51 protein-coding genes (2 of these 51 running past the window's edge) are annotated in these 57,189 nt (G+C 65.2%); 13 read left to right on the forward strand and 38 right to left on the reverse strand.

The window, feature by feature from the left end; genetic code table 11:
- Window positions 1-323, forward strand: partial view of an amino acid aminotransferase gene (locus tag RS027_RS02060; RefSeq protein WP_311953260.1) — the end only. It extends 883 nt beyond the left edge of the window; 323 of the gene's 1,206 nt are visible here — the last part of the coding sequence; its start codon lies off the left edge, out of view; its stop codon occupies window positions 321-323.
- Window positions 324-543: 220 nt separating this feature from the next.
- Entirely contained in the window at window positions 544-2,025 is a 1,482-nt protein-coding gene (locus tag RS027_RS02065; protein WP_311953263.1) for an NCS2 family permease, read from the forward strand.
- Here RS027_RS02065 and RS027_RS02070 read toward each other — a convergent pair.
- The 18 genes from RS027_RS02070 to leuC all read right to left on the reverse strand — a co-directional run bounded on the left by RS027_RS02070 (window position 2,022) and on the right by leuC (window position 20,903).
- Window positions 2,022-3,323 (reverse strand): MATE family efflux transporter, encoded by a 1,302-nt coding sequence (locus RS027_RS02070; protein ID WP_311953526.1) that lies wholly within the window; start codon window positions 3,321-3,323, stop codon window positions 2,022-2,024. The two genes, RS027_RS02065 and RS027_RS02070, sit on opposite strands and share 4 nt — an antisense overlap.
- A gap of 178 nt (window positions 3,324-3,501) precedes the next feature.
- Window positions 3,502-4,098 (reverse strand): YceI family protein, encoded by a 597-nt coding sequence (locus RS027_RS02075; RefSeq protein WP_311953266.1) that lies wholly within the window; start codon window positions 4,096-4,098, stop codon window positions 3,502-3,504.
- A gap of 28 nt (window positions 4,099-4,126) precedes the next feature.
- Window positions 4,127-4,681: a cytochrome b gene (locus RS027_RS02080; RefSeq protein WP_311953269.1), complete on the reverse strand. Its 555-nt coding sequence runs from the start codon at window positions 4,679-4,681 to the stop codon at window positions 4,127-4,129.
- Window positions 4,682-4,732: 51 nt separating this feature from the next.
- Window positions 4,733-5,953 carry an O-succinylhomoserine sulfhydrylase gene (locus tag RS027_RS02085; protein ID WP_311953271.1) on the reverse strand — a complete coding sequence of 407 codons (1,221 nt, stop codon included), beginning with the start codon at window positions 5,951-5,953 and terminating at the stop codon, window positions 4,733-4,735.
- A 23-nt stretch (window positions 5,954-5,976) separates the two neighbouring features.
- A complete protein-coding gene (gene purF / locus RS027_RS02090) occupies window positions 5,977-7,497 on the reverse strand; it encodes an amidophosphoribosyltransferase (RefSeq protein ID WP_311953273.1) in 1,521 nt (506 codons plus the stop codon).
- 107 nt (window positions 7,498-7,604) lie between these two features.
- Complete coding sequence (locus tag RS027_RS02095; protein WP_311953276.1) at window positions 7,605-8,153, reverse strand: CvpA family protein; 549 nt, start codon at window positions 8,151-8,153, stop codon at window positions 7,605-7,607.
- Between the two features lie 3 nt (window positions 8,154-8,156).
- Window positions 8,157-8,807: an SPOR domain-containing protein gene (locus RS027_RS02100; RefSeq protein ID WP_311953279.1), complete on the reverse strand. Its 651-nt coding sequence runs from the start codon at window positions 8,805-8,807 to the stop codon at window positions 8,157-8,159.
- 49 nt (window positions 8,808-8,856) lie between these two features.
- On the reverse strand, window positions 8,857-10,161 hold the full coding sequence (gene folC / locus RS027_RS02105; RefSeq protein WP_311953284.1) for a bifunctional tetrahydrofolate synthase/dihydrofolate synthase: 1,305 nt from the start codon (window positions 10,159-10,161) through the stop codon (window positions 8,857-8,859).
- Window positions 10,154-11,281, reverse strand: coding sequence for an acetyl-CoA carboxylase, carboxyltransferase subunit beta (gene accD, locus RS027_RS02110; protein ID WP_311953288.1), 1,128 nt, complete (start codon window positions 11,279-11,281; stop codon window positions 10,154-10,156). Before accD ends, folC begins: the two co-directional genes overlap by 8 nt.
- A gap of 88 nt (window positions 11,282-11,369) precedes the next feature.
- Window positions 11,370-12,206 carry a tryptophan synthase subunit alpha gene (trpA, locus tag RS027_RS02115; protein ID WP_311953291.1) on the reverse strand — a complete coding sequence of 279 codons (837 nt, stop codon included), beginning with the start codon at window positions 12,204-12,206 and terminating at the stop codon, window positions 11,370-11,372.
- 39 nt (window positions 12,207-12,245) lie between these two features.
- Window positions 12,246-13,433 carry a tryptophan synthase subunit beta gene (gene trpB, locus RS027_RS02120; RefSeq protein WP_311953529.1) on the reverse strand — a complete coding sequence of 396 codons (1,188 nt, stop codon included), beginning with the start codon at window positions 13,431-13,433 and terminating at the stop codon, window positions 12,246-12,248.
- A 208-nt stretch (window positions 13,434-13,641) separates the two neighbouring features.
- On the reverse strand, window positions 13,642-14,292 hold the full coding sequence (locus RS027_RS02125; protein ID WP_311953294.1) for a phosphoribosylanthranilate isomerase: 651 nt from the start codon (window positions 14,290-14,292) through the stop codon (window positions 13,642-13,644).
- Complete coding sequence (gene truA / locus RS027_RS02130) at window positions 14,289-15,212, reverse strand: tRNA pseudouridine(38-40) synthase TruA (RefSeq protein WP_311953298.1); 924 nt, start codon at window positions 15,210-15,212, stop codon at window positions 14,289-14,291. Before truA ends, RS027_RS02125 begins: the two co-directional genes overlap by 4 nt.
- Window positions 15,213-15,224: 12 nt before the next feature.
- Window positions 15,225-16,289, reverse strand: a complete 1,065-nt coding sequence (locus RS027_RS02135) for a FimV/HubP family polar landmark protein (RefSeq protein WP_311953301.1) — start codon at window positions 16,287-16,289, stop codon at window positions 15,225-15,227.
- A gap of 184 nt (window positions 16,290-16,473) precedes the next feature.
- Window positions 16,474-17,586: an aspartate-semialdehyde dehydrogenase gene (gene asd / locus RS027_RS02140; RefSeq protein ID WP_311953304.1), complete on the reverse strand. Its 1,113-nt coding sequence runs from the start codon at window positions 17,584-17,586 to the stop codon at window positions 16,474-16,476.
- Window positions 17,587-17,665: 79 nt separating this feature from the next.
- The gene (gene leuB, locus RS027_RS02145; protein WP_311953306.1) at window positions 17,666-18,751 is read right to left on the reverse strand and encodes a 3-isopropylmalate dehydrogenase; all 1,086 of its coding nucleotides are present in this window, start codon (window positions 18,749-18,751) and stop codon (window positions 17,666-17,668) included.
- A gap of 35 nt (window positions 18,752-18,786) precedes the next feature.
- Window positions 18,787-19,434 (reverse strand): 3-isopropylmalate dehydratase small subunit, encoded by a 648-nt coding sequence (gene leuD / locus RS027_RS02150; protein ID WP_311953309.1) that lies wholly within the window; start codon window positions 19,432-19,434, stop codon window positions 18,787-18,789.
- 2 nt (window positions 19,435-19,436) lie between these two features.
- Window positions 19,437-20,903, reverse strand: a complete 1,467-nt coding sequence (gene leuC, locus RS027_RS02155) for a 3-isopropylmalate dehydratase large subunit (protein ID WP_311953311.1) — start codon at window positions 20,901-20,903, stop codon at window positions 19,437-19,439.
- 219 nt (window positions 20,904-21,122) lie between these two features.
- Here leuC and RS027_RS02160 point away from each other — a divergent pair, with 219 nt between their 5' ends.
- Both RS027_RS02160 and RS027_RS02165 read left to right on the forward strand, forming a co-directional pair.
- Complete coding sequence (locus RS027_RS02160) at window positions 21,123-22,043, forward strand: LysR family transcriptional regulator (RefSeq protein WP_311953315.1); 921 nt, start codon at window positions 21,123-21,125, stop codon at window positions 22,041-22,043.
- Window positions 22,040-23,290, forward strand: coding sequence for a dicarboxylate/amino acid:cation symporter (locus tag RS027_RS02165; RefSeq protein ID WP_311953320.1), 1,251 nt, complete (start codon window positions 22,040-22,042; stop codon window positions 23,288-23,290). Before RS027_RS02160 ends, RS027_RS02165 begins: the two co-directional genes overlap by 4 nt.
- Here the strand turns inward: RS027_RS02165 and RS027_RS02170 are convergent.
- Window positions 23,287-24,498 carry a methyltransferase gene (locus RS027_RS02170; RefSeq protein ID WP_311953322.1) on the reverse strand — a complete coding sequence of 404 codons (1,212 nt, stop codon included), beginning with the start codon at window positions 24,496-24,498 and terminating at the stop codon, window positions 23,287-23,289. The two genes, RS027_RS02165 and RS027_RS02170, sit on opposite strands and share 4 nt — an antisense overlap.
- Before the next feature lie 99 nt (window positions 24,499-24,597).
- On the opposite strand from RS027_RS02170, the gene RS027_RS02175 reads away from it, so the two are divergent.
- Window positions 24,598-25,917 (forward strand): hypothetical protein, encoded by a 1,320-nt coding sequence (locus tag RS027_RS02175; RefSeq protein ID WP_311953325.1) that lies wholly within the window; start codon window positions 24,598-24,600, stop codon window positions 25,915-25,917.
- Window positions 25,918-25,947: 30 nt separating this feature from the next.
- Here the strand turns inward: RS027_RS02175 and RS027_RS02180 are convergent, their stop codons facing one another.
- Entirely contained in the window at window positions 25,948-26,463 is a 516-nt protein-coding gene (locus RS027_RS02180) for a zinc ribbon-containing protein (protein WP_311953327.1), read from the reverse strand.
- A gap of 199 nt (window positions 26,464-26,662) precedes the next feature.
- Between RS027_RS02180 and leuS the strand changes: the two genes are divergently transcribed.
- From leuS to RS027_RS02205, 5 genes are all read left to right on the forward strand, one after another.
- Window positions 26,663-29,272 (forward strand): leucine--tRNA ligase, encoded by a 2,610-nt coding sequence (gene leuS / locus RS027_RS02185; protein WP_311953330.1) that lies wholly within the window; start codon window positions 26,663-26,665, stop codon window positions 29,270-29,272.
- On the forward strand, window positions 29,269-29,763 hold the full coding sequence (locus RS027_RS02190; RefSeq protein ID WP_311953333.1) for an LPS-assembly lipoprotein LptE: 495 nt from the start codon (window positions 29,269-29,271) through the stop codon (window positions 29,761-29,763). Before leuS ends, RS027_RS02190 begins: the two co-directional genes overlap by 4 nt.
- On the forward strand, window positions 29,760-30,818 hold the full coding sequence (holA, locus tag RS027_RS02195) for a DNA polymerase III subunit delta (protein ID WP_311953337.1): 1,059 nt from the start codon (window positions 29,760-29,762) through the stop codon (window positions 30,816-30,818). Before RS027_RS02190 ends, holA begins: the two co-directional genes overlap by 4 nt.
- A gap of 201 nt (window positions 30,819-31,019) precedes the next feature.
- A complete protein-coding gene (locus tag RS027_RS02200) occupies window positions 31,020-31,406 on the forward strand; it encodes a PA2779 family protein (RefSeq protein ID WP_311953342.1) in 387 nt (128 codons plus the stop codon).
- A complete protein-coding gene (locus tag RS027_RS02205) occupies window positions 31,384-32,466 on the forward strand; it encodes a PA2778 family cysteine peptidase (protein ID WP_311953345.1) in 1,083 nt (360 codons plus the stop codon). Before RS027_RS02200 ends, RS027_RS02205 begins: the two co-directional genes overlap by 23 nt.
- A 145-nt stretch (window positions 32,467-32,611) precedes the next feature.
- On the opposite strand, the gene nqrM is transcribed toward RS027_RS02205, so the two are convergent.
- From nqrM to RS027_RS02245, 8 genes are all read right to left on the reverse strand, one after another.
- Entirely contained in the window at window positions 32,612-32,869 is a 258-nt protein-coding gene (nqrM, locus tag RS027_RS02210; protein WP_311953348.1) for a (Na+)-NQR maturation NqrM, read from the reverse strand.
- Window positions 32,870-33,063: 194 nt separating this feature from the next.
- Window positions 33,064-34,296 (reverse strand): NADH:ubiquinone reductase (Na(+)-transporting) subunit F, encoded by a 1,233-nt coding sequence (nqrF, locus tag RS027_RS02215; protein WP_311953351.1) that lies wholly within the window; start codon window positions 34,294-34,296, stop codon window positions 33,064-33,066.
- Between the two features lie 72 nt (window positions 34,297-34,368).
- Complete coding sequence (gene nqrE / locus RS027_RS02220) at window positions 34,369-34,986, reverse strand: NADH:ubiquinone reductase (Na(+)-transporting) subunit E (protein ID WP_311953354.1); 618 nt, start codon at window positions 34,984-34,986, stop codon at window positions 34,369-34,371.
- A gap of 1 nt (window position 34,987) precedes the next feature.
- Window positions 34,988-35,656 carry an NADH:ubiquinone reductase (Na(+)-transporting) subunit D gene (locus RS027_RS02225; RefSeq protein WP_311953357.1) on the reverse strand — a complete coding sequence of 223 codons (669 nt, stop codon included), beginning with the start codon at window positions 35,654-35,656 and terminating at the stop codon, window positions 34,988-34,990.
- Window positions 35,657-35,658: 2 nt separating this feature from the next.
- Entirely contained in the window at window positions 35,659-36,468 is an 810-nt protein-coding gene (locus RS027_RS02230; protein ID WP_311953359.1) for a Na(+)-translocating NADH-quinone reductase subunit C, read from the reverse strand.
- Entirely contained in the window at window positions 36,468-37,691 is a 1,224-nt protein-coding gene (locus RS027_RS02235) for an NADH:ubiquinone reductase (Na(+)-transporting) subunit B (protein WP_311953361.1), read from the reverse strand. Before RS027_RS02235 ends, RS027_RS02230 begins: the two co-directional genes overlap by 1 nt.
- 2 nt (window positions 37,692-37,693) lie before the next feature.
- Window positions 37,694-39,046 (reverse strand): Na(+)-translocating NADH-quinone reductase subunit A, encoded by a 1,353-nt coding sequence (locus RS027_RS02240; protein ID WP_311953363.1) that lies wholly within the window; start codon window positions 39,044-39,046, stop codon window positions 37,694-37,696.
- 275 nt (window positions 39,047-39,321) lie between these two features.
- Window positions 39,322-40,785, reverse strand: a complete 1,464-nt coding sequence (locus RS027_RS02245) for a glyceraldehyde-3-phosphate dehydrogenase (RefSeq protein WP_311953365.1) — start codon at window positions 40,783-40,785, stop codon at window positions 39,322-39,324.
- A 225-nt stretch (window positions 40,786-41,010) separates the two neighbouring features.
- Between RS027_RS02245 and mfd the strand changes: the two genes are divergently transcribed.
- Both mfd and RS027_RS02255 read left to right on the forward strand, forming a co-directional pair.
- A complete protein-coding gene (mfd, locus tag RS027_RS02250) occupies window positions 41,011-44,460 on the forward strand; it encodes a transcription-repair coupling factor (RefSeq protein WP_311953368.1) in 3,450 nt (1,149 codons plus the stop codon).
- An 18-nt stretch (window positions 44,461-44,478) separates the two neighbouring features.
- A complete protein-coding gene (locus RS027_RS02255) occupies window positions 44,479-45,702 on the forward strand; it encodes a L,D-transpeptidase family protein (RefSeq protein WP_311953371.1) in 1,224 nt (407 codons plus the stop codon).
- 120 nt (window positions 45,703-45,822) lie between these two features.
- Here the strand turns inward: RS027_RS02255 and RS027_RS02260 are convergent, their stop codons facing one another.
- The 4 genes from RS027_RS02260 to topA all read right to left on the reverse strand — a co-directional run bounded on the left by RS027_RS02260 (window position 45,823) and on the right by topA (window position 50,222).
- A complete protein-coding gene (locus RS027_RS02260; RefSeq protein WP_311882243.1) occupies window positions 45,823-46,086 on the reverse strand; it encodes an Lpp/OprI family alanine-zipper lipoprotein in 264 nt (87 codons plus the stop codon).
- A gap of 220 nt (window positions 46,087-46,306) precedes the next feature.
- Window positions 46,307-46,939, reverse strand: a complete 633-nt coding sequence (locus RS027_RS02265) for a L,D-transpeptidase family protein (RefSeq protein WP_311953374.1) — start codon at window positions 46,937-46,939, stop codon at window positions 46,307-46,309.
- A 49-nt stretch (window positions 46,940-46,988) separates the two neighbouring features.
- Window positions 46,989-47,453 (reverse strand): 2-hydroxyacyl-CoA dehydratase, encoded by a 465-nt coding sequence (locus RS027_RS02270; protein WP_311953377.1) that lies wholly within the window; start codon window positions 47,451-47,453, stop codon window positions 46,989-46,991.
- Window positions 47,454-47,591: 138 nt separating this feature from the next.
- Window positions 47,592-50,222 (reverse strand): type I DNA topoisomerase, encoded by a 2,631-nt coding sequence (topA, locus tag RS027_RS02275; RefSeq protein WP_311953380.1) that lies wholly within the window; start codon window positions 50,220-50,222, stop codon window positions 47,592-47,594.
- A gap of 284 nt (window positions 50,223-50,506) precedes the next feature.
- On the opposite strand from topA, the gene lipA reads away from it, so the two are divergent.
- Entirely contained in the window at window positions 50,507-51,574 is a 1,068-nt protein-coding gene (gene lipA, locus RS027_RS02280) for a lipoyl synthase (protein ID WP_311953382.1), read from the forward strand.
- 129 nt (window positions 51,575-51,703) lie between these two features.
- Here the strand turns inward: lipA and lipB are convergent, their stop codons facing one another.
- From lipB to rodA, 6 genes are all read right to left on the reverse strand, one after another.
- Window positions 51,704-52,387 (reverse strand): lipoyl(octanoyl) transferase LipB, encoded by a 684-nt coding sequence (gene lipB, locus RS027_RS02285; RefSeq protein WP_311953384.1) that lies wholly within the window; start codon window positions 52,385-52,387, stop codon window positions 51,704-51,706.
- 1 nt (window position 52,388) lies between these two features.
- On the reverse strand, window positions 52,389-52,700 hold the full coding sequence (locus tag RS027_RS02290; protein WP_311953386.1) for an HP0495 family protein: 312 nt from the start codon (window positions 52,698-52,700) through the stop codon (window positions 52,389-52,391).
- A gap of 55 nt (window positions 52,701-52,755) precedes the next feature.
- Window positions 52,756-54,000 carry a D-alanyl-D-alanine carboxypeptidase family protein gene (locus tag RS027_RS02295; protein WP_311953389.1) on the reverse strand — a complete coding sequence of 415 codons (1,245 nt, stop codon included), beginning with the start codon at window positions 53,998-54,000 and terminating at the stop codon, window positions 52,756-52,758.
- A 72-nt stretch (window positions 54,001-54,072) separates the two neighbouring features.
- Window positions 54,073-55,092 carry a septal ring lytic transglycosylase RlpA family protein gene (locus RS027_RS02300; RefSeq protein WP_311953392.1) on the reverse strand — a complete coding sequence of 340 codons (1,020 nt, stop codon included), beginning with the start codon at window positions 55,090-55,092 and terminating at the stop codon, window positions 54,073-54,075.
- Window positions 55,089-56,153 carry a lytic murein transglycosylase B gene (mltB, locus tag RS027_RS02305; protein ID WP_311953394.1) on the reverse strand — a complete coding sequence of 355 codons (1,065 nt, stop codon included), beginning with the start codon at window positions 56,151-56,153 and terminating at the stop codon, window positions 55,089-55,091. The genes RS027_RS02300 and mltB overlap by 4 nt, the downstream gene beginning before the upstream one ends.
- Window positions 56,154-56,209: 56 nt before the next feature.
- On the reverse strand, window positions 56,210-57,189 hold the 3' portion of the coding sequence (gene rodA, locus RS027_RS02310) for a rod shape-determining protein RodA (RefSeq protein ID WP_311953397.1). 181 nt of this gene lie beyond the right edge of the window; 980 of the gene's 1,161 nt are visible here — the last part of the coding sequence; its start codon lies beyond the right edge, outside the window; it ends in the stop codon at window positions 56,210-56,212.

Below are 57,189 nucleotides of genomic sequence, written 5' to 3' on the forward strand. Positions count from 1 at the left end.
AGATCCTCCACGACCCCGAACTGGCCGCCGCCTGGCGCGACGAGCTGACCGAGATGCGCGATCGCGTCAACGGCCTGCGCCAGGACTTCGTCAAGGCGCTCGAGCCCTACGGCCTGGCCGAAAAATACGCCTGCGTGGGCGAGCAGCGCGGCATGTTCTCCTATACCGGCCTGACGCCGGATCAGGTCGACCGCCTGCGCGACGAGTTCGGCATCTACATGGTGCGCTCGGGGCGGGCCAACGTGGCCGGCTTCTCCCAGGAGAACCTACCTTATATCACCCGGGCCATTGCCGTGGTCAACGACGTCAAGGTCGACGACTGAGCGCACCGCGCTTATCTGACGCTACCCCCGCAAGACGCCCGATCGTGCCCCGCACGGCCGGGCGTCTTGCTGCAAAATCCGCCGGCAGCGTGTACAATCCGCGGCTTCGCCGCCAGAGCCCTGGGGCGCCCGCGCGGCGTCCCGCGTTCACGCTGCGCTTGACCAATCAGTCAATATCCGCCGCGTAACGCTCAACCCAAGCGCTATCAAGAGGCTTATCATGGCGGCTGCCGGCTCCCACCTTCACTATCCCTGGTATAAAAAAGAAGATACCGACGCGTTTTTTGCGCTGTTTCAGAACAACATCGCCAACTTCGTGGTCATTGCCATTTCCATGCTGGGCATGGGCTTTCCTGCCTCCATCGTCTATGGCCAGGTGCTGCCCGGCGCCGCCGTGGCGGTCATGGTGGGCAACTTCTACTACGCCTTTACCGCCGCTCGCCTTGCCCGGCGGGAAAACCGCACCGACGTCACCGCGCTGTCCTACGGCATTTCCACCCCGGTGATGTTCGTGTTTCTGTTCGGCGTGCTGCTGCCGGCCAAGCAGCTCACCGGCGACGCCGATCTCGCCTGGAAAGTCGCCGTGGCGGCGTGCTTTATCAGCGGCGCCATCGAGGCGGCCATCAGCCTGGTAGGCCGCTGGGTGCAGTATCACCTGCCCCGGGCGGCCATGCTCGGCGCGGTAGCCGGGGTGGCGCTGACCTTCATCGCCGGCGAAATGCTGTTCAAGACGCTGGAAGTTCCGGTGGTGGGGCTGGTGGTGCTGGCGCTGATCCTCGTCGGGCTGGTGGCCCGGGTAAGCATGCCCTTGCGCATTCCTACCTCGCTGTTTGCGATCATCCTCGGCACACTTCTGGCCTATCTGATCGGCGCTACCGACGACGGCAAGTTCAGCGACGCCTTTACCTACATCGGGTTTTATCCGCTGCTGCCAAGCCTTGCCTGGCTTGACGGCCTGGGACTGCTCGCTACCGGCATGCTGAGTATCCTCACCGTGGTGCTGCCGATCACCCTTTATAACGCCATCGAAACCATGAACAACGTCGAGGCCATGGAAGCGGCCGGCGACAAGTACGACGTGCGCGAGTGCCAGGCCGTGGACGGCGCGGGCACCATGATCGGCGCACTGTTTGGCGGGGTGTTCCCGACCACGGTGTACATCGCCACCGTCGGCGCCAAGTGGATGGGCGCCGGGCGCGGCTACAGCCTGCTCAACGGCGCGGTCTACGCCCTGGCCACCATGTTTGGCCTGATTGCCGCGCTGGCCGCGGTGATTCCGGTCTCGGTGGTCGCGCCGATCCTTGTGTTTGTTGGGGTCTCGATGATCGCCACCGCGTTTCAGACCAACGATACCCGCTACTACCCGGCCGTGGCCCTTGCCATGCTGCCCTACTTTGCCAACTACCTGGTGACGCGCTTCAACCGCGACGCCGGCGACGTGGTCAGCGGCATTTCCGGCGCCATCGAGGCCATGGGCCAAGGGTCGATGTTCATGGCGATTTTTCTCGGCGCCATGGCGGTCTCGGTGATCGATCACCAGTTCCGCCGGGCGGCGGCCTTTGCCGTGCTGGCCGCGGGCTTCTCCTTTGTGGGGCTGATGCACGCCCCGGCGCTGGCGTTCAGCGCCGCGCCGGACTTCGTCGTGGGCTATCTGGCCATGGCCGCGCTGTTTGTCTACTTCGCGCTTCAGCAGCGCCGCTAGGCCTCTCCCGCCTGCGCCTCCCCGGAAGACGCGCGCAGGCGGGCCCCGACCATACGCCGAAGCAGCCGCCAGGCCGTGAATCCGGCCAGGACGTTACCCAGCGCCGCCCCTAGCGCCAGCCCGGCCCAGCCGCCAAGCTGCATTCCCACCCACAGGCAGGGCAGATAGCAAATAAAGAGCCGCACCCCGGACATCAGCATCGACCACAGCGGGAAGCCCAGCGCATTCCCCGCCGAAACGACCAGCATGCACACGCCGAGAGCGGCGTAGCTTGGCAGCAGAAAGCGGATCAACAGCGCAAGCTCCTGCTGCACGTCGGGCTGGCCGGCAAGCGCCAGCGCGACCCAGTGAGCGGCCAGTGCCATGCAAAGCCCCAGCGCCAGCTGCCAGGCGACCGCCACCTTCAGGGCCAGGCGCATCAGCCGCTTTATCTGCTCCCAGTCGCCGGCGCCGTAGCAGCGCCCGAGCCACGGCGGCAGCGACATGGTCAGGGCAAGAATGGCCATGAGCGAAAGCGTCTCCAGGCGGCTGGCAAGCCCCCAGGCGGCAACAAAGGAGTCGCCAAGCGAGGCAACCACGGCCACCGCCAGCATGGCGGAAAGCGGCGGCATCAGCTGGCTGACCATGGCCGGGCCGGCGATGCCAACAAAGGGCCTGAGCGATCGCCGGGCCTCGCCGCCCAGGCCCACCCGCGTCAGCCAGCGCTTGTGGGCCAGCCGGCGGGCGGTGACGCCGCCCCCGACGCCAAAGGCGATGACGCTGGCCAAGGCAGCCCCCGGCAGCCCCAGCCCGCCCCAGGGGCCAGCGCCGAAAATCAGCAGCGGGTCCAGCGCTAGGTTAACCAGGCTGGTAAGGAGCATCATGTTGCCGGGCAGCCGAGTATTGCCGTGGGCGCGGAACACGCTGTAGGAAAAGTACGCCAGTGCCCCGAGCCAGCCCGCCAGCAGCTGCATCGGCCAGTAGCGGGCGATGTAGGCAAGCGCGGTGTCGTTCGCGCCCAGAGCGATGAAAACGGGCCGCTGGCCAAGCCACAGCGCCACAGCCATCACGCCGATAATGGCGCTGCCGATCATCAGCACCAGGGTGCTCAGGCGCCTGGCCCGCTCGCGCTCGCCGGCGCCCAACGCCCGGGAAATCAGCGCGGCAATGGCAATGCCGATGCCCACCTGCACGCCGATGATCAAAAACGACAGCGGAAAAGTAAACGACTGCGCCGCCAGCGGCGCGGTGCCCAGCCGGGCGATAAAGGCGCTGTCCACCAGCTGAAAGCCCAGCAGCGACAGGGCTCCGATGGCCATGGGCCAGGTTTGCTGCCACAGCTGTTTGCCCAGCGTTGCCTGCTGCGTTTCTGCCACAATCGTCTCCCGTGCTAAAAATTTGTTCCGTGATAAAACTCTTTCTCGTGATAAAACCCTGGCTCCAACGTAAAACGCCACCGCCTCGGGCAAGGCGGTGGCGTTTCAGGCGTCCGGGGTGTTACTGGCGAACGCCCTCAAAGGTCACGTACAGCTCGAGCTCGCGCATGGGTTCGGGAAACTCGCTCATGTCGATGCCGAACTCGGACGGCACCAGGATGGTGGAGCCTTCGAAGCCCGCGCGGTAGCCGCCCCAGGGGTCTTCGCCCTCGCCCACCAGCGTGACCGGCATCTCGATGGTTTGGGTTTCGCCGTGCAGCGTCAGCTCGCCGGTGATCACGCCGGCGTCGTCGCCGTCGGGCTCAAAGCCGGTGGACTCGAAGGTTGCCGTAGGATAGGCATCGGCGTCGAGAAAATCGTCGCTCAGAATATGGCGATCGCGCTCGGCGTGGTTGGAGTTGAGGCTTGCTACTTCCACCTCGAACTCGACGGCGGCGTCTTCTAGGCTCTCGGGATCGTAGTCGAACTCGCCGCTGAACGTTTCAAAGTTGCCAAGTAGGTACGAATAGCCCAGATGGCTGATCTTGAACTGGACAAAGGCGTGCTGGCCTTCGGTATCCACCTTGTAGGTATCGGCCTGGGCCTGGCTGAAAGGCAGCAGCGCTGCGGTCACGGCCGTGGCCGTAGCGGTCTTCTTGAGCGTATCGACTGTCAACATCCTGTTTTCTCCTTGCAGGGATACCGTATTATTGGCGCCTGGCGTATTTGGCGCTGAGCATGCGCACAAGCGTCAGGCGCTTGTCCCACCAGTGGTGGCGCAGCGCGGCCAGGGCGTGCCCCGCCGCCAGCGCCAGTAACGTAAGAGCGCTATACCAGTGAATGGTTCCGGCGATGTCTGCCTGATTGGCAAAGCCGTAGACGGTCGCCGGCACCTCGAACCAGCCAAATACGTCGATGCCGCTGCCCTTGGCGGTGGATATCAGGTAGCCGCTGACCAGCACGCCGAGCAACGCCAGATACAAAAGCCAGTGGCCAAGGCGTGCCGCGACGGCCTCGAAACGGCTGCCTTCGGCCCGGGGCGTAGGCTGACAAAGCCGCCAGACCAGCCGGCCGACGGTAGCCAGCAGCAGCAGCATGCCCGCCGAGCGGTGTAGCCACGGCGCCTTGTTATACCAGGCGTCGTAGTAGCCAAGATCGGTCATCCACCAGCCCAGGGCAAAGAGCCCGATAATGGCCAGCGCGCTCAGCCAGTGCAGCGCGATGCTCATCCAGCCCCAGCCGCTTCGCGTATTTTGCCACATCTCTGCCTTCCTCCCGCTGCCGCCTTCAGCCTGGCGCCGCGCCGTGCGCGCTCAGGCGTTATCCCTGGCCAGGGCGTCCAGCCCCCGGGCAAGGTCCGTGCGGATATCGGCCAGGCTTTCGAGCCCCACCGACACGCGCAGAAGCCCCGGGGTAATCCCCGTGGCCTGCATCTGCGTCTCGGAGAGGCGCCCGTGGGTGGTGCTCGCCGGATGCGTAATCGTGGACTTGACGTCGCCCAGGTTACCGGTAATCGAAATCAGCCGGGTGGCGTCGATCACCTGCCAGGCGCCCTCCTGGCCGCCCCTGACCTCAAACCCCAGCACCGCGCCGAAGCCCGACTGCTGGCGCGCCGCCAGGGCGTGCTGAGGGTGGTTTTCAAGGCCGCTGTAGTGAACCTTCGTCACCGCCGGATGCTCATCCAGCCACTCGGCCAGGCGGGCGGCGTTATCGCAGTGGGCGCGCATCCTCAGCCCCAGGGTTTCCAGCCCCTTGGTAAAGATCCAGGCGTTGAACGGGCTCATGCAGGGGCCCGCGGTGCGCACCGCACCGAACACGCCTTCGAGCAGGTCGTGGCCACCGACCACTGCACCGCCCACGGCGCGACCCTGGCCGTCGAGGTACTTGGTCGCCGAATGGATCACCAGGTCCGCGCCCAGCTCGAGCGGACGCTGCAGCGCCGGGGTCAGAAAGCAGTTGTCGATGGCAAGCCAGGCGTCGTGGCGGTGGGCTATCGCGGCAAGCGCGGCGATATCGGCGACTTCAGAGAGCGGGTTGGACGGCGTTTCGGCGAAAAGCAGCCGTGTCGCCGGCGTGATCGCCGCCTCCCAGGCGTCGAGATCGGAAAGCTCGACGTAGCGGGTGACGATGCCGAACCTGGCCAGATACTTGTCCAGCAGGCTTACCGTGGAACCGAACAGCGAGCGCGAGGCGACGATTTCATCGCCGGCGGACAGCAGCGCCAGCGCCGTGCACAGGATGGCCGCCATGCCGGAGCTGGTGGCCACGCAGCGCTCGCCCCCTTCCATGGCCGCCAGGCGCCTTTCGAAGGTGTTGACCGTGGGGTTGGTAAAGCGCGAGTAGATGTTGCCCGGCTCGTCGCCGCTGAACTTGCGCGCCGCCTCGGCGGCGCTTTGGTAGACAAAGCTCGAGGTAGGGAAAATCGGCTCGGCGTGCTCCTGCTCCATGGTGCGGTCGTGGCCGGCGCGGATGGCCAGTGTCTCCCGCGACCAGGGCGCCTCGTATGAATCGTCGCGGCGTGAATCATCGTGCATAGCGGCTTCCCGGTAGTGTCGTGTCAGTCGTCCAGATCGTCGTCCTGGTTGTGCATGCCGACCAGCGCGTGGTCCCCGGCGCTTTCGTCCATGGCGGCGTCGTGGCGGCTGGCTTCCAGGGCGTCCAGGTAGGCCGCGTCAATGTCGCCGGTTACGTAGTTGCCGTCAAATACCGAGCAGTCGAACTCCTCGAGCGCCGGGTTGACCTCGCGGCAGGCGGCTTTCAGGTCGTCCAGGTCCTGGTAGATGATGCGGTCGGCGCCGATCAGCTCACCGACTTCGGCCTCGGTACGGCCGTGGGCGATGAGCTCGCTGGCCGCGGGCATGTCGATGCCGTAAACGTTGGGGTAGCGCACCGGCGGCGCCGCCGAGGCAAAGTAGACGTTGCGCGCGCCGGCGTCCCGGGCCATCTGGATAATCTGCTGGCAGGTGGTGCCGCGCACGATGGAGTCGTCCACCAGCAGCACGTTCTTGTCCTTGAACTCGACGTCGATGGCGTTGAGCTTCTGGCGCACGGATTTTTTCCGCTGGGTCTGACCCGGCATGATGAAGGTGCGCCCGATATAGCGGTTCTTCATGAAACCTTCGCGGTAGGTCACGCCCAGGTGCTGGGCCATTTCCAGCGCCGAGGTGCGCGAGGTGTCGGGAATGGGGATGACCACGTCGATGTCGTGGTCGGGCCATTCGCTGAGCACCCGGTCGCCGAGCTTGCGCCCCATGTGCATGCGCGTGCCGTAGACGTAGGCGCCGTCGAGAATCGAGTCCGGACGCGCCAGGTAGACGTGTTCGAAAATACACGAGCGCAGCCGCGGGCGGTCGGCGCATACCTGGGTATGCACCTGACCCTCCATGTCCACGAACACCGCCTCGCCGGGGGCCAGATCGCGCTCAAGCTCAAAGCCGCCGACGTCAAGCGCCACGGACTCCGAGGCCACCATGACTTCCTGCTTGCCGCCTTCAGTGCGCGTGCCGAACACCACCGGGCGAATGCCGTTAGGGTCGCGAAACGCCACCATGCCCACGCCGTTGATGACGGCTACCGCGGCATAGCCGCCGTTGCAGCGCCGGTGCACCCGGCGCACGGCATCAAAGACGTCTTCGGCTTCAAGGTACAATCCCTGCTTGCCAAGCTCGTGGGCAAAGACGTTGAGCAGCACTTCGGAGTCCGAGCTTGTGTTAATGTGGCGCAGATCGGTGGAAAACAGCTCCTGCTTGAGCCGGTCAGAGTTGGTCAGGTTGCCGTTGTGCGCAAGCGCAATGCCGTAGGGCGAGTTGACGTAGAACGGCTGGGACTCCGCTTCGCTCGACGACCCTGCCGTGGGGTAGCGCACGTGACCGATCCCCAGATTGCCCTTGAGCCTGGCCATGTGGCGAGTATGAAAGACATCGCGCACCAGCCCGTTGCTCTTGCGCAACAAAAAGCGTCCTTCGCTCCAGGTCATCATCCCGGCTGCGTCCTGGCCCCGGTGCTGAAGCACGGTCAGGGCGTCGTAAATGGCCTGGTTGACCGCCTGGGTGGCCATGAGGCCGACGATACCGCACATGCTTTATACCTCGTTTTGTCGCGACTTGCCGAGGAGGCGTAAGCCATTGGAATTCGTGAACGCCCGACGCCTGGCTGCAGGCCGGGCTGGTAGCGTGCCGGCGCGGCTCAGGAAGCCTCGCGCCGGTGAAAGTCCGGCAGCGGAATATCCCTGATTGATTCCGGCGCCGGGGGCAGCGTTGGGTCCCACTGCTCGAGCTGGCCGAGCGCCCAGCCGCGCAGCTGTTCAAAGGTCGGGCGCAGCGCGGCCTCCTGCCAGGCGTCCAGCGCCTCCAGCGGCGTGAGCGTCAAAAGCACCGTGGCTACCAGCAGCACGGCGGTGCCGCGCACCAGGCCGAAGGCCGCCCCGGCCAGGCGGTTGAGAAAGCCCATCCCCACCCACTCGATCGCCGCGTGCAGCAGACGGATGACGATGCCGCCCAGCAGAATCACAATGAGCACCACCAGCACGAACCCCAGCACCAGGCGCGCATCGAAGCTATCAATCCAGCCGGCCAGCCGCTCGGCCACGGGCTCGGCCAGCGCCCGCGCCGCCATGAGCGCCGTCACCCAAACCGCCAGGCCCAGCGCTTCGCGCACCAGCCCGCGAACCAGGCCGGCGAGCACGGAGAGCGCCAGCACGGCGAGAAACAGCACGTCGATCCAGGTCAGCGCCACGGCTCAGTCTCGCACCCGGATCAGCAGCCCCTGCTGGTTGGCGCGCTCCTTGATCAGCGAGCGGGCCTGCTCGCCGTCCTCGGAGCTAGCGTAGGGCCCCACGAGCACGGTGGTCAGATCGTTGTCCCGGGCGCGGGTGTAAACGCTGAAGCCCTCGCCTTCGAGCTCTTTTTTCAGCCGGCTGGCGTTTTCCGCCTTGCCGAAGCTGCCCACCTGGACCGCCCATTCGCCGCCCTCGGCCGCTTTGGGCGCCCCGCCGCCCTGCACCATATCGGCAATGGGATCGCTTTTGTCCGCGGCCGCCGAGTCATCGTCGTCCGACCCGGCCTCATCCGAGGATATCGTCGGCGGCTCGACCACGGCTTCCCCGCCGGTATCCGGCGCCTTGTCGTCCGCTTTCCCGGTAGCGCTGTCGAGCGGAACGGCGTTGGCGACGGCGTCTTCGTCGATCTCATCGGCCGCGTCGATGGAGCCCGGCTTCTGCGGCGCCGGCACCTCGTGGCGGGGCACGTCCGCGGGCTGCTCGACGTCGAAGGACGGCTGTAGCGGCTCGTCGCGGGGCGCCGGCTCGCTCATCAGCCAGGGCACGATGATCGCCGCCAGCGCCAGCAGGATAACAATGCCGCTGATACGCTCGGTCTTGCCGTATTTCATAGGTGTATCCTCTAGCAGATCGGCCCCTGCCGGGCCGCTCGCGCGGCGCTCAGGCGCTGCCGTCAAAGCGTGGCGTGGCCAGCAGCGCGCCTACGGTAAAAAACGAGCCGGCGACGAGCACGATGTCGTCGTCGGCCAGCTGCTCGTCGAGCCACTCGGCGCCGGCCTCGGGCGACGCCGCGCAGTGCCGCACGCGCCCGCCCCCGGCCACGACGTCCGCCGCCAGCGCCTGGGCATCGCGCCCCCGGGGGCCGTCAAGGCTTACGCATACCCAGTCGCTGATCGCCGGCGCCAGCGCCGCAATCACCCCGGCGGCGTCCTTGTCGTCGAGCATGCCCAGCAGGCACCAGCGCCGCCCTGGCGCTGCCCGCGCGGCCAGGCGGCCGGCGACGTAGGCGGCGGCGTGGGGATTATGGCCCACGTCCAGGCACCACTGGCCGTGCCACTGCATGCGCCCGGGCAGGCTAACCTGCGCAAGGGCCCGGCGGAGCGCGGTCGGGTCGAGGTCGATCCCGGCAAGCGCCAGCGCCTGTAGCGCGGTGGCGGCGTTGTCCAGCGGCAGACCGGGGTCGGGCAGGGCCGCAAGCGAAGGCCCCGCCTCGCGGTGAAACGCCCAGCCATCGGGGGTCAGCGGCGTACGCGAAAACGCCTTGCCCAGCGCATAAACCGGCGCTTGCCGCTCGGCGGCGGCCTCTGCGACGCTTTCCGGCAGAGCGTCGCTGCCCAGCACCGCCGGGCGCCCGGCGCGGAAAATGCCGGCTTTCTCCCGGCCGATATGCGCTATGTCATTTCCCAGAAAGCCGGCGTGATCCCGGGCGATCGTGGTAACCACGGCGACGTCGGCGTCGATGATGTTCACCGCGTCCAGCCGGCCGCCCAGGCCCACTTCCAGCACCAGCAGGTCAAGCTCGGCATGCACCAGGCACCACAGGGCGCAGAGCGTGCCGGCTTCAAAATAGGTGAGGCTGACTGCGGGCGCGACGGCGCGGGCCTTCTCCACCTCGACAAAACCCGCCACCAGCTGGGCGTCGCCTGCCGGCTCGCCGTCGATGATGACGCGCTCGTTGTAGCGCACCAGATGCGGCGAAGTGTACATACCCACGCGCCGGCCGTGGCCGTGCGCGAGGCTTGCCAGCATGGCCGCGGTAGAGCCCTTGCCGTTGGTGCCGGCAACGGTGATCACCTGCGGCGGGTGGCCGCCCGTCAAGCGGCCGCGCTGAACAAGCCCCAGGCGCGCGGCCACCGCGCGCACGCGATCCAGGCCCATGTCGATGCCGGTGGGGTGCAGCCGCTCCCACCAGGCAAGCCACTCGGCAAGCGAGGCGGACGGCGATGGTGGCGAAGCGTCAGGCATCCCGGGGCTTGTCGCCGTTGTCGTCGTTATCACCGCTGTCGTCGGGCGTGTCGGCCTCGTCGGGCGCCTTGCCGTCCGCTTCGCGACGCGAAGCGTCAGCGGTTTGATCGCCGTCGGCCGTCTCCTCCGGCTCCGGGCGCGTCTCCGCCTCGTCGGAGTCGGCCGCGCGTTCGCCGGTTGCGGCCGGCGGCTCGTCGGCGAGAACCTCTTCATCACCTACCGGCGGCGCTACCGGCGCGCCTTCGTCGGGCAGCGCCTGGGACGCGGGCTGGTGCGTCAGCTTGCGCAGCATGCCGGAAAGCCGAGTGCGCATGTCGTGGCGATGCACGATCATGTCGATGGCGCCGTGCTCGAGCAAAAACTCGCTGCGCTGGAAGCCTTCGGGCAGGTTTTCGCGCACGGTCTGCTCGATGACCCGGGGGCCGGCAAAGCCGATCAGCGCGTTGGGCTCGGCGACGTTCAAATCACCGAGCATGGCAAGCGAAGCCGAGACGCCGCCGAAGACCGGGTCGGTGAGCACCGAGAAGTACGGCACGCCGGCCTCTTTCAGGCGCTCGAGCGCGGCCGAAGTCTTGGCCATCTGCATCAGCGAAAAAAGCGCTTCCTGCATCCGCGCCCCGCCGGAGGCGGCAAAGCAGATCAGCGGCAGGCCTTCTTCCCGGGCCAGGGTCGCCGCGCGGGCGAACTTTTCGCCGACCACAGCGCCCATGGAGCCGCCCATGAAGGTGAACTCAAACGCCACGGCGACGACCGGCATGCCGTCCAGCCGGCCGCGCATGGCGATCAGCGCATCTTTCTCGCCGGTGGTTTTCTGCGCCGCGGTCAGGCGGTCGCGGTATTTCTTGGAGTCGCGGAACTTCAGCCGGTCGACCGGCTGCACCTCGGTGGCAAGCTCTTCGCGGTCGTCCTTGTCCAGAAACCAGTCCAGCCGCTTGCGCGCGGTCAGGCGCAGGTGGTGGTCGCACTTGGGACACACGCTGTGGAGCTTTTCAAGCTCGGGCAGATAGAGGACGGCGTCGCACTTGGGGCACTTGCGCCAAAGACCGTCGGGCACGCTGGCACGGCGGTCTTTACGCTGGATTCGCCCCATCGAGGGCACAATTTTGTCTAGCCAGCTCATATCACAAAGGCTTCCGTTATACGTTTATGCCCGGCGGGGCCAGGCCTGAAGGTTGGCGTGAAGCACGCACGTAATACAAAAGGTGGCATCAGCGCGGCGCATCGGCAAGGTCCGGCGCGGCCACCGCGTCCATGGCCCGGCGCATGTCGCCGAGCACGGCTTTCAAGGCGTCGGGAATCGCCTCGGGCGTGGTCGCGTTGTCGGCAATCCGGTTAACCAGCGCGCTGCCGGCGATAACGCCGTCTGCGACCCTGGCGACTTCGGCGGCGGTGGCTCCGTCGCGGATGCCAAAGCCCACGCACAGCGGCAGATCGGTCAGCTCGCGAAGCGGCGCCAGGTGCTCGGCGACGTCCTCGGCGTTGAGCGTCGCCGAGCCGGTGACGCCCTTGAGCGAGACGTAGTAGAGGTAGCCTTCGCCGTGGGCACAGATCGTGGCGGCGCGCTCCCGGGAGGTCGTTGGCGCCACCAGGAAAATCGCCGCCACGCCGTTGGCCTTCAGCAGCGGCGCGAGCTCGTCGGCCTCTTCCGGCGGCATATCCACGGTGAGCACGCCGTCCACCCCGGCCTCGGCCGCCCGGCGGGCAAAGGCCTCGTAGCCGATGCGCTCGATGGGGTTGAGATAGCCCATGAGCACCACCGGCGTGGCGGTGTCGGTGCGGCGAAACTCGGCGACCATGTCCAGCAGGTCGACCAGCCGGGTGCCGGCCGCCAGCGCCCGCTCGCAGGCTTTCTGGATCACAGGGCCGTCGGCCATGGGGTCGGAAAACGGCACGCCCAGCTCCACGACGTCGGCGCCGGCTTCCACCAGCGCGTGCATGAAACCCACGGTATAGCGCGGCGCGGGGTCACCGGCGGTAATGAACGGGATCAGCGCGCGGCGCCCCTGCTGCTTGAGTTCGCTGAATCGTTGATCGATACGGTTCATGGCTATCCCTTGAAAAACGGGCTCTGGAAAAGCGGGCTTTTAAAATTCGATGCCGTCGAGCTTGGCGACCGTCATGATGTCCTTGTCGCCGCGGCCGGAAAGGTTGACCACAATGTGCTGGTCGGGCCGCATGGTTGGCGCCATGATCTTGGCCTGGGCCAGCGCGTGGGCGGACTCCAGCGCCGGCATGATGCCTTCCATGTGGGTCAGCTCGCGAAACGCTTCGAGCACGGCGTCGTCGTTGGCGGCCACGTAGTTGACCCGCCCGACGTCTTTCCACAGCGCGTGCTCGGGGCCCACGCCCGGGTAGTCGAGCCCGGCGGAAATCGAGTGGGTGTCGGCCACCTGGCCGGCCTCGTCGGACATCAGGTAGGTGCGGTTGCCGTGGAGCACGCCGCGCGGCGCCCCGGACGACAGCGGTGCGGCGTGGCGGCCGGTAGCAACGCCGTCGCCGCCGGCTTCCACGCCGTACATGGCGACGTCTTCGTCTTCGACAAAGGGATAGAAAAGCCCCAGAGCGTTGGAGCCGCCGCCTACGCAGGCGATCAGCGCATCGGGCAGCCGGCCGATCTGCTCAAGCGACTGGCGGCGCGCCTCGCGCCCCACGACCGAGTTGAAGTCGCGCACCAGCAGCGGGTAAGGGTGCGGGCCGGCCACGGTGCCGATGATGTAGAAGGTGTCGTCGACGTTGGTCACCCAGTCGCGCAGCGCCTCGTTCATGGCGTCCTTGAGCGTTTTGGTACCCGATTCCACGGGGATAACTCGGGCGCCCAGCAGGCGCATGCGGTAGACGTTGAGCTTCTGGCGCTCGACGTCGGTGGCGCCCATGTAGACGTCGCACTCAAGGCCCAGCCGGGCGGCAACGGTTGCCGTGGCAACGCCGTGTTGGCCGGCGCCGGTCTCGGCGATGACCCGGGGTTTGCCGCTTTTCTTGGCCAAAAGCGCCTGGCCGATGGTGTTATTCACCTTGTGCGCGCCGGTGTGGTTCAAATCTTCGCGCTTGAGCCAGATCTGCGCGCCGCCCAGGGCGTTGGACCAGCGCTCGGCGTGATAGAGCGGCGAGGGCCGGCCCACGTAATGGGCCAGGTCGTGGTCAAACTCTGCCTGGAAGGCCGGGTCGTTACGCAGGCCGGCGTAGGTTTTTTCCAGGTCTTCCAGGGCAAAGCTCAGGGTTTCGGAGACGAAGCGGCCGCCGTAGGGGCCGAAATGGCCGCGGGCATCCGGCATCCCGGTAAGCTCGCTGAATCGGGGTTGATCGGCGCCGGACGAGCCAGCGCTAGACTGGGTAGCGCCGGGCTGAGTAGCAGAGACGGTCACGGGTGCACCTCACAAAAAACGCCAAGAGTTAAGCCATCCATACCCCGGACGGGAGCAATGCTGGCTGCCATTATTGGACCGGTAAACGCGCAGCGGGGTTCCTCGCCGCGCATCAACGTTACGGGGCCGCCTTCCGCACACGATCCGCCGCCGCTACCCGCTCCACAAACGCCGCCATTCTCGCCGGGTCCTTGCGGCCGGGAGCGGCCTCGATGCCGCCGGAAACGTCCACCGCGTGGGGCGCTACCCGGCGGACCGCGCGGCCGATATTATCAGGCGTCAGGCCACCGGCGAGGATAACAGGTTTTGAAAGCGTAGCGGGAATTCTCGACCAGTCAAAGACCTCCCCCGTGCCGCCCGGCACCCCCGGCCGGTAGGCGTCCAGCAGCAGCGCCGAAGCGCCCCGGTAGCGCTCGGCTTCGCGGTGCAGATCAACGCCGTCGCGCATGCGCAGCGCCTTGATCCAGGCCGTGGCATAGCCCGCGCAGTCGGCGGGCGGCTCGCTGCCGTGAAACTGCAGCATATCGAGATAAGGGGCGCACTGCTCGACCAGGTCGGGGTCGGCATCCACAAACAGCCCCACTCGGGTAACAAAGGCCGGCACCTCGGCGGCAAGGGCCGCAAGCGTTGCCGCGTCGATGGCGCGCTTGCTCTGCGGCCACATGACAAAGCCCAGGGCGTCGACGCCAAGCGCCACCGCCCGGGCGATATCGGCCCGGCGGGTTAGCCCGCAAAACTTGATCCGGGTGCGTGAAGGCGCCGGGGTCATGTGGCGCCCTCCTCGACCGCCCGGCGCGGGCGTCCCCGGCGCAGGCGCACCATGCGCGAGTCAGGGATAGGCCGCTCGCCGGTCCATTCACCGGTGGAAAGCAAAAGCCCCGGCCCCAGCGGCTCCCGGGGCAGCGCAAAGGCGTCGTCGTAGCGCACATCGACAAAGTGCAGGCCCCGGGCCGGCGCGGTCACGTCGCCCTGCTGGCGGTCTTTCAAGGCTAGCAGCCGGCCCAGATACGCCTCGTCCCGGGCGCCGCGACCGACGCTTGTCAGCGCGCCGGCGACATTACGGATCATGTGGTGCAAAAAGGCGTTGCCCTGGATGTCGATCACCACCAGCGGGCCGTGGCGTTTGACCTCGAGAAAGTGCATGTGCCGCCAGGGCGTTTTCGACCGGCAGCCGGCAGCGCGAAAGCTGGAAAAATCGTTCTCGCCCACCAGCGCCTGGGCCGCCCGATGCATGGCGTCGGCGTCCAGCGGATCGCGGCACCAGGTGACGTTGGCGCGCTCGAGCACCGGAGGGTTGAGCTGGTTGATCAGCACGTAACGGTAGCGCCGCGCCAGCGCGCTCAGGCGCGAGTGGAAATCGTCGGGTACTGACGTTACCCAGTGTACGGCGATGTCCCGGGGGAGATTGGCGTTGGCGCCGAACACCCAGCCCTTCTCACTGCGCGATGCCGGCGCGTCAAAGTGAATGATCTGGCGGGTGGCGTGAACGCCGGAGTCGGTGCGGCCGCTGGCGTGAACCTGTACCGGGGCATTGGCCACTCGGCTCAGGGCATGCTCCAGCGTCCCCTGGATCGAGGCGGCGTGGCTCAGGCGCTGAAAGCCGCAGTAGCCGCTGCCGTCGTACTCGATACCCATGGCGAGCCGCCCGGTAAGCGGCGTGCTTTCATCAAAGCGGTCAAACAGCGTCATCACTTGCCACAATCAATAGGAAGAAGAAGACGTATTATCCTGACTCGACGGCTTGAATGCTACCTCTTCGCCGCGCGGCGAGGCGTCTTCGTAGGCGCTGAACTCGTCAACGTCACGACCTGAGCGCCGCCGGTAGCGCCACAGCGCCACCAGCGCCACCAGCAGCAGCGCGCCCCCCGCTAGCGGCCAGCGGTACTCGGCGGCAAGGCTCGCCATGCCGCGCCGGGCAACGGCGAATTCGCTAGCCGGCGCCACCGCATCGTCCGTCGCGCCGTTTGCCGACCGCTCCTCGTCCGCGGCTGCCCGGTAGCCCGACGTGCCTTCCTGCACCTCCTGGCGCGCCAGCTCCACTTCCTGAAGCGCTAGCTCCTCGGTCAGCCGGGAAAGCTCCGACTCCAGCCGGGACACTTCTTCAAGCAGCCGGTCGCGCTGGCCAATAGCGCGCTCAAGGCGAGCCTTGAGCGCGTCGAGCTCGCCTCCTGCCCCGTCCTGGGCGAACTCCTGGCCAAGCTCCCGGACCTCGGCAAGCACGCTCTGGTCGAGCGCCCCGAGCCCGGCTACCGCCTTTTCCGGCTCGAGCGACAGCGCCTCGCCGGCCTCCAGGCTAAGCGCCGGGGGCTGGTCTTGCGCGTTTTGATCTAAAGCGGCTTGCGCCCGGTTCTCCGGCGGGCCCAGCGGCACGTGCACCGGCCCTTCCGGCCCGCGGATGCGCCAGGCAATATTCATGTAATCGATGGTTTTTTCCGCCTGGGCCTTGCTGCGGCGGAGCATGCGCTCGACGTCCGGCACTCTGAGTTCGGTGTCGGCTGACATGGCGTTGATGTTGCCGCTGGGAAAGGCCTCGGGATTGGCCTCGACCAGCGCCAGCATGACCTGCTCGACGCTTGCCGCCTCGGGCCTGACGCGCTCGGCCACGTGCCACAGGGCATCGCCGCTGCTGACGTAGGTGGTAGCGGGCGGGGTGCGCTGCGCTGGGTCGTCGGCGCCGGCGGCATCCTGCCCGCTTTCTTCGGCATGGGCCAGCGGACCGGCAAGCGATACGGCAAGCAACACAGCCAGCGCGGATGGTAATTTCATGAGCCCCTGGTTCCCCCGGTTACAGCGCGCCGGGTCAGCCACGCCGGCCCGACGCCCCTGTCTCGTTTCCCTCATACCCTGCCGGCGTATCGGCCCGGCGGCACCCACAACAGGGCCATTCACAACATAGTAATAAAAAACGGGCGCCGGCTTCAGCGCCCGTTGACGATGGTGATCGCCTATTTTACTGCTCGCGCAGGATCTTCAGCATCCGCTTGAGCGGCTCGGCAGCACCCCACAAAAGCTGGTCGCCGGCGCTGAAGGCGGACAGGTATTCGCCGCCCATGGCCAGCTTGCGCAGCCGCCCGACCGGCACCTGCAGCGTGCCGGTGACCGCCGCCGGGGTGAGCTGGTCGATGGAGGCGTCTTTCTCGTTGGGCACGACGCTCACCCAGTCGTTGTGCTTCGCCAGGCGGTCTTCGATTTCGTCAAGCGGCACGTCCTGCTTGAGCTTGATGGTAAACGCCTGGCTGTGGGAGCGCATGGTGCCCACGCGCACACAGATGCCGTCGATGGGCACGGGGTTATTTTCCAGGCCGAGAATCTTGTTGGACTCGGCACCACCCTTCCACTCTTCGCGGCTCTGGCCGTTGTCGAGCTTGCTGTCGATCCACGGCAAGAGACTTCCCGCCAGCGGCGCGCCGAAGTTATCGGTGGGAAAGTCGCCGCCGCGCATGGCCGCGGTGACCTTGCGGTCGATGTCGAGGATCGCGCTGGAGGTGTCCTTAAGCTCTTCGCCGACGCTATCGCGCAGCCCACCCATCTGGTTGAGCAGCTCGCGCATGTGCTTGGCGCCGGAGCCGGACGCCGCCTGATAGGTCATGGAGGTCATCCACTCGATCATGTCGGCTTCAAACAGCCCGCCAAGGCCCATGAGCATCAGGCTGACGGTGCAGTTGCCGCCGACGAACGTCTTCGCCCCGCGCGCCAGCTGGGCGTCGATGACGGCGCGGTTGACCGGATCCAGTACGATAGTGGCGTCGTCGTCCATGCGCAGAGCGCTGGCGGCGTCGAGCCAGTAGCCGTTCCAGCCGCCGCGGCGAAGGTCAGCGTAGACCTGCTTGGTGTAGTCGCCGCCCTGGGTGGTCACAATGACGTCGAGCGCCTTGAGCTCGTCCAGATCAAAGGCGTCTTTCAACGCGGGGACGTCAGCGCCGATGTCCGGCCCCGGCTGGCCGACCTGGGAGGTGGTGAAAAACCGCGGCTCGATGCCGTTGAAATCACCGCCTTCGAGCATCCGCTGCATCAGCACGGAGCCGACCATGCCGCGCCACCCCACAAAACCGACTTTCAACATGACAAGTCCTCCGGAAAAAATGTGCCCCCCATTATACACAATTGCGCGGCGCGTTTATCACCCGGCCCCGAGAACGACGTCAGGCTAAGCGACGGGAAAAGGCCTCGAGTACGGCATCGCCCATGGCGTCGGTGCCAACGGCCTCTTCGCTGTCGGCGGCGATGTCGGCGGTGCGCAGGCCGTCGTCAAGCACCTGACCCACCGCCGCCTCGATACGCCGAGCCATGGCGTTTTCGTCAAGCGAATAGCGCAGCATCATGGCAACCGAGAGCATCATCGCCAGAGGGTTGGCCATGTTCTTGCCGGCGATGTCCGGCGCGCTGCCGTGGCAGGGTTCAAACATGCCCTGGCCGGACTCGTTCAGCGAGGCCGAGGGCAGCATGCCGATGGAGCCGGTGAGCATGGCCGCGGCGTCGGAGAGGATATCGCCGAACATGTTGCCGGTGACCACTACGTCAAACTGCTTGGGCGCGCGCACCAGCTGCATGGCGGCGTTGTCCACGTACATATGCGAAAGCTCGACGTCGGGGTACTCCGGCGCCAGGCGCTCCATGACCTCGCGCCACAGCATGGTGACCTCGAGCACGTTGGCCTTGTCCACCGAGCACAGCTTTTTGCCGCGCTTTTGCGCCATGGCAAACGCTACCCGGCCGATGCGCTCGATCTCCGCCTCACCGTAGACGTAGGTGTTATAGCCCACGCGCTGGCCGTCGCGCTCTTCAATCCCCCGGGGCTTGCCGAAGTAGATGCCGCCGGTGAGCTCGCGCACGATCATGATATCCAGCCCCGAGACCAGCTCGGGCTTGAGGCTTGAGGCGCCGGCAAGCTGCGGATACAGCAGCGCCGGACGCAGGTTGCCAAAAAGCCCCAGATGCTTACGCAGGCCCAAAAGCCCCTGCTCCGGACGCTTGGAACGATCCTCCAGCGCGTCCCACCTGGGGCCGCCCACCGCGCCCAGCAGTACCGCGTCGGCGGCTTTGGCTTTCTCCAGCGTGGCTGCCGGCAGCGGCTCGCCGTGGGCGTCGAAGGCTGCCCCGCCCACCGGCGCTTCGTCGACGTCGATGTCAAGCCCGGCCTTTTGGCAGGCGTCAAGCAGACGCGCCGCCTGGGCGATAATTTCCGGGCCGATGCCGTCGCCCGGGAGTAAAAGTACCTTGCGTGTCATGCAAACTCCTTGTTTTGTGTCGACGCCGGCGGTCATCAGGCGCTATCGCGGAACAGCCAGGGCCGGCGGGCGCGGTGGCCGGCCTCGAACTCGCGGATGGCGTCTTCGTCCTTGAGGGTAATGCCGATGTCGTCGAGGCCTTCGAGCAGGCACTGCTTGCGAAACGCGTCCACGGCAAACCCGATACGCTCGCCTTCCGGGGTGATCACCTGCTGGTTTTCCAGGTCCACGTCCAGGGCGTAGCCTTCAGTGGCCTCGACGGCCTTGAACAGGCGGTCCACGGTATCTTCGTCGAGCTCGATCAGCAAAAGGCCGTTCTTGAAGGCGTTGTTGTAGAAGATGTCGGCAAAGCTCGGCGCAATCACCGCGCGAAAGCCAAAGTCCTCGAGCGCCCAGGGCGCGTGCTCCCGAGAGCTGCCGCAGCCGAAGTTGCGCCGGGCGAGCAGCACTTCGGCGTTTTGGTAGCGCGGCCGGTTGAGGACGAAATCCGGATTGAGCGGCCGCTTAGAGCAGTCCTGGCCCGGATAGCCCTCATCCAGATAGCGCAGCTCGTCGAACAGGTTGACGCCGAAGCCGGTGCGCTTGATCGACTTCAAAAACTGCTTGGGGATGATCAGGTCGGTATCGACGTTGGCGCGGTCGAGCGGGGCGACCACGCCGTCAAAGCGGGTAAACTGTTTCATGTTCAGGCCTTTTGCGCGTGGAGGTCATCGTTGGCGGGCAGGCGGCGCACGTCGACAAGACGTACATCAACAAAGTGGCCGGCAATGGCGGCGGCGGCGGCCATGGCCGGACTCACCAGATGGGTGCGGCCGCCGTAGCCCTGACGCCCTTCGAAATTGCGGTTGGAGGTCGAGGCGCAGTGCTCGCCGGCGCCGAGCTTGTCGGCGTTCATCGCCAGGCACATGGAGCAGCCCGGCTCGCGCCACTCAAAGCCCGCCTCGATAAAGACCTTGTCGAGCCCTTCTTCCTCGGCCTGGCGCTTCACCAGCCCCGAGCCCGGCACCACCATGGCGAGCATGATGCTGTCGGCCACCTTCTGGCCTTTCGCCACGGCGGCGGCTTCGCGCAGGTCTTCAATGCGCGAGTTGGTGCAGGAGCCGATGAACACCTTGTCCAGACGAATGTCAGTAATCTTCTGGTTGGGCGCAAGCCCCATGTACTCAAGCGCCCGAGCGTGGCTGGTGGCCACGGTGTCGTCTGCGGCCCTGGCGGGGTCGGGTACCTGACCGGAAATGCCGGTGACCATCTCGGGGCTGGTGCCCCAGCTGACCTGGGGCTCGATCTCGGCGGCGTCAATCGTCACCACCTTGTCGAACTCGGCGTCGGGGTCGGAGACCAGGTTGCGCCAGTCGGCAACGGCGGCGTCCCACTGCTCGCCTTCGGGCGAGTACGGCCGGTTGCCGATATAGTCGATGGCGGTATCGTCAACGGCAATCATGCCCACCCGAGCGCCGGCTTCGATGGCCATGTTGCATACCGTCATGCGCCCTTCCATGGAGAGCCCTTCGATGGCGCTGCCGGCAAACTCGATGGCATGCCCGGTGCCGCCGGCGGTGCCGATGCGGCCGATAATCGCCAGCACCACGTCCTTGGCGGTAACGCCTGTGCTAAGCGTGCCCTCCACGCGCACCTGCATGTTCTTCATCTTCTGGGTGAGCAGGCACTGGGTGGCCAGCACGTGCTCGACTTCGGAGGTGCCGATGCCGTGGGCCAGGGCGCCAAAGGCGCCGTGGGTGGCAGTGTGGGAGTCGCCGCAGACCACGGTCATGCCCGGAAGCGTGGCGCCCTGCTCGGGGCCGATAACGTGAACGATGCCCTGGCGCGGGTCGTTGATGCCAAACTGGGCAATGCCGTATTCGCTGCAGTTGTCGTCCAGGGTTTGTACCTGGATCAGCGATACCGGATCCTTGATGCCCTTGTTGCCCTCGGCGCGCTCGGCAACGGTGGTGGGCACGTTATGATCGGCGGTGGCCAGGTTGGCATCCAGCCGCCACGGCTTGCGCCCGGCCAGGCGCAGCCCTTCAAAGGCCTGGGGCGAGGTGACTTCGTGGAGCATGTGGCGGTCGATGTAGATCAGCGCGGTGCCGTCGTCGCGCTGCTTGACCAGATGCTGCTCCCAGAGTTTGTCGTAAAGCGTTTGCGCTGCCATGTTGTCTCCCGGGCCGCTGCCCTGCGTTGCGCGGATTACCGGCGTCACGGGGCGTGGTCGCTTGCGGTAATCGCATGTTGCTAAGCTGTGCGGGTAATAAGCTGTGCTGATAATAAATAGGCTGTGCTGGTAATCCGTTGTGCTGGAAATAGTGTTGCCCGCCGTGAAGATAAATGCAATTCATGTTATTTATGGTTTGGATTCCTTAAAGGAATAGTGATGGACACCCAGAGCCTGCAGGCCTTTATCGCCGTGGCCGACTGCCAGAGCTTTTCCCGGGCGGCGGAGCGGCTCCACCTGACTCAGCCGGCCATCAGCAAGCGCATCGCGGGGCTCGAAGACCAGCTGGGCACGCGCCTTTTCGACCGCATCGGCCGACGCATCGCGCTGACCGAAGCGGGCCGGCTGCTGCTGCCCCGGGCGCAGGGCATTCTGCTGGCGGTGGACGACAGCCGCCGGGCGCTGGCCAATCTCAGCGGCCGGGTCGGCGGGCGGCTGAGCCTGGCCACCAGCCATCACATCGGCCTGCACCGCCTGCCGCCGCTGCTCAAGCGCTATACCCGGCGTCACCCCGACGTGGCGCTTAACCTTGAGTTTCTCGACTCCGAGCAGGCCTACCGCGACGTGCTGGACGGCCGCCTGGAAATCGCCGTGGTCACGCTCGCACCCGAGCCCCACGAGCAGCTTGACGTGGTACCGGTCTGGGTGGATCGCATGTGCTTTGTCTGCGCCGCGGATCACCCGCTGCGCCACGCCGCGTCGCTGACGCTTGGCGAGCTGTGCCACCATGCAAGCGTGCTGCCCGGTCCGCTGACCTTTACCCGGGCGCTGCTTGGCCGGCGCCTTCAGCGCGAAGGGCTTACCCTGGAAGCGGGCATGTCGACCAACTATCTGGAAACCCTGAAAATGATGTGTAGCGTAGGATTAGGGTGGAGCCTTTTGCCCGAGAGCATGGTCGACAATGATCTGGTCGAGCTGGACGTTGCCACCCCGCCGCTTCACCGGCCGCTTGGCTACCTGGTGCACCACAATCGCACGCTATCCAACGCCGCGCGCCGCATGATCGAAGAGCTCGAGCAGGCGCGCGACATCGACGCCGGCGACCGGGCAACGTTTACCGAGCAGGAAATCACGCCATGACCTTGACGAAGCCACCCCTCTGGAAAACCTACCGCGACACTCCGCTGGTGCTGAAGATGGCGGCGGGCTTTTTACTGGGCATTGCCGCCGCGCTGATCTTTCGCGACCAGGCCACCCTGGTCAAGCCGCTGGGCACGCTGCTGATCCACCTGCTGAGCCTGCTCGCCATTCCGGTGATTTTTCTCACCGTGGTGCTGGCCGTCAGCCAGATGAACCTGCCCCAGCTGGGCAAGATGGGCGGCAAGCTGCTGCTCTACTACCTGACCACCACTGCCCTTGCCGTGCTGATCGGGGTGTCGCTGGCGCTTTTTTTCAACCCAGGCAGCGGCCTGTCGCTTCCCGACACCTCGGTGGACAAGCCCGACATCCCGCACTTTTCCGACATTCTGCTGCAGATCGTGCCGCGCAACCTCTTTGCCGCCTTCACCTCCGGAAATCTGATGGCCATTCTGTTCATCGCCATCATCATCGGCATGGCCGTGTCCACCATGCGCTTCTCCCGGGAAGAGGCCACGCGCGAGCACGGCATGCGGGTCGAGCGCTTGTTCACCGCCCTGAACGAAATGTTCTACCGCATCCTGAACGGCATTCTGCTGTACGCGCCCATCGGCGTCTTTGCCATCAGCGCCTCCACCTTCGGCAACCAGGGGCTGGAGACGCTGAAATCGCTTTTGTACTTCACCGGCGTGTTTTACCTGGGGCTGGTCATTCTCTGGAGCGTGGTCTACACCGGCTTTCTGAGCCTGTCGAAACACTCGGTCGGGGCCTTTTTCAAAAACATTCGCGAAGCCTTCACCACGGCGTTTTTTACCTCCAGCAGCATCGCTACTCTGCCCATTGCCATCAAGGCGGCGAAAAAGGCCGGGGTATCGGAAACAACCGCCAACTTTACCCTGCCCCTGGGCGCCATCTTCAACTCCGACGGCGGCGCGCTGCGCATGGGGGTATCGCTGGTGTTTGCCGCCAATATCACCGGGCTTGATCTGGCGTTTTCCAACTTTGTGGTCATCGTGGTGATCGGCACCCTGCTCTCGGTGGGCACCGCCGGGGTCCCCGCCGCCGGGCTTGTCACGCTCTCCGCGGTGCTCGGCATGTTCGGCCTGCCCCTGGAGGTGGTGGCGCTGATCGCCGGCGTCGATGCGCTGATCGGCATGGGCGGCACCGCGCTCAATGTGACCGGCGATATCGTCGGCGCGGCGGTGGTCGACGAGGCCACCCCCGACGCCCAGAAGGAAATGGCCTCTTAGGCCAGCTTGGCGGGGCGCGCCTGCAGCACGACGTTGCGCGGCGTCAGCGCCCGGGAGCAAAAGGTAGCAAGGGTCGCGTCAAAGCCGGCCTCCTGCATAAATATCAGCCGATCGAGCAGCAGCCACACTTCCAGCGGCCGACGAAAGGCATGGCGCACAAGCTCGAGGCGCTCGACCTGCCCCAACCGTTCCCTGCCGGCCGCTTCCCAGTCGCGCCGGGAGAGAGTGGCCGGCGGCAACGTAAGCCCTTTTTGCGCCGCGGCCCAGCGGCAAAAGCCGACGAAGTCAGCCGGCATCCGGCCGTAGGCCAGGCTCGGCACCGGTAGATACTCATCCACGCCGCGCACCTCCCGCTGGAGCAGGTCAAACCCCAGCCGCCAGGCGCTAGCCCGCTCGCGCTGACGGCTGACGCTGGACGGCGCGGTGACGGTTTCCCGGACGGCAAGGGCCAGGTCATCGCGCGCAAGCGCCAGTCCGCTTGCGGCCGCGAGCCGCTGCCCCAGCGTGGAAAGCGGCCGATAACGCTCCGCCGCGGTGCGCTGATAGCAGCACGGCGCCAGCGTCAGCGCCACGCCCTTCTGCGCGGCCTGGCGAAGCAGCGCCGCGTGCAGGTCGCCGCAGGCGTGCAGCGCCACGGCGTGCGCCCCGGGTTCAAGCCAGCGGCCGGCATCCCTTGCCAGCACGTCCTGCTCCGCCAGGGTGACCGCCGCCCCTTGCTTTTGCGCCAGGCGCTGACCCTGCTCGCACAGCGCCGGCTGCCACTCGAGGCCGGTTACCGCTCGCCCGTACAGGCGGCTCAGCGTGCGCGCCAGGTGCCCTTTCCCCGCGCACCATTCCACCAGCGGTCCGGAAGCGTCGGGCACGCAGCGCACAAAGGCCTGCAGCTGGCGCCACTTGCGCCCGCCGATATGATCGCTCCAGACGTTGGGCAGCGCGGCGTCCTCGGCCTGCCCGGCGCGATGCGCCGGCAGCCGGGAGAGCGCCCGAAGCTCAGCCACGGGCAGCCAGGGGTCAAGTTCCCCGGCCGCCAGCGGGTCGTCTTCCACGCGCTCAGCGGCGTCGGCGTCAAGCGCCAGCAGGGTTCGGTGCAGCGCCGGGTAGCTCGCCGCCCAGGGCAGGCGGCGGTGGGCAAACGGCAGCGGGCCCCACAGCGGCTGCCACGCGGCCAGCACTTTGGTCAGGCGCTGAAAGCGCTCGGCATGATTCATGGCAGGCCTTCTCTCCGTGCGGGTAAGTCAATGATGGGGCGCGCTGGCTTTTCCCCGGCGTTGCCGTTAGCCTGCCGGAAATTTTCCGGGAAAACGGCTATGCACGAAAGTTCCCCCCGGCAGCGCATCGCGGGCGGGCTGATTCTGCTTGCGCTGCTGCTGCAGATCGCCGGCTTCAACGGCGCGATCAGCACCACCTACGCGGTCAGCTACGGGCTGTGGCTCGCCGTGGTGCTGCTGTGGCGCGACATTCCCACGCGCTCCCGCCGCCAGGCCGCCGTGCTCATCGTCCTGGGGGTCGCCATGCTGCTGGCCGCAAGGCTGGGCTACGGCGCCCGGGTGTACTGGCCGGGCATTATCACCCGCAACGCCTTCGTGGTGGTGATGCTTGTCGGGGTAAGCTTTATTGCGCTGATCGGCAGCCAGGGCAACCGCGGCGCGCCGGGCAAGCGCGTCACCGGCACCGGCGGCGTGCTGCGCAGCTGGGCCGGGGTGCACTTTCTCGGCACCATCCTGAACCTTTCGGCGGTCTTTATGGTAGGCGACCGGCTCTCCCGCCGGGAACCTCTGTCCACGCCCCAGCTGCTGGCGCTCAACCGGGGGCTTTCCAGCGCGGCGCTGTGGTCGCCGTTTTTTGCCTCCATGGGGGTGATGATCGCGCTGACCCCCGACATGCAGTACGGCTACGTGGCGCTGGCGGGCTTTCCGCTGGCCATGTGCGCGGGGCTTTTCACCGCGCTGGAGCTTAGCCGACGCTTTGACCTTGACGACGTTGAGGGCTTTTCGCTGGCGCCCAAAAGCCTGCTGATGCCCCTTTGCATGGCGGCACTGGTGATGCTGTTTCACTTCTGGCTGACGCCCAGGCTCTCCATTGTCAGCATCATCACCTTTCTGCTGCCCTCGGTGGCGCTCGCCGCCAACCTGCCCAAGGGGCCGCGCTATACCGGCTACCGGATCTATCAGCACGCCATGACAAGGCTACCGGCCATGCGCGGGGAAATTTCGCTGTTTCTTGCCGCAGGGCTGTTCACCCTGGGGCTTTCCACCCTGGTGGACGCCGCCACCCAGGAAGAGTGGACGCTGTTTGCCCGCTTCGGCATGCCCCAGGCCATGGCGAGCTTTGTGGTCATCGTGCTCAGCGCGATGATCGGCCTGCACCCGATCATCGGCGTCTCAACCCTGGCCTCGATCCTGACGCTCGAGGGCAACGCCCAGACGCTGTACGCCTTTGTCGGGCTGGCCGCCTGGGGCGTGGGCACCGCGGTGGGGCCGCTTTCCGGCATCAACCTTTCGCTGCAGGGCCGCTACGGCATCAGCGGCTACCGGATGATGAAACACAACCTGGGCTATGCCGGCGTCATGAGTCTGCTCGTTCTCATCGCCATTGCCGGGATTGCCCTGCTGCTGGGGCAGACCTGACCCGCTCCCCTTCAGCGCGGCGGACGCCGCTCAGCCCTTGCGGGTAGCGGTCAGGCGCATGAAGTAGCGGCTGCCGCACTGATGGCAGGGCTCCAGCAGCTGGACGCGATCCATGATCACCTCGGCGTCGCAGTGGGTGCAGGCCATTTTGCCGGGAGCGGCCATTTCGCCTTCGCAGTAGTCGGCCCGGGCGGCTTCCAGGTCCTCGTTGAAGCGCTCGCGTTCAACCACGCTGCGATCGGCAATGGACAAAAGCGACTCGCTCACTCGGCGCGACAGGTGGTCAAGGTCAATGCCCAGCCACTCGGCTACCTGGCGGCCGGAGTTGCCCAGATAGCTGCGCATGTCGCGCAGGTCGCGCTCGACCCAGACGCGCAGCAGCGCAAGCTCGTCCTTGGTGTATTCGGCAAGCTCGCTTTCAAACTCGACGGCGTCGTCCAGCTCCTTTTCCAGGCTCGCCCGGTCAAGCTCGCCGGAGCCGCCTTTCACCCGCTCCAACAGGCGCTCGTAGCCTTCGCGCAGACGGCTTTCGTTGTGCTTATCCATAACGTTCTCCTTTGTTTCAATCCGGCTTGCCGGGCGTATTCGCCACGCCTTGGGGCGGGCGCGGGCGCTTTGTTGTGCTTGCCGTTCAAGGTTACCCCTTCATAGGATACAATCGAGTCAAGGTTCCAGCATTCGACTTTTATCATTCACTCTCGGCCCGGCCCCGCCGGGCGAGCAGCCCAAGGCATAACATAACCCGATGGACGCACATTACCGCCCCAGCGAAATTGAACGCGACGCCCAGCAGTACTGGCACAAGCATCAGTGTTTCAAGGCCGTCGAGGACGCCAGCCGCGAAAAATTCTACTGCCTGTCGATGTTTCCCTACCCCAGCGGCAAGCTGCACATGGGGCACGTGCGCAACTACACCATCGGCGATGTGGTGTCGCGCTTTCAACGCATGCAGGGCAAAAACGTTCTCCAGCCCATGGGCTGGGACGCCTTCGGCATGCCCGCGGAAAACGCCGCCATCCAGAACCAGGTGCCGCCGGCCCAGTGGACCTACGATAATATCGACTACATGCGCCGCCAGCTCAAGGCGCTGGGCTTTGCCTACGACTGGGACCGCGAGTTTGCCACCTGCGACAGCGACTACTACCGCTGGGAGCAGTGGTTTTTCACCAAGCTGGTGGAAAAGGGCCTGGTTTACAAGAAGATGTCCACGGTCAACTGGGACCCGGTGGACCAGACGGTGCTGGCCAACGAGCAGGTCATCGACGGCTGCGGCTGGCGCTCCGGCGCGCCGGTGGAGCGCCGGGAAATCCCCCTGTGGTTCTTGAAGATCACCGACTATGCCGACGAGCTGTTGGCCGACCTTGAAGAGGTCGAATGGCCCGAGCAGGTCAAGACCATGCAGCGCAACTGGATCAGCAAGTCGCGCGGGGTCGAGCTTTCCTTCGCCGTCAACGATTCGGCCGGCGGCGAGTGCGAGCCGCTTTCGGTCTACACCACCCGCCCCGACACCCTGCTGGGCGTGACCTACGTCGCCGTGGCCGCCGACCACCCGCTGGCCAAAAGTGCTGCCGAGCATAGTTCTGAGCATGGCTCCGAGCTTGCCGCCTTCCGCGAAGAATGCGCCAGAGGCGGCACTTCGGAAGCGGACATGGCCACCCGGGATAAAAAAGGCCTGGCCACCGGCCACACCGCCATTCACCCGCTCACGGGCAAGAAAGTGCCCGTCTACGCGGCCAACTTCGTGCTCATGGAGTTCGGCACCGGCGCAGTCATGGCCGTGCCCGCCCACGACCAGCGCGACTGGGAGTTCGCCACCGCCTACGGTCTGCCGATCTCCCCGGTCATCGCCGATGCCGACGGCAACACGCCGGACCTGACCCAGGGCGCCTACGTCGAGCACGGCACCCTGATCAACTCCGGCGAGTTTGACGGCCTGGACTTCGACGCCGCCTTCAAGGCTATTGCCCAGGCGCTTGCCGAGCAGGGCCGCGGCGAGGTCAAGACCCAGTACCGCCTGCGCGACTGGGGCATCGCCCGCCAGCGCTACTGGGGCGCGCCGATCCCGGTGAAGTACGGCCCCGACGGCCAGACCGTGCCGCTCACCGACGACGAGCTGCCGGTCAAGCTGCCCATGGAAGTGACCGTCGACGCCTCGGGCTCGCCGCTGAAGAAGATGCCCGAGTTCTCCGAGCTGGGCGACGGCTGGGTCCGCGAAACCGACACCTTCGACACCTTCATGGAGTCGTCCTGGTACTACGCGCGCTTCTGCTGCGCCGACAACCATGATGCCATGCTCGACGAACGCGCCAACTACTGGCTGCCGGTGGATCTCTACATCGGCGGCATCGAGCACGCTATCCTCCACCTGCTCTACGCGCGCTTCTTCCACAAGCTCATGCGCGACTTCGGCATGGTGGACTCCGACGAGCCCTTCCAGCAGCTTTTGACCCAGGGCATGGTCATCGCCGAAACCTACTACCGCCCCGCCGAAAACGGCGGCAAGCAGTGGTTCAACCCGGCCGACGTCGAGGTCAAACGCGACGACAAGGGCCGCGCGGTCAGCGCGATGCTGCCCGAAGACGGCCAGCCGGTGACGGCCGGCGGCATCGAAAAAATGTCCAAGTCGAAAAATAACGGCGTTGACCCGCAGTCGATGATCGACAAGTTCGGCGCCGACACCGTACGCCTGTTCATGATGTTCGCCGCCCCGCCCGATCAGTCGCTCGAGTGGTCGGATGCCGGCGTCGAAGGCGCTCACCGCTTTTTAAAGCGCCTCTGGCGCCAGGTGCACGAGCACCTGCAGGCGGGCACGCCGGCAGCGCTGGCCGACGTTACCCTGACCGAGGCGCAACAAGAGCTTCGCCGCAAGACCCACGAGACGATCAAGAAAGCCAGCGACGACATCGGCCGGCGCACCACCTTCAACACCGCCATTGCCGCGGTCATGGAGCTGTCCAACGCCCTGGGGCGCTTTACCCACGATACCGACAGCGCCGACCCGGACAACCTTGCCGTGGTCCGGGAGGCGGTGGAAACCTGCGCGCTGCTGCTCGCGCCCATCACGCCCCACCTGTGCCACGCGCTCTGGCAGCAGCTGGGCCACGACCAACCGGTGATCGACGCGAGCTGGCCGGCGCTTGACGAAGGCGCCCTGGCCCGGGATAGCATCGAGCTGGTGGTCCAGGTCAACGGCAAGCTGCGCGCCCGCCTCAACGCCCCGGCGGATGCCGACAAGGAGACCGTGGAGGCCCTGGCCATGGAAGACGACAACGTCAAGCGCCACCTTGACGGCAAGACCGTGCGCAAGGTCATCGTGGTGCCCGGCAAGCTGGTCAACATCGTGGTGGGCCAATGAAGCGCCGGACGTTTCTGAGCGCCGCCGCGGGCGCATCCGCCGCCCTGCTGCTGGAGGGCTGCGGCTTTCACCTGCGCGGCCGCGCAAGCCTGCCGACGCTTCCCACCCTGGCCCTTGAGGGCGACACCCAAAGCGAGCTCGGCCAGGCGCTGACCCAGCTGTTGCAGGCCCGCGGCAGCGGCGTCAGCGACTCAGCGCCCTGGCGGCTGACGCTCAGCGGAGTCGACATGCACAGCCGGCGGCTGGGCGGCACGGACCGCGGCAGCCGCGAACACCGGTTTACCCTTGAGGCCCGGGTATCGCTGCAGCAGCGCGACGACCAGGCCTACGTATGGAACCGCGAATCGTTCAGTTCCGAGCTCAGTCAGCGCGTCAACGATGACGACCTGCTCAACCGCGACGTGCTGATCGACGAGGCCCGCCAGCAGCTAGCCGAGCAGCTGGCCGAACGCATTACCGAGCGCCTGGCAAGCGTCGAGGCGTTCAAGTGAAGGTATTTGCCGATCAGCTGCCCGGGGCGCTGGCCAAACGGCTGCCCCAGGCGGTGATCGTCGCCGGTGACGAGCCGTTGCAGCATCGCGATGCCTGCGACGCGGTGCGGGCAGCGGCGCGCAAGGACGGCGTGGAAGAGCGCGAAGTCCTCGACGTGGAGCCCAACTTTGCCTGGGGCCGGCTGCACGAGGTAGCCGGCAACCTGTCGCTGTTTGCCACGCGCAAGCTGATCGAGGTGCGCCTGGGGCGGCATAAGCTTGGCCAGGACGGCGCCAGGGCGCTCGCCGAGTACGCCAAGGGGCTTGGCCACAGCGACGACGTCCTGCTGCTCAGCGCGGGCAAGCTCGACGCCCGGCAGCAAAAAAGCGCCTGGTTCAAGGCGCTGGACAAACACGGCCTGTTCGTCCCGGTGTGGCCGGTGGACGTCTCGCGGCTGGGGTTCTGGCTGCGCGACCGGGCGCGGCTTCACGGTCTCCAGCTCGAGCTCGATGCCGCGCGCCTTCTCGGCGAGCGCACCGAGGGCAACCTGCTGGCGGCGGACCAGGAGCTGCAAAAGCTTGCCCTGGTGCTGCCGGCCAACGCCCGAGTGAGCACGGAAAGCATCGCCCAGGGAGTTGAGGACAGCACGCGCTTTGACGTTTTCAACCTGGTCGATGCCTGTCTGAAAGGCGAAACGGCTCGCGCTTCGCGAATCGTCTACGGGCTCAAAAACGAAGGGGTCGAAGCGCCCATCGTGCTCTGGGCGCTGGGCCGGGAAATGCGCACGCTGCTTTCCCTGCATCAGCATCTGGAGCAGGGGCAAAGCTTTGAGCACGCCTGCAAGGCGCAAAAGCCGATGATCTTCGAGCGCCGCCGGCCGGCGTACCAAAACGCCGTCCGGCGCTTGCCCATGCGCCGGCTGCACAAGCTGTTGCTCATGGCCCAGCGGCTGGATCTGGCCGTCAAGGGCGCCTCCCCGGTACCGCTGTGGCAGGGCCTTCACGACCTGGCAATGACGCTTGCCGGCGGCCGCGGGCTGCTGGCGGAAACCGCCTGGACCTACCGGGTACAGTAACCGCCGCGCGCGAGGTTACCCCAAGATACAAACCTTGCGCTTTAATGCACACGCCGGCCTTAAATACGCGGGGATTTCTTTCTATACTGTGTGCGATGCATCCAGCGCTCGTTTTATCGCCAAGCCGGCCTCAGCCGATTTGGCGATAGTTCGCCTGTGCCAACCCCAATAACCAACGCTACTCAACAAGGGAACATGACCATGCCTTACCTCCGCCGTTACGTCGCCATGCTGCTGATTGCCGTGCTGGCGCTTGGCAGCCTGCCCGTGGCCGCCGCCCAGACCGCCGGTCTAGTCTCGACGCAGTCGGCGCTACAGGCCGACACCGCCGCCAGCGATCGCGAGCGCATCAACGACGTTCTCGCCCGCGCCGACGTACAGGACCAGCTGCTGGCCCAGGGCGTCAGCGTTGACCAGGTCAAGGACCGCGTGGCCGCGCTGAGCGATGCCGAAGCCCGCGAGATGGCCGACCGCCTCGACGCCATGCCCGCCGGTGCCGGCGTGGTCGGCGCCCTGTTTGCCGTCTTCATTATTCTGCTGGTCACTGACATTCTCGGCCTGACCAATGTCTTCCCGTTTACTCGCTAAGCGCCAGGCGCCCCGGCGCCCCCTGCAAAACGCCCGCCCCGCGGGCGTTTTGCTTTGCGCCACCCTGCTCGCCCTTTTTCTGAGCGGCTGCGCGACGAGCCCCGCGCTGAAAGACAGCACCTATCGGCTGCCCGAGCACGTCGAGCTCGTCAACGTGCCCTTCTTTCCCCAGGAAAAGTACCAGTGCGGCCCGGCGGCGCTGGCCACGGTGCTCAACTATTCCCCGGCCACCCCCTCCTCAGCAAAGCGCTCGCCGGCGGGCCAAGCCGGAACCGACAGGGCCTGGACCGTCTCGCCCGCGGCAAAGGCCAGGCTTGCCCGGGGCAGCGAACGGGATACCGACATCACCGCCGACAGCCTGGTCTCCCAGGTGTTCATCCCCGGGCGGGACGGCAGCGTGCAGCCGGAAATGCTGGCCGCGGCGCGGCGCCACCGGCGTCTCGCCTTTCCCATACGCCCGACGTTCGATGCGCTGCTTGGCCACGTCGCCGCGGGCGATCCGGTCGTGGTCATGCAAAACCTGTCGCTGCCCGCCTTTCCCATGTGGCACTACGCCGTGGTCATCGGCTACGACCTGGCTGAGGAGTCGCTGATCCTGCGAAGCGGCGAAACCCGGCGACAGATCACTTCGTTTAGCCGCTTCGACGCGACCTGGGCACGCAGCCAGCGCTGGGGCTTTGTGCTGGCCAAGCCGGGGCGCATCCCCGAAGGCGTCACGTCCCGGCGCGCAGTGGACGGCGTCAGCGCCTTTGAGGCGCTGCACGGCACCCGGGCCGCGCTTTCCAGCTGGCAGGCGCTGACTCAGGCCCAGCCGGATAACGCCATGGCCCACTTCGCTCTGGGCAACGCCCTCTACGAGCAGGAAAAGCCGGAAAAAGCCGTGCAGGCGTTCAGCCGCGCCGTCGCCGCCGATGACACCCTGGGCGTTGCCTGGCTGAATCTGGGGCTTTTGCACGCCGAGCAGGAACAAACGGCAAAAGCGCGCCGCGCGCTGGAAAAAGCCGCCGCACTACCGGGCCAGTGGCAGCCTCAGGCCCACCGCGCGCTGGACACGCTCTAACGCTTACGGCCGGTCTTGAGTCGAGGCCATGTTCTACACAACATGTTCTACACACACAGTGTCAGAAATAGAGGCGCCCATAAGAAAAGCCTGCACCGGATTAGCGGTGCAGGCTTTTTCATCGCGTCATTGTGACAGATGCCGCTCAGCGGGCGATATCGTAGCCCAGATCCGCCCCGCGGCTGACATCGCTCTGGCGGCGGGCGCTGATGCCCTGACGCTTGCGGTTTTCTTCTTCGCAGACGTCATCCTTGCCGCCACAGATGTCGCAGCCCTCTTTCAGCCCCAGCTGGTTCAAGCCGCCGCAGGAGCCGGCGATGGGCTTGCGTCCCATCAGCACGCCAACGGCCATGGCCGTCATGACCAGCAGCATGAAGCCCAGTGCAAGTAGCCAAATCGTCATACGTTACCTCCCGTGCGGCGTAAGCGCAGGTTTGCGCCGGCCGCTTGCCTCGTTGAATAGAACGTCGCCCTTTACCCCCATTATCGTAATGATCGGCGGCAAACACAAAGGGAAAACCGGCGCCCGCGAAACACAACGGGGCCAGCCACACCGGCCAGCCCCGCAAGCGTTACCCTCATACCGTCGCGCCGGCCCTAACCGCCGAAATCGTCCAGCATGATGTTTTCCGGCTCGACGCCGAGATCCAGCAGCAGCTTGATCACCGAGGCGTTCATCATCGGCGGGCCGCACATGTAGTACTCGCAGTCCTCGGGCGCCGGGTGGTCCTTCAGGTAATTTTCGTAAAGCACGTTGTGGATGAAGCCCGTGGGGCCGTCCCAGTTGTCTTCGTCCTGAGGATCAGAAAGCGCCAGGTGCCATTCAAAGTTGTCGTGCTCTTCTTCCAGCTGATCGTACTCTTCGTTGTAGAAGGTCTCGCGCCAGGAGCGCGCGCCGTACCAGAAGCTGATCTTGCGCTTGGTATCCAGGCGCTTGAGCTGGTCGAAGATATGGCTGCGCATGGGCGCCATGCCCGCGCCGCCGCCGACAAAGACCATCTCCGCGTCGGTATCCTTGGCGAAGAACTCGCCGAAGGGGCCCATGACCGTCACCGTATCGCCGGGCTTCATGTTGAACACGTAGGTCGACATCAAACCGGGCGGATGGCTCGTGCCCGGGGGCGGCGTAGCGATGCGGACGTTGAACTTGAGGATGCCCTTCTCTTCCGGGTAGTTGGCCATGGAATAGGCGCGGATGATTTCCTCGTTGTTCTTGTGGGAGACGTCGAAGAGGCTGAACTTCTTCCAGTCGCCCTGGTAGTCCTCGTCGATATCGAAGTCGGAGAACTTGATGTCATAAGGCGGCGCCACCAGCTGCACGTAGCCGCCGGCGCGGAAGTCCACGTTTTCGCCTTCGGGAAGCTTGAGGTTGAGCTCCTTGATGAAGGTGGCCACGTTGTGGTTGTCGAGCACCTCGCACTCCCACTTCTTCACGCCGAAGACTTCTTCGGGCACCTCGATCTTCATATCCTGCTTCACCGGCACCTGGCAGGACAGCCGCCAGCCCTGCTTTTTCTCGCGCATGGTGAAGTGGGATTCTTCCGTGGGCAAAATCGAGCCGCCGCCTTCTTCCACGCGGCACTTGCACTGGGCGCAGGAGCCGCCGCCGCCGCAGGCGGACGACAGGAAAATGCCGTTGGCCGCCAGGGTATTGAGGAGCTTGCCGCCGGCCTGGGTGGTCAGCGTGCTCTCGGGGTCGCCGTTGACTTCGATGGTCACGTCCCCGCTGCTCACGAGTCTGCTGCGGGCTGCCAGGATGATCGCCGTCAGACTGAGGACGATGACCGTGAACATGACAACACCGAGCAAGATGATGGATGTATCAACCATGTCGGTTTCCTATTGCTGAAGGTTGTTCCGATTCCGGCGGCGGCCAGAGCGCGCCGCCGGAAAAACGCTGCGTCAGAGCTGAATGCCCGAAAAGGACATGAAACCCAGCGACATCAGACCTACCGTGAGGAAGGTAATCCCCAGCCCCTGGAGGCCCGCCGGCACGTCGCTGTACTTCAGCTTTTCACGGATCCCGGCAAGCGCGGCGATGGCCAGCGCCCAGCCCATGCCCGCGCCGAAGCCGTAAACCACGGACTCGCCGAAATTATAGCTGCGCTCGACCATGAACAGCACGCCGCCAAGGATGGCGCAGTTGACGGTGATCAGCGGCAGAAACACGCCCAGGGCGTTGTAGAGCGCGGGCACGTACTTGTCCAAAAACATTTCCATGATCTGCACAAGCGCGGCAATCACGCCGATATAGCTCAAAAGCCCAAGGAAGGACAGGTCGATGTTTTCGGCCCCGGAAATCCCCGTCCAGGTCAGCGCCCCTTCCTGTAGCAGATAGGTGTAGACCAGGTTGTTGACCGGCACGGTCACCGACAGCACCACAATCACCGCCACGCCCAGGCCCAGCGCCGACGACACTTTCTTGGACACGGCAAGGAAGGTACACATGCCGAGGAAGAAGGCCAGCGCCATGTTCTCGACGAAAATCGATTTCGCCAAAAGGCTCAGATAGTGTTCCATGTTACACGGCCTCCTTCGGCTGAGTGTTTTCCTTCATCTGGAATTCGTTTTCCTCGACCTGCTCAGGATCAATGGAGCGCATGGCCCAGATCATCAGGCCGATGACGAAGAACGCCGACGGCGGCAGCAGCAAAAGGCCGTTACCCACGTACCAGCCGCCGTCCTGGACGGTCTGCAGCACGGTAAAGCCAAAGACGCTGCCCGAACCGAGAAGCTCGCGGACAAAGCCTACCGTCATCAGCACAAAGCCGTATCCCAGGCCGTTGCCCACGCCGTCGAGGAACGAAAGTCCCGGCGAGTTGGACATGGCGAAGCCTTCGGCGCGGCCCATGACGATGCAGTTGGTGATAATCAGGCCGACGAACACCGACAGCTGCTTGGACATCTCGTAGGCGTAGGCCTTGAGGATCTGGTCCACCACGATCACCAGCGAGGCGATGATGGTCATCTGCACGATGATGCGGATCGACGAAGGGATGTGGTTGCGAATCAGCGAGACGAAAAAGCTGGACAGCGAGGTCACGAAAATGACCGCCAGGGTCATGACCAGCGATACGCCCATGCTGGTGGTCACCGCCAGCGCCGAGCAAATACCCAGTATCTGCAGGGCGATGGGGTTATTCTGGAAAATCGGCGTCGTCAGGACGCCCTTGGGAGTGACGTCTGCCATGATCAGGCTCCTTCAGATTCGGGTACAACATCGGCATTTTGTGCCTGCGCCGGGCTGACACCGCTGCGGAACCGGGTCAGGTAAGTGCCGAAGCCTTCCGGGCTCAGCCAGAACTGAAGCATATTGGTCACGCCGTTACTGGTGAGCGTCGCGCCGGACAGCGCATCCACCTCGTTCTCGCCGCTGGCACTTTTGGACAGGTGGATCTGCGGTGACAGGTTGCCCTCGTCATCGTAGATTTTCTTGCCTTCCCAGAGTGCCTGCCAGCGAGGGTTGTTGACTTCGGCACCCAGACCCGGAGTTTCCCCGTGTTCGTAGTAGGTGATACTGACGATGGTGTTGCCGTCGCCCTCAACCGACAGGAAACCGCGCATCAGTCCCCAGAGGCCCTGCCCGCGAATGGGCAGCACGATCTGGTCGGGATCGTCGGGATCGCCCACCAGGTAGACCGTGGCGTATTCTTCCACCCGGGAAAGCCCGGCAATGTCCTCGGGGCCGGAGAGCGTACGGCCCGTAGCCGGGTCGCTTGCCGCCTCGAAGCTGTCGAAGGTGTCGGGGTCGAACTCGTCGGTGTATTCACCGGTTTCCATGTTCACGACCCGGGCGCTCATGCGATCGCCAAAGACCTCTTCCACGTCCATGCCCGGCTCGTAGAGATTGGCCACGTTGAGGATGTTGGTCTTGCGGTCCAGCTCCTGGTTGAGCTGCTGCTGCGGGCGCAGCGCTACCGCCGCCGTGGACACGATTACGGAGCAGACGATACATAGCGCAAACGCCACGATCAGCGTCTTTTTGATCGAATTGTTACCCATCAGGCTGTCTCCTCGGCCGGCACGCCAACGCGCTTGACGCGGCGCTTGATGTTGGCCTGGACAAAGAAGTGGTCAATAAGCGGGGCAAACAGGTTGGCAAACAGAATCGCCAGCATGATGCCTTCGGGGAAGGCCGGGTTAACCACGCGGATCAGCACGGTCATGAACCCGATCAGCACGCCGAACAGCAGACGCCCGGGGTTGGTCATCGACGCCGATACCGGGTCGGTTGCCATGAACACCGTACCGAAGGCAAACCCGCCCACGACCAGATGCCAGTACCAGGGCATGGCAAACATGGCGTTGGTGTCCGAGCCGATCATATTGAACAGCGTGCTGGTGGCGACCATTCCCAGCAGCACACCCAACATGATGCGCCAGGAAGCGATCTTCGTCCACAGCAGCACAATGGCGCCGAGCAGAATAGCAAAGGTAGAGACCTCGCCCACCGAGCCGGGGAGAAAGCCCCAGAAGGCGTCCCACCAGCTAAAGCTTGACGTCACCTGGCTCATGCCGTCCTGAAACGCCATGGACAGCGGCGTCGCCCCGGTATAGCCGTCGGCGGCGACCCAGATGGCGTCGCCGGAAATCTGCGCGGGGTAGGCAAAGTAAAGAAAGGCACGGCCGGTCAGCGCCGGGTTAAGGAAGTTCTTGCCGGTACCGCCAAACACCTCCTTGCCGATCACCACGCCGAAGGTAATGCCCAGCGCCACCTGCCACAGCGGGATCGTTGCCGGCAGGATCAGCGCGTAAAGCACCGAGGTCACAAAGAAGCCCTCGTTGACTTCGTGGCCGCGCTTGATAGCAAACAGCACTTCCCAGAAGCCGCCGACGATAAAGGTCGCCAGGTAAATGGGCACGAAGTAGGTGGCGCCCAGCACGAAGTTGGCCCACAGGCTGTCGGGATTATGCCCCGAGGCCAGCACCATCATCAGCGCTTCGCGCCAGCCGTTCATCGACTCGTAGCCGGCCTGGATGGCGCCGTTGGCCTGCCAGCCCGCGTTCCACATGCCAAAGAGCATGGCCGGGAAGGTGCACAGCCACACGGTGATCATGATGCGCTTGAGGTCGATGCCGTCGCGCACGTGGGCGGTGGTCTTGGTGACGTTCGGCGGCGAGTAGAGCATCGTGTCTATCGCTTCATAAAGCGGATAGAACTTTTCGTACCTGCCACCCTTGTCAAAATGCGGCTCGAGACTGTCGAGCGTTTGTCGGATACCCATCGTCAGGCCTCTTTCTCGATCATGGTGAGATTGTCACGCAGGATGGGGCCATACTCGTACTTGCCGGGGCAGACGTACGTGCAAAGCGCCAGATCCTCTTCGTCCAGCTCCAGACACCCAAGCTGCATGGCAGCTTCGATGTCACCCACGATCAGCGAGCGCAAAAGCTGAGTCGACATGATGTCCAGCGGCATGATCTTTTCATAGGCGCCCACGGGCACCATGGCACGTTCCGAGCCGTTGGTCGACGTCGTCGGGGCGTAGCGGTCAAGCCCAGTCAGCTTGGAAAGATAGATGCCCATCACCGAGTGGCGGTTGCTGCCCGGCGACAGCCAGCCCATGAAATTACGCTTGTTGCCCTCTTCAAGCAGGCTGAACTGGTTGTGAAACCGTCCGGCGTAGCTCAGCTTGCCTTCGGCGGCAAAGCCCGAGAACACCGCGCCGGAAATGACGCGGGTGTCGTCGGGCTTGACGACCTCACCGGCCAAAAGCTCATCGGTGCTCGCGCCGATACGGGTGCGCAGCAGGCGCGGCGACTCGGCCCGGGGGCCGGCGACCGCCATGACGCGGCTGACGTCAAGCTTGCCTTCGGTAAATAGCCGGCCCATGGCGATCACGTCCTGGTAGCCGATGTGCCAAACCTTACGGTGCAGGGCAACGGGCGACAGGTAATGAATGTGCGTACCGACCAGCCCGGCCGGATGCGGCCCGGTGAAGGCTTCCCGGGTAACGCCGTCCACGTCGTCGCCGGGAATCGCGCTTTCCTCGCCGGTGCACAGGTAAACCTTGCCTTCGGTCAGGCGGGCAAGCACCTTGAGGCCGTCTTCAAACGCCTCGGGCGCTTCGTTGACGATCACCGCCGGATCCGGGCTCAGCGGCTGGGTATCCACGGCGGTGACGAAGATGTCGGCGGGCTTGCTGTCAAGCGCCGGCGTCCGGGAATAGGGGCGCGTGCGCAGCGCGGTCCACAGGCCGGACGCCACCAGCTGATCGACCACCGCCTGGCGCTCCAGGCGGGAAAGCGCGCCGCGCTCGTGGGCCGTGAAGGAGACCGTTTCCTCTTCTCCCTCGTCGACCTGGATCACCACAGACAGCAAACGACGCTTTTCGCCGCGGTTGATCGCGACGACTTCACCGGCTGCGGGTGCGGTAAAACGAACCCCCGCCGTTTTCTTGTCGGTGAAGAGCAGTTGGCCCAGTTTGACCTTCTCCCCCACCTGTACCTCCATGGTCGGCTTCATGCCGACATAGTCAGGTCCCAGGATCGCCACGTGTCGCACCGGCTGCGCCGCGTCAATGCGCGGTTCCGGCGCCCCCGTGATGGGGAGATCCAGGCCTTTCTTGACTTCGATCATAGTCTCGCCCAGTTGATGGATCGGATATACGAAGATAAGGGGTTCGAAAATATTCGAATGTCTTGGTATCCGCTCAGTTATTACCAGTCGGGCCCGAGACGCGCTCGAACCACCCCAAAAATCCACCGTATTATAAAGATAAGCGCGGCCAATGACCACATCCATCCGGCCTCCCATAGGTGGTAGGGTCCCGCGCTAGCCGCCCTCCGACCAACGCAAAACGCCACCCGAAGGTGGCGTTTTCGCAGGCATGACGGCGGCTCTTGGAGGCGCGATCAGCCGGCTTCGTGGGGCAGCTTGAGGAAGTTGACGTGGGACACGTGCTGCAGCAGGCGAATGACCTGGCAGCTGTAGCCGAACTCGTTGTCGTACCACACATACATCACGGCGTGGTTGTCGTCGGCGATGGTGGCCTTGGCGTCCACAATGCCCGCCTTGCGGTTGCCGACAAAGTCCGACGAGACCACTTCGGCGGAGTCGACGAAGTCGATCTGCTTCTGGTAGGCCGAGTGGATCGACATGTCGCGCAGATAGTCGTTGAGCGACTCGGCATCAGCGCCCTTTTCCAGGGTCAGGTTGAGAATCGCCATGGAGACGTTGGGCGTGGGCACGCGGATGGCGTTGCCGGTAAGCTTACCTTCAAGCTCGGGCAGCGCCTTGGCTACGGCCTTGGCCGCGCCGGTTTCAGTAAGCACCATGTTAAGCGCGGCGCTGCGCCCGCGGCGGTCGCCCTTGTGGTAGTTATCGATCAGGTTCTGGTCGTTGGTGTAGGCGTGCACGGTTTCCACGTGGCCGGTGGTGACGCCGTACTCGTCGTTGATCACCTTGAGCACCGGCACAATGGCGTTGGTGGTGCACGACGCCGCCGAGAGAATGTGATCGTCTTCCTGGATGTCGTCGTGGTTGATGCCGTAGACGATGTTCTTGATCTCGCCCTTGCCCGGCGCGGTGAGAATCGCCTTCGCTGCGCCCTTGCACTCCAGGTGCTGGCCCAGGCCTTCCTCGTCGCGCCAGATGCCGGTGTTATCCACGATCACCGCGTTGTTGATGCCGTAGTCGGTGTAGTCGATGTCGCTCGGGGAATCGGCGTAGATCATCTGGATGACGTTGCCGTTGACGGTCAGCGTGCGCGCCTCGGCGTCGACGTCGATGGTGCCTTCAAAGGGGCCGTGCACAGAGTCCCGGCGCAAAAGGCTCGCGCGCTTTTCCAGGTCCTTGGCCACATCGCCGCGGCCGCGCACCACAATGGCGCGCAGGCGCAGCAGGTTGCCGCCGCCGGCCTTTTCGATCATTACCCGGGTCAACAGCCGGCCGATCCGGCCAAAGCCGTAGAGCACCACGTCCTGGGGCTCGCCGGTGCTTGCGCCCGGCTGGTAGGCGTCGACAATTTCGTGCAGCTCCTTGCGCAGGTAGGCCTCCACGTCGCCGCCGCCCTGGCGCTTGAAGTTCACCGCCAGCTTGCCCACGTCGACGTGTGCCGGGCCCAGATTCAGCTCGCTCATCGCCCGGACGATGGGAAAGGTGTCTTCCACGGTTAGCTCGGTGCCTTCGATTTTGCGCACGAAGCGGTGATCTTTCAAAATACGGATCACCGACTGCTTGATCAGCGAGCGGCCGAACATGGTGGCTACGACGTTGTTTTGGCGGTACAGGCGCCCCACCAGCGGAATCATCTGTTCGGCCAGGGCTTCGCTGCTCTGCCATTCCCGGAAAACGTTATCAAGCATGGGCTGACTCACGTGCGACCTCTTTGGGTAATAGAAGGAAGTTCGTGCGGGTATTATCCCGACCTGCCGAGGGTATCGCAATCACAGGATGGTCGCAGCGCCTGTAAACCGGTTACACCGCGCCCGTTATCTCCCCGAAACACGGATCATCGACGCCGGGTGGCCATGCTCGCCCGGCGGATCGTGTATGATCGGAGCTTTCTTTTTTCCGCGTCAACTCGCCAACCGATATCGACTATGCCGACTTTTTCACTGCTCGAACCGCCAACTCCCCGGGGCACCCGCGATACGCTGTTCTGGACATCGCCGCCGGGCAGCGCCGCTGCCCTGGCGCTGGCCCGGGCAGCCGGGCAGGCCCCCTTGCTGGTCATCACGCCAAGCACCGCCAGCGCCCAGCGCCTGGAACAGACGCTGGCCTTTTACAGCGACGTGCCGGTGCTGCCCTTCCCCGACTGGGAAACGCTGCCCTACGATAGCTTCTCCCCGCACCAGGATATCGTCTCGGCGAGGCTGCGCACCCTGCGCAGGCTCCAGGACGGCGTGCACGGCATTGTGCTGGTGCCGATCAACACCCTGATGCAGCGGCTGCCGCCGGTGGACTACATCGCCGGGAGGGTGTTGACCCTGGCCGCCGGCGACACCCTGGACCGCGAGCAGCTGCGCGAGTCGCTGACCCGGGGCGGCTATCGCGCGGTGGAAACCGTCTTCGAGCCCGGCGAGTACGCCATTCGCGGCGCGCTGATCGACCTTTACGCCATGGGCATGGAGCAGCCCGTACGCATTGACCTGTTCGACGACGAAATCGACACCCTGCGCTATTTTGACCCCGGCACCCAGCGCTCCAGCGAAAAAGTGGAGCGGGTGGAGCTGCTCCCGGCCCATGAATACCCGCTGTCGCGCAGCGCCATTGCCCGTTTTCGCGAGCAGTTCGAAACCCTGTTCGACGTCGACCCGCGCCAGTGCCCGCTGTACAACGACGCGCTCAAGGCCATTCCCTCCCCCGGGCTCGAGCAGTACCTGCCGCTGTTTTTCGAGCAGACCGCGTCGCTGTTCGATCACCTGACGGACGACACTCGCGTGGCCCTGCTCCCCGACGTATTTCACGCCGCCGAGCAGCACTGGGAGGCCATCGAGGCGCGCTACGCCAACCTCGGCGTGGACCCCACGCGCCCGCTCCTGCCGCCCCATCGGGCGTTCTGGCCGGTGAGCGACATCTTTGCCGCGGTCAAGCAGCGCCCGCGCATCGAGCTCACCGACGACGGCGAACACCGCCACGCCCGGGCGCCGGATGCGCTGGCGCTGCCCGACGTCGCCATCAACGCCCGCAGCCACACGCCGCTGGCAGCGCTTGCGCACTTCCTTGACCAGCATCCGGACACGCGCATCCTCTTTGTCGCCGAGTCCCGGGGGCGGCGCGAAGCGCTGGAAGAGCTGCTCGCCCCGCTTTCATTGGCGCTGCCCCACGTCGAGGGCTTTAACGCTTTTCTCAGCGGTGACGCGCCGTATGCCCTGACCGAGGGGCAGGTGGATGCCGGCCTGTGGCTGGGCGCGCCGGATATTCTGGTTCTGACCGAAACCGAACTGTTCGGCGACGTCGTGCGCCAGAGCCGACGCCGGGAAAAAGCCACCGACGACGACGATTTCGCCGTCCACCACCTGTCCGAGCTCAAGGCCGGCGCGCCGGTGGTGCACCAGGCCCACGGGGTGGGCCGCTACCTGGGGCTGGAAGCGCTTGAGGCCGGCGGCCAGGCCAGCGAGTTTCTCGCCCTGGAATACGCCGGCGGCGCCAAGCTTTACGTACCGGTGGACAACCTTCACCTGATCTCGCGCTACAGCGGCGTCGACGACGAGCTGGCCCCGCTGCACAAGCTGGGCTCGGAGCAGTGGGACAAGGCGCGCAAGAAAGCCGCCGAGAAGATCCGCGACACCGCCGCCGAGCTGCTCGACATCTACGCCCGCCGCGAAGCCCAGCAGGGCGTGGTTTACGACGCCCCGGACAGCGACTATCAGCGCTTTGCCGCCAGCTTCCCGTTCGAGGAAACGCCCGACCAGGAAGCCGCCATTAACGCCGTGGTCAACGACCTGACCGCGCCCCAGCCCATGGACCGGGTGATCTGCGGCGACGTCGGCTTCGGCAAGACCGAGGTGGCCATGCGCGCGGCGTTTCTCGCCGTGCAGTCCGGCCGCCAGGTGGTCGTGCTGGTGCCCACCACCCTGCTCGCCCGCCAGCACTTTGAAAACTTTCGCGACCGCTTTGCCGATACCGCCGTCACCCTCGGCCTGCTATCGCGCTTCACCGGCGGCAAAGGCGCCTCTGAGGCGCTGGAGAAAGTCACAAGCGGCCAGACCGATATCGTCATCGGCACCCACAAGCTGCTGTCGAAAAGCGTCGATCTGCCCCACATGGGGCTTTTGATCATCGACGAGGAGCACCGCTTCGGCGTCGCGCAGAAGGAAAAGCTCAAGACCCTGCGCGCCGAAATCGACATCCTCACGCTCACCGCCACGCCCATTCCGCGCACGCTCAACATGGCCATGAGCGGCATTCGTGATCTGTCGATCATCGCTACGCCGCCGGCACGGCGGCTGTCGGTGAAGACGTTTGTCCAGCAGCGCGCCGACGGCGTGATCAAGGAGGCGCTGCTGCGCGAGATACTGCGCGGCGGCCAGGTGTATTTCCTTCACAACGAAGTCAAGACCATCGACACCGCCGCGGAGAAAATCCGCGAACTGGTGCCCGACGCCCGGGTAGCGGTGGCCCACGGCCAGCTCCCCGAGCGCAGCCTGGAGCGGGTCATGTCGGACTTCTACCACCGCCGCTTCAACGTGCTGGTGTGCTCGACCATCATCGAAAGCGGCATCGATGTGCCCAGCGCCAACACCATTGTGATCGAGCGCGCCGACAAGTTCGGTCTCGCCCAGCTGCACCAGCTACGCGGGCGCGTGGGCCGCAGCCACCACCAGGCCTACGCCTACCTGCTCACCCCGCCGCCCAAGGCCATGACCCGGGATGCGGTCAAGCGGCTCGAGGCCATCAGCGCCTCGGACGACCTGGGGGCGGGCTTCACGCTTGCCAGCCACGACATGGAGATTCGCGGCGCCGGCGAGCTTTTGGGCGACGAGCAGAGCGGCCAGATGGAAACCATCGGCTACACCCTCTATATGGAAATGCTCGACCGCGCGGTGAAAGCCATTCGCGCCGGCAAAACACCCAACCTCGAGGCGCCGTTTGACAGCGGCGTCGACATCAGCCTGAACCTTCCGGCGCTGATCCCCGACGACTATATCCACGACGTGCAGCAGCGTCTGGTCATGTACAAGCGAATTGCCAACGCCCAGGGCGACGACGAGCTCAGGGAGCTTCAGGTAGAGCTCATCGACCGCTTTGGGCTGCTGCCCGCGCCGCTCAAGCACTTAATCCGCCAGACCCGGCTGCGCCAGCGCGCCGAGCCGCTGGGCATCAGCCGCCTGGAAGCCGGCGAGACGCGCGGTCGGATCATCTTTGCCGCCGACACTCGGGTCGACCCGATGACGCTGGTCAGCCTCATTCAGCAGGCGCCGGACAAGTACCGCCTGGACGGCTCTGATACCCTGCGCTTCACGCTGCCCATGGAAAGCGTGGAGGCACGCTTTGAACAGGTCGAAGCCCTGCTGCACACCCTTAACCAGAAACCCCCAGCCCCCTGAGACGTATAAGGACATGACATGAGCGCCAACGCTGCCCATCGACGTTTGACCAAGACGCCTGCCGTCACGCTGCTGGCCGCCGCCATCAGCGCCGCCTGCCTGACCCTGCCCGCCACCGCCACGGCGGCCTCGCTCCAAAAGGCGAGCGCCGAGAACGACAAGGCCGACAGCCAGTCGGCTTCTACGCTACTGGAAAACGCCCGCGCCCTGACGGCCAAAAGCAAGGCGTCGAGCGCCGACCAGACGTCCGCCGACGAAGCGCCGGCTGCCGCCCCCAACGACCTGCCCCGGGGGCAGTTCCACATCCCCGACGAAGGCGACGTGGTCGGCAAGCATTACACGGTCACCGTCAAGGATCAGGAGCAGACGCTGGTCGACATTGCCCGCCAGCACAACATCGGCTACGAAGAGATGCGCATGGCCAACCCCGGCGTCAGCCTCTGGGTGCCCGGCGAGGGAACCGAAGTCAATCTTCCCAGCCGCTATATTCTTCCCGACGTCAAGCGCGAAGGCATTGTCATCAACCTCTCCGAGCTGCGCCTTTACTACTACCCGGCGGACAAGCCAAACATCGTCGAGACCTATCCGGTCAGCGTCGGCCGTGATGAATTCGCAACCCCCGTCGGCGTGACCAAAACCACGGTCAAGGTCAAGGATCCGGCCTGGGCGCCGCCGGCCTCCATGCGCCGGGAAGCCGCCGAGCGCGGCGACCCCGCCCCCAAGGTGGTGCCCGCAGGCCCGGACAACCCCCTGGGCCGCCACGCCATTCTGCTGGGCCTGCCAAGCTATTTGATCCACGGCACCAACCGCCCCGAAGGCGTGGGCATGCGTGTCAGCCGCGGCTGCATCCGCATGTACCCCGAAGACATCGAGTCGCTTTATAAGCGGCTTCCGGGCAGCACCCGAGTCAACATCATCGACGCGCCGTTCAAGGCCGGCCTGGACAGCGACGGCAGCCTGCTGGTGCAGTCCTTCCCTCAGCTGGAAGAAAACAGCGGTGATTTCGAGCCGCTGCTCAACGCCCTGGAAATCATCGAGGCGAAAACCGGCGAACAGGGGGTCGAGGTCGACTACAAGCGCGTCAAACAGGCCATTGAAGAGCCCAACGGCAGCATCCTGGCGCTTTCCGGCCCCCAGGCCGAAGCCTCCCGTGAAGGCGATGAAAACCGCAACACCGCTACCCTGCTGAAAAATCTCCAGCTAAAATCCCAGCCCGCCGACAAAGACGACGACGGCGAATAAATCCGCGCTGTCCAGATAACAAAAAACCCTGCCGAGGCAGGGTTTTTTGTGCTATGTAAAAGCAGCCGCAAAGGACGTTGGCCCTTTAAGAACGTCGGCCCCTTGCGGTTTCCATGCGTCTTACTTCTGCATGGAGCGCTCAAACATGCGGTTCATTTCTTCACGGTTCTTCTCAGACATCTGCAGTGCGGCACGTGCGTCACGCTGCGCCTGCTTGGCAGTGTTCATCGCCTGAGACGCAGTGCTCTGCGCTTCAGCGGCATCAGCCTGAGCGGATTCTGCCGTGGTGCGAACTTCTTCCAGCGCGCTGGTAGAAGCACAGCCGGCCAGAATAGCCAGAGAAGCGGCAGCGGCAGACATTTTCAGGGTCGTCTTCAGAGTCATAGTGTTCTCCTTGAATCTTCCTTGGTGCTACATTAATGAATCGGCAGGCATAAGGCTAAAGCCCTTATGCATGCTTGTCCACCTGCAATTTGCAGGTTTACTGCAGCGACATATGCCGCGAAGCACAGACGCGAAACGCTGTTGTATTATAGCCAACAACGTTTGTCTAGCATCCTATGTTCAAATACTGAAACTTTGAACAATCTTCGACAACAACACCTTAGCGAATAACGATGCGGGTGCCAATGCCAACCAGCTCTTCCAGCTGTTCGATTTGGGTATCGGTCATGGCCACGCAGCCCTGGGTCCAGTTCATGCGCCGGTGGACCTCGGGGTCGGCCTCTCCCAGCCCGTGCAGGCCGATGGCGCCGCCCAGCACGGTATCCTGGGGCGGCGTCCCGTAGCGGCGGTAGTGATCGAAATACGCCTGGTAGTCCTCGCGGGAATAAAGCCCGGTGCGCAGGGCCATACGCGCGTGGTCGGGCGTCGGGTAGTCCACGCCCATGAACAGGTGCCAGCGGCTGTCGAAATTGAAACGGTTGACGCGAAACTCGCCCCTGGGGGTCACGCTACCGCCGCTGATGCGCTGGTTATCCGCCCCGCCGCGCCCCAGCGATACCGGTGCAAAATGCTCGATACGCTCGCGACCGCGATAAACGTCGAGCGACAGCTTACGACCGTCTACCAGCACCCAGACCTCGCCGGGAAAGCGCGGATGCATCGCCTCTTCCAGCTGCTGTTCGACCAGATCGATAAAGGCGATTTTGGCCAGGAAACCGGCGCTGGCCGGGGCGGCCTGAAAGGCCAGAAAGGCTGCGGTACCGGCCAGAAAACGGCGACGATCCAGAGGCATAGGGCATACTCTTGTCAGGAAAAAATGCGGGACGGGCCGGTACCCTCAGCTAAATATCGCTAAAATCCTCAAACTGCGAGACAATGCGGCGCACCTCGGCCTCGTGGCCTTCGGCCAGCGAGTTGAAGAACTCTTCCTCGGCAGGAATCACGGCCTTTTTTGCGCGGTACTCATAAAGCTCCTGCAGCGCGTTGTGCGCTTCCGTCGAGGTCTGCAGGGCCGCTTCGATGCTGTCATAAGTGGCGTACTGTGTCAGGCGCTCAAGCCCCGGCGGCTGGGGGAAGTCGGCCGGGTCGTCAAACCAGGTGTTGAGCACTTCCTGATGGGCGGAGCCTTCGTCCAGGGTATCTTCCAGCCCGGATTTCATGCGCAGCTCCTGGCTTGCCAGGTAATCCAGCGCTATTTGCAGGCGTTCGCTTTCCGCATCCTTGGCCCGGTCGCCGAACTGACGAGCCATCCGCCCGTGAAAGTCGGCCGCCCAGGCGATCAGATCGCGTACTTGGTTATAGCGCATATACCTCTCCTTTTTAGGCTTTGGTCACGCCACCTGTGTGACCTTGACAGCATGCCACGGGGTCACCGCTCGCTGCACGCCGCAGAAGACGTTGGCACGGCCTCCGGTGGAGCCAGCGTGCCCGGCGCCGCCCGGGCGTTACTTCTTGCGTTTGTCTTCTACCTGCCACTTGCCCTCATCAAAGGTGGCTTTCCACCCCGTGGCCTTGCCGTTTTCGTCGGTCATGACGAACTGGGCCTTGTTCTTGCGCGAAAAGCGAATCTGCGCCGGCCGCCCGTCAGGATCTTCGCTGGGCGCGTCGAGAATGAAGCGGTATTTCTCCGGCAGCTCGTCGGCGTGGGCCTTGAGCTCCTTGACCAGAGGCGGGCGCGTCTCGCGGTTCTTGGGGAACTTGCTCGCCGCCAGAAACAGCCCGCTGGCGCCGTCGCGGAGCACATAGTGGTCGTCGACCTTCTGGCAGGCAAGCTCCGGCATGGGAATCGGGTCCATCTTCGGCGGCGCCACCTCGCCGCTGCGCAGCAGCTTGCGGGTGTTCTTGCACTCGCTGTTGGTGCAGCCGAAGTACTTGCCAAAGCGCCCGGACTTGAGCTGCATCTCGTGACCGCACTTGTCGCACTCGATGACCGGCCCGTCGTAGCCCTTGATCTTGAACTTGCCGCTTTCGATCTCGTAGCCGCCGCAGTCGGGGCTGTTACCGCAGATATGCAGCTTGCGCGTCTCGTCGATGAGATAGCTGTCCATGGCGGTTTCGCACCGCGGGCAGCGGCGCTTGGCGCGCAGGGCGTTGGTTTCGGCATCGGCGCCGGCATCGGCGGCGACGGCCTCTTCGCCGGGGATCAGGTCAATGGTGGTCTTGCAGCGCTCCTTGGGCGGCAGGTTATAGCCGCTGCAGCCCAGAAACACCCCGGTAGAGGCGGTACGGATCTGCATGTGGCGCCCGCACTGGGGGCACTCGATATCCGTGGGCACCGGCTGGTTGGGGCGCATGCCGTCTTCGCTTTCGGCCTGGGCCAGCTCGTCGCGGAACTCGTGGTAGAAGGTATCCAGCAGCGCCCGCCAGCTGCGCTCGCCCTCGGCGACGTCGTCCAACCCGTCTTCCATGCGCGCGGTAAAGGAGTAGTCCATGAGATCAGGGAACGACTCCTTGAGCCGCTCGGTGACGATATCGCCGAGCTTTTCGGCGTAGAAGCGGCGGTTTTCCAGCTTGACGTAGCCGCGGTCCTGGATCGTCGAGATAATCGCCGCGTAGGTCGACGGCCGGCCGATACCCTGCTTCTCCAGCTCCTTGACCAGCGCGGCTTCGGTATAGCGCGCCGGCGGCTTGGTGAAGTGCTGCTGGGGATCCAGGGCGTCGAGGGTCATCGGCGTGCCTTCGGCAAGGTCGGGCAGGCGCTGGTCCTCATTCTTGCCCGAGGGCTTCATGACCCGGGTATAGCCGTCAAACTTCAGCACCCGGCCCTTGGCGCGCAGCTCATAGCCGTCAACGTCAATGCTCAGGGTGCTGGAAAGGTACTCGGCCGGGGTCATCTGACAGGCCACGAACTGGCGCCAAATGAGCTCGTAAAGGCGCTCGGCGTCGCGCTCCATGCTGGCAAGGTCGCCCGCCCGGGTTTCGACGTTGGACGGGCGGATGGCCTCGTGGGCCTCCTGGGCGCTTTCCTTGCTGGCATAGCGGTTGGGCGCTTCCGGCAGGTAGCGCTTGCCGTATTCCTCGCCGATGAAGCCCCGCGCGCTCTCCACCGCGTCGTTGGACAGATTGGTGGAGTCGGTACGCATATAGGTGATGTAGCCCGCCTCGTAAAGACGCTGGGCCATGGTCATGGTCTTTTTCACCGAAAAGCCCAGCCGCCCGCTTGCCGCCTGCTGCAGCGTCGAGGTGATAAAGGGGGCGTTGGGCTTTGAGCGCGTGGGCTTGTCTTCCCGGGCGGTAATCGCCAGGTCAGCGCCTTTCAGCCCGGCAATGCGCTCGAGGGTCTCGGCTTCGGCGGTGGGGCGAAACGCCTGGCCGTTCTGGCGCGCCAGCACAAAGCGCACGGCCTCGCCCTCGGGCGTAACCAGGTCGGCGTGAACGTCCCAGAACTCTTCGGGAATAAAGGCGCGGATTTCGCGCTCGCGCTCGACGATCAGCCGCATAGCCACCGACTGCACCCGCCCGGCCGACAGCCCCCGGGCCACCTTGGCCCAGAGCAGCGGCGAGAGCATGAAGCCCACCACGCGGTCGAGAAAGCGCCGCGCCTGCTGGGCCTCCACCCGGGGGATGTTCAGCGAGCCGGGGGCCTTGAACGCGTCCTGGATGGCGTTTTTGGTGATCTCGTTGAACACCACGCGCTTGTAGCGGTCGTCGTCGCCGCCAATGGCCTCGCGCAGGTGCCAGGCAATGGCTTCGCCCTCGCGGTCCAAATCCGTTGCCAGATAGACCGCGTCGGCGTCGGCGGCGAGCTTTTTCAGCTCGGCCACCACCTTTTCCTTGCCCGGCAGCGTTTCGTAATGCGCCTCCCAGCCGTTATCCGGATCAATGCCCATGCGCCGAATCAGCTGGGTATGCGCCTTGCGCTTTTTATGCGCCGCCTTTTCTTCTGCGGACATCTTGCGGGTCAACGCCGCCTGACGCGCCCGCTCCTTGGGGTCCACAGCGGTTTTACTCGAGCCGCTGGTCGGCAGGTCACGGATATGACCCACGCTCGACTTGACGATGAAATCGCGGCCGAGATATTTGTTGATCGTTTTCGCCTTGGCCGGCGACTCAACGATGACCAGTGACTTGCCCATAGTGCTCCACTTAAATGCTGTGCCGACAAAAAACGGCAGTTGAACAGGCGTATCGCGCTGTCTGGCACTTTTTGCGCGAGTGAAAAAATGCGCCTACCCTAACCCACGCCCAACAGAAGCGCTAGCCCGGCCAGAGCTATCCAGGGCTCTCGCCGCTGGAAATATCCTGCGCGCCGCTAACCATGTTACATTGGGCGTATTTACCGACGCATCCATTGACGTGCTGACGCCCCACGAGATCCGGTGGCATGGCCCGTCATCGCACAGTAGAGGCTCTTTCAGTCATGAGCAACGATACCTTGCAGCGCGTGCAAAGCGGCGAAAAATTTCGCAACGATCGCGGCATGTCAGTCATCAAGGACGGGATCAAGCAGCGCAAGGCGGCGGTGGAAGCCGAGCCCGATGCCTCGCTCGAGCGCAAGCCCAAGTGGCTGCGCGCCCGCATCCCCGGCGGCGAACGCTTTGAGGCGGTGAAGAAAAACGTCGCCAAGCACGGCCTGAGCACCGTCTGCGCCGAGTCCCACTGCCCCAACCTGGGCGAGTGCTGGAGCAACGGTACCGCCACCATCATGCTCATGGGGTCGGTATGCACCCGCGCCTGCCGCTTCTGCGCGGTGGATACCGGCAACCCCCAGGGCTGGCTGGACAAGGACGAGCCCGCCAACACCGCCAACTCGGTGGAGCTGATGGGGCTGCGCTATATCGTTTTGACCTCGGTGGACCGCGACGATCTTGACGACGGCGGCGCCGGCCACTACGCCAGCTGCATCAGCGCGATCAAGGAGCGCACCCCCGAGGTGGTGGTCGAGGCCCTGACCCCGGACTTCGACGCCGATCCCGCCGCCATCGAGCGGGTGGTGGACTCGGGCCTTGAAGTATTTGCCCAGAACGTCGAAACCGTCGAGCGCCTGACCTCCCGGGTGCGCGACCCCCGCGCCGGCTACCGCAAGACGCTGGACGTGCTGGCCCACGCCAAGCGCTACCGCCCGCAGACCATCACCAAGACCAGCATCATGCTGGGGCTTGGCGAGACCGACGAGGAAATCCTGCAGACGTTCGACGACCTGCGCGAGATCGGCGTGGACATCGTCACTCTTGGCCAGTACCTGCGCCCGACGAAAAACCACCTGCCGGTGGAGCGCTGGGTCACCCCGGAAGAGTTCGAGAACTATCGCCAGCTGGGGCTTGCCAAGGGCTTCATGGAAGTGCCCTCCGGCCCGCTGGTGCGCTCGAGCTACCGCGCCGACCGGGTGTTCGAGAAAAACAACCTGGGGCTTGCCTCTCCCGCCGCGGTGCCCGGCCAGGAAACCGGCGGCGACGATAACCTGATTCCGGTACAGAGCGTCAGCTAAGCCGCCCGCTACGTACGCACAGCTCGCACTCACAAAACACGCACGCACAAAAAAGCCGCCGTATCCACGGCGGCTTTTTTCATCCATGACGCCATGCGTTAGCGCTAGACGTTATAACGATACGGGGCGTTATTTACACACGGGTGCCAGCTCGCGTCCGATGCGCGCCGCCAGCGCCCGGGCCAGCTGCTCACCGACGCTTTCCACGCTCATCTTTTCCCCGTGTTCCACATCTTCCCTGTGCTCGATCAGCGAAGCCAGCCGCGCCATGGGCATGCCGGCATGGCCGCAGGGGTTGATGCGCGAGAACGGCGCCAGGTCGCCGTCGACGTTCAGCGCCACGCCGTGGTAGCTCGATCCGCGACGGATGCGCAGACCCAGCGAGGCAATCTTGGCCTCTTCCCCACTGTCGAGGATTACGTAAACCCCCGGGGCATCGGGTCGCGCACGCGCGGCAACGGCATATTCTGCCAGCACGTCGATCACCGCGTTTTCCATGGCCGTCACCAGCGCCCGCACGCCAAGCCCTGCCCGGCGCACGTCGATCAGCGGGTACAGCACCACCTGGCCGGGGCCGTGGTAAGTGACCTGGCCGCCGCGGTCGGTCTGGACCACGGGGATATCCCCGGGCATCAGCACGTGCTCGGGCCTGCCCGCCTGGCCCTGGGTAAACACCGGCTCGTGCTCGACCAGCCAGAACTGATCCGCCGCTTGGGCATCCCGGGTCTCGGTCAGCTCGCGCATCGCCTGCCACACGGGCAGGTACGGACGCCGCCCCAGACAATGCAGCTCGATCGCCACCGGAGCGCCCACGCTACACCACCATATGCACGCGGCCGGTGGCCTTGAGCTCCTCGAACAGCGCCTTCAGCTGCGCCTCGCCGGTGGCCCGAATGCTCAGGCGCACCGACTGAAAGCGGCCGTTGCGGCTGTCGATCACCCGGATGTCGGCGGCGTTGAAGTCCGGCGCATGGCGCTTGATCACCGCGCACACAGCGGCGGCAAAATCCTCCGCTGCATCGCCGACCACCTTGATCGGATAGTCACACGGAAACGTGATCTCGGGCGCTTTCTGCGTCGCGGTCTCGCGCATATCGCGAAACGCCCGGTTGCTGCCTGACTGCATGTCTCCCCCTGCTTGCTCATCGTGAACGTCCGGGCGGACGGGCCGCCCCAAAGGCTCAGTCGGTAAAGCGGCTCAGCAGGCCGCTGAAGAAGCGCTTGACCTGGTCCATCAGGCGTTTGAAAAACCCGCCTTCCTCGACGTCTTCAAGGGCGACCATGGCGCGCGTACCGACGACCTTGTCGCCCAGGGTCACCTCGAGCGTACCCACTTCATCACCCATGGCAATGGGGGCGCTTAAGTCATGTTCCAGGTTCAGCCGGGCGCGCAGCTCCTCGCTGCGGTTGCGCGGCAGGGTCATGTTGACTTCGCTGTCCACGCCCACGCGCACCTTGTCGATCTCGCCGCCCCAGACCCGGGGCGAGGCCAGCACCGCGCCGCGCTCGTACAGATGCTTGGTTTCATAAAAGCGAAAGCCGTAGCTCAAAAGCTTCTGGGTTTCCTGAACCCGGGCCTCTTCCGACTTGGTGCCCATGACCACCGCGATCAGGCGCATGTCCTCGCGCTTGGCCGAGGACACCAGGCAGTACCCGGCGGCGTCGGTCCAGCCGGTCTTCAGCCCGTCGGCCGACGGGTCGCGCCACAGCAGGCGGTTGCGGTTGGGCTGCTCGATCCCGCCGTAGGTAAAGCTGCGCTCGGAGTACATTTTATAGTGCTCCGGATAGTCATTGACGATGTGGCGGGTCAGCCGCGCCAGATCATGCGCGCTGGAATAGTGCCCTTCCACCGGTAGCCCAGTGGCGTTTTTGAAATGGGTGTTCTCCATGTCCAGGCGGGAGGCGTGCTGGTTCATCAGATCGGCGAACTGTGCCTCGCCGCCGGCCAGGTGCTCCGCCATGGCAACGCTTGCGTCGTTGCCCGAGACGATGACGATGCCGTGCAGGAGCTTTTCCACGGGCACCTGATTGCCCACTTCGATGAACATCTTCGAGCCGCCGGTACGCCAGGCCTTTTCGCTGACGTTGACTTTATCATCGGGCTCGATGGAGCCCTGGTTGAGCTCGCGCTCGACCAGATACGCGGTCATCAGCTTGGTCAGGCTCGCCGGCGGCAGACGCTTGTCGGCGTTTTGCCGGGCGAGAATATGGCCGCTGTTGGCATCCATCAAAATCCACGAGCTGGCGGCCAGCTGCGGCGCGGCGGGAATGAGGGTCTGCGGTTGCGGCACCGCCTGGGCGCTGGCCGACACCGGCGCCAGGGTCACCACAGCCGCCGCCACCAGGCCAAGCGCCGCCGCCCGCAGGCGGCGCACCAGGCGCCCGGAGGGGGCGGCGGAAGAAGAGTCTGCGAACAACGCTTTCATCACATGATTTCTCTTTTGAAACATTCAATAACGGCAAGGCGCGCACTATACGCCGCTTGCGTCCGGGGCGCATTATCGCACGATAAACGCCCGGGGAAAGCCCGCCCGGCGCAGCGCATCGCGAAGCGCGCTCTCATCGTTCCCGGCGGTGACCGGCCCAACCTGGACCCGGTAAATACCGTCGCCCCGGGCAATGCGTACGTCCTCCCCAAGCTCGCCTTCCAGGCGGCGCTTGAGCTTTTGCGCCCCCGGGCGGCTTTCCAGCGCCGCCACCTGCCAGTAGGCGCCGCTCCCCGCGGCCGCCGGCCCGGCACTATCGGCCTGGGCCTGCCTTGCCGGCGACCGTTTGGCCGGCGCTGGCTGGCTCGACGCCTTTTTCGCCGTTGCCTTATTCGCTGCTGCCTCGGGCGCGGCCTTTCCTTGCTGCGCGAGCCACTGTTTGGGGTCGATGGCCTCTACCCTGACCCTTCCGGTGCCGTCATCGGTGATCCCAAGCCTTGAGGCCGCCGCGTAAGACAGGTCGATGACGCGCTCACTGTGAAACGGCCCGCGGTCGTTGACCCGCACGATCACGGACTTGTCCGCCCCCTCCCGCGTTACTCGGGCAAACGTCGGCAGCGGCAGCGAGCGGTGGGCCGCGCTCATCCGGTACATGTCGTAGATCTCGCCGCTGGACGTGGCGTAGCCGTGAAATTTCTTGCCGTACCAGGAGGCGGTACCGGTTTTGCTGTAGCCCCGGGCATCGGGCAGCACCCGATAGTTTTTACCCCACACCGTGTAGCTTGAGCGGTTACCCACCTGGGAGCGCGGCTCGACGCGCGGCACGGCATCGGGAACGTCGGAGACGTCCGGCGGGTCCAGCGGGTAGGCGTCGGCGCTCATGGCGTAGCGCCCGCCGCTATCGGCCTTGGCGCTCTTGTCGGCAGCGGCCGCCGCGCTTTTGCCGGCCTCGTCCGATGCGGAGCGCGAGCTCTGGCCGGCGCAGCCGGCAAGCGTCAGCAGCGCACAGGCAATACCGGCGCACACAAGAAGCCTGGGGGGCACGGCCGCGGGCCATACGGCGAAGCGTAGTACGGCAAAGCGTGATCTCATGCCGGGTCCTCGTCCTGATGGGATGACTGGGCGTCAGCGGCAATGGCCCGGGCAAGCTCGGCCACTGCCATGGCGTAAAGGTGACTGTGGTTATAGCGCGTGATCACGTAGAAATTGTATCCACCCAGCCGGTACGTGGCCGACCCCTCCTCGGCGGCCAGGCGCAGCGGCACGACCGGCGCCTGGGCGTTATCGGCCAGGCTTTCAAGCGTACGCCCCAACGGGTAGACGCCGGCCGCAACGGCCTCGCCAAGCGTGGTTTCCGGGCGCGACGTCTGATTCAATGCCAGGCCCTCGGGGGGCGCCTCTGGCCCCAGCGCCGGCTGGTAGACGGCTTCGCCCCGGCGCCAGCCGTGCTCGGCAAAGTAGTTGGCGACGCTGCCGATGGCATCTGCCGGGTTATGCCAGAGATCGCGCTGACCGTCGTCGTCAAAGTCGATGGCGTAGGCGTCATAGCTGGTGGGGATAAACTGCGGGTAGCCCATGGCGCCGGCGTAGGAGCCGAGCAGGCTTTGCGGGTCCATGTCCTGCTCGTAGGCCAGGCGCAGAAACGCCGCCAGCTCACCGCGAAAGAAGTCGCCGCGCTCGGGGTGCTCAAACGCCAGCGTGGCCAGCGAATCCAGCACCCGGTGCTCGCCCTTGTGGCGCCCGTAGTAGGTTTCAACGCCGATGATGGCGGTGATAACTTCCGGCGGCACGCCGTAGGTTGCCTGAGCCCGCTCCAGCGCTTCGCGGTGGCGCTCCATGAACCGAGCCCCCTGCTCGATGCGCTCGGCGGTGAAAAATATCGCTCGGTACTCGGGCCACTCCAGATGCCGCTCGACGGCGCCGGACATGGCGTCCAGCACCTCTTCGCTGGCATTGGCCTTGGCCAGCGCCTTTACGAGAAAGTCCCGGGGCAGGCCCTCGTCGCTGAGCTCGTCCACCAGCGCCGCGGCGTCGGAGCCGGTCTTTTCCGGATCAAAGTCCGGGGCGGCGGCGGCAGTAGATGCCGCCCCCAGCAGGCCAAGCGCCAGCAGGGCCGGCATGAGCCACCGCGGCCGGGAGGCTGTCTTCCACATGGTTATCTCCTGAAAACGGCGGATTGTGGCGATAGCGTCGCTATGTCCCGGGCCGGTCAGCGCGGCAGCAGCCGCCGGTGGGCATGGACCGACATGAGAATACCGAACCCCGCCAGCAGGGTCACGCTCGAGGTGCCGCCGTAGCTGATCAGCGGTAGCGGCACCCCCACCACGGGCAGAATGCCGCTGACCATGCCGACGTTGACGAACACGTAAATGAAAAACGTCAGGATGACGCTGCCGGCCACCAGCCGGCCGAAGGTATCCTGAACGGCGGCGGCCAGCCACAGCCCCCGGCACACAATGACAAAATACAGCGCCAGCAGCGCGGTCATCCCTACCAGGCCGAACTCTTCGCCCAGCACGGCGACGATAAAGTCGGTGTGGCGCTCGGGCAGAAACTCCAGCTGCGACTGGGTGCCCTCAAACCAGCCCTTGCCCTTAAGGCCGCCGCTGCCGATGGCCGTGGTCGACTGGATGATGTTCCAGCCGGACCCCAGCGGATCGCTTTCGGGGTTCAAAAACGTCAGCACCCGCTGGCGCTGGTAGTTTTGCAGATTGATCCATAAAAGCGGCAGCGCGGCCCCGGCCAGCAGCAGGAAAAAGCCAATCAGCCGCCAGGAAAGCCCCGCCAGCAGCACCACGATCAGCGCCGCGCTGGTAACCAGCAGCGACGTGCCCAGGTCCGGCTGCATGGCGATGAGCACCACCGGCAGGCCGATCAATACGGCGGCGACGAACAGGTGGGGCAGGCGCGGCGGAAGGCCGGTGCGGCTTAAGTAGGCCGCCACCATCAGCGGGGTGGCAAGCTTCATCATTTCCGAGGGCTGAAAGCGCACGACGCCGGGGATTTCCAGCCAGCGCTGGGCGCCCATGCCGATATCCCCCACTAGCTCCACCGCAATCAGCATCACCACGCCCAGCCCGTAGGCCAACGGCGCCCAGCGATAAAAGGTGGCGGGCGGAAACTGCGCCAGCACCGCCATGACGGCAAACGCCACGACAAAGCGCAGGGCCTGCCCGGCGACCATGTCGG

Origin of the sequence: Halomonas garicola, assembly GCF_031935715.1 — a bacterium.
Taxonomy (GTDB): domain Bacteria; phylum Pseudomonadota; class Gammaproteobacteria; order Pseudomonadales; family Halomonadaceae; genus Vreelandella; species Vreelandella garicola.

Coding starts and splice junctions, on each gene's coding strand:
- RS027_RS02230 (WP_311953359.1), bottom strand. CDS start 36,468: ATGGGTAACAATTCGATCAAAAAGACGCTGATCGTGGCGTTTGCGCTA.
- RS027_RS02180 (WP_311953327.1), bottom strand. CDS start 26,463: ATGGATAAGCACAACGAAAGCCGTCTGCGCGAAGGCTACGAGCGCCTG.
- RS027_RS02270 (WP_311953377.1), bottom strand. CDS start 47,453: ATGCGCTATAACCAAGTACGCGATCTGATCGCCTGGGCGGCCGACTTT.
- RS027_RS02200 (WP_311953342.1), top strand. CDS start 31,020: ATGCCTTACCTCCGCCGTTACGTCGCCATGCTGCTGATTGCCGTGCTG.
- asd (WP_311953304.1), bottom strand. CDS start 17,586: ATGTTGAAAGTCGGTTTTGTGGGGTGGCGCGGCATGGTCGGCTCCGTG.
- folC (WP_311953284.1), bottom strand. CDS start 10,161: ATGCCTGACGCTTCGCCACCATCGCCGTCCGCCTCGCTTGCCGAGTGG.
- nqrM (WP_311953348.1), bottom strand. CDS start 32,869: ATGACGATTTGGCTACTTGCACTGGGCTTCATGCTGCTGGTCATGACG.
- RS027_RS02165 (WP_311953320.1), top strand. CDS start 22,040: ATGACCTTGACGAAGCCACCCCTCTGGAAAACCTACCGCGACACTCCG.
- lipA (WP_311953382.1), top strand. CDS start 50,507: ATGAGCAACGATACCTTGCAGCGCGTGCAAAGCGGCGAAAAATTTCGC.
- RS027_RS02255 (WP_311953371.1), top strand. CDS start 44,479: ATGAGCGCCAACGCTGCCCATCGACGTTTGACCAAGACGCCTGCCGTC.
- RS027_RS02300 (WP_311953392.1), bottom strand. CDS start 55,092: ATGAGATCACGCTTTGCCGTACTACGCTTCGCCGTATGGCCCGCGGCC.
- mltB (WP_311953394.1), bottom strand. CDS start 56,153: ATGTGGAAGACAGCCTCCCGGCCGCGGTGGCTCATGCCGGCCCTGCTG.
- nqrE (WP_311953354.1), bottom strand. CDS start 34,986: ATGGAACACTATCTGAGCCTTTTGGCGAAATCGATTTTCGTCGAGAAC.
- topA (WP_311953380.1), bottom strand. CDS start 50,222: ATGGGCAAGTCACTGGTCATCGTTGAGTCGCCGGCCAAGGCGAAAACG.
- RS027_RS02070 (WP_311953526.1), bottom strand. CDS start 3,323: ATGGCCATCGGAGCCCTGTCGCTGCTGGGCTTTCAGCTGGTGGACAGC.
- purF (WP_311953273.1), bottom strand. CDS start 7,497: ATGTGCGGTATCGTCGGCCTCATGGCCACCCAGGCGGTCAACCAGGCC.
- RS027_RS02260 (WP_311882243.1), bottom strand. CDS start 46,086: ATGACTCTGAAGACGACCCTGAAAATGTCTGCCGCTGCCGCTTCTCTG.
- RS027_RS02080 (WP_311953269.1), bottom strand. CDS start 4,681: ATGTGGCAAAATACGCGAAGCGGCTGGGGCTGGATGAGCATCGCGCTG.
- RS027_RS02225 (WP_311953357.1), bottom strand. CDS start 35,656: ATGGCAGACGTCACTCCCAAGGGCGTCCTGACGACGCCGATTTTCCAG.
- RS027_RS02065 (WP_311953263.1), top strand. CDS start 544: ATGGCGGCTGCCGGCTCCCACCTTCACTATCCCTGGTATAAAAAAGAA.
- RS027_RS02160 (WP_311953315.1), top strand. CDS start 21,123: ATGGACACCCAGAGCCTGCAGGCCTTTATCGCCGTGGCCGACTGCCAG.
- nqrF (WP_311953351.1), bottom strand. CDS start 34,296: ATGGTTGATACATCCATCATCTTGCTCGGTGTTGTCATGTTCACGGTC.
- RS027_RS02235 (WP_311953361.1), bottom strand. CDS start 37,691: ATGGGTATCCGACAAACGCTCGACAGTCTCGAGCCGCATTTTGACAAG.
- truA (WP_311953298.1), bottom strand. CDS start 15,212: ATGACGCTGTTTGACCGCTTTGATGAAAGCACGCCGCTTACCGGGCGG.
- RS027_RS02190 (WP_311953333.1), top strand. CDS start 29,269: ATGAAGCGCCGGACGTTTCTGAGCGCCGCCGCGGGCGCATCCGCCGCC.
- RS027_RS02075 (WP_311953266.1), bottom strand. CDS start 4,098: ATGTTGACAGTCGATACGCTCAAGAAGACCGCTACGGCCACGGCCGTG.
- RS027_RS02295 (WP_311953389.1), bottom strand. CDS start 54,000: ATGAAAGCGTTGTTCGCAGACTCTTCTTCCGCCGCCCCCTCCGGGCGC.
- leuD (WP_311953309.1), bottom strand. CDS start 19,434: ATGAAACAGTTTACCCGCTTTGACGGCGTGGTCGCCCCGCTCGACCGC.
- trpB (WP_311953529.1), bottom strand. CDS start 13,433: ATGCCGGATGCCCGCGGCCATTTCGGCCCCTACGGCGGCCGCTTCGTC.
- leuS (WP_311953330.1), top strand. CDS start 26,663: ATGGACGCACATTACCGCCCCAGCGAAATTGAACGCGACGCCCAGCAG.
- mfd (WP_311953368.1), top strand. CDS start 41,011: ATGCCGACTTTTTCACTGCTCGAACCGCCAACTCCCCGGGGCACCCGC.
- trpA (WP_311953291.1), bottom strand. CDS start 12,206: ATGAACCGTATCGATCAACGATTCAGCGAACTCAAGCAGCAGGGGCGC.
- leuC (WP_311953311.1), bottom strand. CDS start 20,903: ATGGCAGCGCAAACGCTTTACGACAAACTCTGGGAGCAGCATCTGGTC.
- leuB (WP_311953306.1), bottom strand. CDS start 18,751: ATGACACGCAAGGTACTTTTACTCCCGGGCGACGGCATCGGCCCGGAA.
- RS027_RS02240 (WP_311953363.1), bottom strand. CDS start 39,046: ATGATCGAAGTCAAGAAAGGCCTGGATCTCCCCATCACGGGGGCGCCG.
- RS027_RS02290 (WP_311953386.1), bottom strand. CDS start 52,700: ATGCAGTCAGGCAGCAACCGGGCGTTTCGCGATATGCGCGAGACCGCG.
- RS027_RS02205 (WP_311953345.1), top strand. CDS start 31,384: ATGTCTTCCCGTTTACTCGCTAAGCGCCAGGCGCCCCGGCGCCCCCTG.
- RS027_RS02125 (WP_311953294.1), bottom strand. CDS start 14,292: ATGACCCCGGCGCCTTCACGCACCCGGATCAAGTTTTGCGGGCTAACC.
- RS027_RS02100 (WP_311953279.1), bottom strand. CDS start 8,807: ATGAAATACGGCAAGACCGAGCGTATCAGCGGCATTGTTATCCTGCTG.
- RS027_RS02085 (WP_311953271.1), bottom strand. CDS start 5,953: ATGCACGATGATTCACGCCGCGACGATTCATACGAGGCGCCCTGGTCG.
- RS027_RS02175 (WP_311953325.1), top strand. CDS start 24,598: ATGCACGAAAGTTCCCCCCGGCAGCGCATCGCGGGCGGGCTGATTCTG.
- accD (WP_311953288.1), bottom strand. CDS start 11,281: ATGAGCTGGCTAGACAAAATTGTGCCCTCGATGGGGCGAATCCAGCGT.
- RS027_RS02265 (WP_311953374.1), bottom strand. CDS start 46,939: ATGCCTCTGGATCGTCGCCGTTTTCTGGCCGGTACCGCAGCCTTTCTG.
- RS027_RS02170 (WP_311953322.1), bottom strand. CDS start 24,498: ATGAATCATGCCGAGCGCTTTCAGCGCCTGACCAAAGTGCTGGCCGCG.
- RS027_RS02135 (WP_311953301.1), bottom strand. CDS start 16,289: ATGAAATTACCATCCGCGCTGGCTGTGTTGCTTGCCGTATCGCTTGCC.